This is a genomic window from Nocardioides sp., assembly GCF_047602075.1.
GTDB lineage: Bacteria > Actinomycetota > Actinomycetes > Propionibacteriales > Nocardioidaceae > Nocardioides.
In genome coordinates this window covers 2,099,278-2,155,544 of the sequence record NZ_JASGIF010000001.1, presented here as the reverse complement: position 1 = coordinate 2,155,544, position 56,267 = coordinate 2,099,278, and the positions used below count along the sequence as shown (strand labels likewise).

Annotated in this window: 61 protein-coding genes and 1 pseudogene (1 of these 62 running past the window's edge); 54 read left to right on the top strand and 8 right to left on the bottom strand. The window is 67.1% G+C overall.

Annotated features, from left to right (window positions below):
* Positions 1 to 115: 115 nt before the first annotated feature.
* Entirely contained in the window at positions 116 to 937 is an 822-nt protein-coding gene (locus QM714_RS10875; protein ID WP_415100321.1) for a hypothetical protein, read from the top strand.
* 41 nt (positions 938 to 978) lie between these two features.
* On the opposite strand, the gene mshD is transcribed toward QM714_RS10875, so the two are convergent.
* On the bottom strand, positions 979 to 1,869 hold the full coding sequence (mshD, locus tag QM714_RS10870) for a mycothiol synthase (protein ID WP_415101064.1): 891 nt from the start codon (positions 1,867 to 1,869) through the stop codon (positions 979 to 981).
* Positions 1,869 to 2,588, bottom strand: coding sequence for a winged helix-turn-helix transcriptional regulator (locus QM714_RS10865; protein ID WP_415100319.1), 720 nt, complete (start codon positions 2,586 to 2,588; stop codon positions 1,869 to 1,871). Before QM714_RS10865 ends, mshD begins: the two co-directional genes overlap by 1 nt.
* A 58-nt stretch (positions 2,589 to 2,646) precedes the next feature.
* On the opposite strand from QM714_RS10865, the gene QM714_RS10860 reads away from it, so the two are divergent.
* From QM714_RS10860 to QM714_RS10640, 45 genes and pseudogenes are all read left to right on the top strand, one after another.
* Positions 2,647 to 2,964 (top strand): MoaD/ThiS family protein, encoded by a 318-nt coding sequence (locus QM714_RS10860; RefSeq protein WP_415100317.1) that lies wholly within the window; start codon positions 2,647 to 2,649, stop codon positions 2,962 to 2,964.
* 38 nt (positions 2,965 to 3,002) lie between these two features.
* Positions 3,003 to 3,476 (top strand): TlpA family protein disulfide reductase, encoded by a 474-nt coding sequence (locus tag QM714_RS10855; protein WP_415100315.1) that lies wholly within the window; start codon positions 3,003 to 3,005, stop codon positions 3,474 to 3,476.
* Positions 3,477 to 3,789: 313 nt separating this feature from the next.
* The gene (locus tag QM714_RS10850) at positions 3,790 to 4,305 is read left to right on the top strand and encodes a DUF4395 domain-containing protein (protein ID WP_415100313.1); all 516 of its coding nucleotides are present in this window, start codon (positions 3,790 to 3,792) and stop codon (positions 4,303 to 4,305) included.
* Positions 4,295 to 5,149: a sulfurtransferase gene (locus QM714_RS10845; protein WP_415100311.1), complete on the top strand. Its 855-nt coding sequence runs from the start codon at positions 4,295 to 4,297 to the stop codon at positions 5,147 to 5,149. The genes QM714_RS10850 and QM714_RS10845 overlap by 11 nt, the downstream gene beginning before the upstream one ends.
* Positions 5,146 to 5,445, top strand: a complete 300-nt coding sequence (locus tag QM714_RS10840; protein WP_415100309.1) for a DUF1416 domain-containing protein — start codon at positions 5,146 to 5,148, stop codon at positions 5,443 to 5,445. Before QM714_RS10845 ends, QM714_RS10840 begins: the two co-directional genes overlap by 4 nt.
* A 152-nt stretch (positions 5,446 to 5,597) precedes the next feature.
* Positions 5,598 to 6,455: a 3-keto-5-aminohexanoate cleavage protein gene (locus QM714_RS10835; RefSeq protein ID WP_415100307.1), complete on the top strand. Its 858-nt coding sequence runs from the start codon at positions 5,598 to 5,600 to the stop codon at positions 6,453 to 6,455.
* Positions 6,456 to 6,619: 164 nt separating this feature from the next.
* Positions 6,620 to 7,021, top strand: a complete 402-nt coding sequence (locus QM714_RS10830) for a hypothetical protein (RefSeq protein ID WP_415100305.1) — start codon at positions 6,620 to 6,622, stop codon at positions 7,019 to 7,021.
* Positions 7,022 to 7,216: 195 nt separating this feature from the next.
* A complete protein-coding gene (locus tag QM714_RS10825) occupies positions 7,217 to 8,863 on the top strand; it encodes a DUF4012 domain-containing protein (RefSeq protein ID WP_415100303.1) in 1,647 nt (548 codons plus the stop codon).
* Positions 8,864 to 9,082: 219 nt separating this feature from the next.
* Positions 9,083 to 9,775 (top strand): AAA family ATPase, encoded by a 693-nt coding sequence (locus tag QM714_RS10820; RefSeq protein WP_415100301.1) that lies wholly within the window; start codon positions 9,083 to 9,085, stop codon positions 9,773 to 9,775.
* On the top strand, positions 9,750 to 10,406 hold the full coding sequence (locus QM714_RS10815) for a DUF234 domain-containing protein (RefSeq protein WP_415100299.1): 657 nt from the start codon (positions 9,750 to 9,752) through the stop codon (positions 10,404 to 10,406). The genes QM714_RS10820 and QM714_RS10815 overlap by 26 nt, the downstream gene beginning before the upstream one ends.
* Before the next feature lie 362 nt (positions 10,407 to 10,768).
* Positions 10,769 to 11,206, top strand: a complete 438-nt coding sequence (locus QM714_RS10810) for a hypothetical protein (protein WP_415100298.1) — start codon at positions 10,769 to 10,771, stop codon at positions 11,204 to 11,206.
* Entirely contained in the window at positions 11,203 to 11,610 is a 408-nt protein-coding gene (locus QM714_RS10805) for a cupin domain-containing protein (protein WP_415100296.1), read from the top strand. The genes QM714_RS10810 and QM714_RS10805 overlap by 4 nt, the downstream gene beginning before the upstream one ends.
* A 122-nt stretch (positions 11,611 to 11,732) precedes the next feature.
* Positions 11,733 to 12,821: a substrate-binding domain-containing protein gene (locus QM714_RS10800; RefSeq protein ID WP_415100294.1), complete on the top strand. Its 1,089-nt coding sequence runs from the start codon at positions 11,733 to 11,735 to the stop codon at positions 12,819 to 12,821.
* Positions 12,822 to 12,887: 66 nt separating this feature from the next.
* Positions 12,888 to 14,108, top strand: a complete 1,221-nt coding sequence (locus QM714_RS10795) for a sugar ABC transporter permease (protein ID WP_415100292.1) — start codon at positions 12,888 to 12,890, stop codon at positions 14,106 to 14,108.
* Complete coding sequence (locus QM714_RS10790) at positions 14,101 to 14,898, top strand: ATP-binding cassette domain-containing protein (protein ID WP_415100290.1); 798 nt, start codon at positions 14,101 to 14,103, stop codon at positions 14,896 to 14,898. The genes QM714_RS10795 and QM714_RS10790 overlap by 8 nt, the downstream gene beginning before the upstream one ends.
* 2 nt (positions 14,899 to 14,900) lie before the next feature.
* The gene (locus QM714_RS10785) at positions 14,901 to 15,770 is read left to right on the top strand and encodes a sugar phosphate isomerase/epimerase family protein (RefSeq protein ID WP_415100288.1); all 870 of its coding nucleotides are present in this window, start codon (positions 14,901 to 14,903) and stop codon (positions 15,768 to 15,770) included.
* Positions 15,767 to 16,522: an HpcH/HpaI aldolase family protein gene (locus QM714_RS10780; protein ID WP_415100286.1), complete on the top strand. Its 756-nt coding sequence runs from the start codon at positions 15,767 to 15,769 to the stop codon at positions 16,520 to 16,522. Before QM714_RS10785 ends, QM714_RS10780 begins: the two co-directional genes overlap by 4 nt.
* A gap of 17 nt (positions 16,523 to 16,539) precedes the next feature.
* On the top strand, positions 16,540 to 17,460 hold the full coding sequence (locus QM714_RS10775; protein ID WP_415100284.1) for an SMP-30/gluconolactonase/LRE family protein: 921 nt from the start codon (positions 16,540 to 16,542) through the stop codon (positions 17,458 to 17,460).
* Positions 17,461 to 17,469: 9 nt separating this feature from the next.
* Positions 17,470 to 18,489: a LacI family DNA-binding transcriptional regulator gene (locus QM714_RS10770; RefSeq protein ID WP_415100282.1), complete on the top strand. Its 1,020-nt coding sequence runs from the start codon at positions 17,470 to 17,472 to the stop codon at positions 18,487 to 18,489.
* 168 nt (positions 18,490 to 18,657) lie between these two features.
* On the top strand, positions 18,658 to 19,161 hold the full coding sequence (locus QM714_RS10765; RefSeq protein WP_415100280.1) for an FABP family protein: 504 nt from the start codon (positions 18,658 to 18,660) through the stop codon (positions 19,159 to 19,161).
* Between the two features lie 11 nt (positions 19,162 to 19,172).
* Positions 19,173 to 19,667, top strand: coding sequence for a Fur family transcriptional regulator (locus tag QM714_RS10760; RefSeq protein ID WP_415100278.1), 495 nt, complete (start codon positions 19,173 to 19,175; stop codon positions 19,665 to 19,667).
* Positions 19,667 to 20,617 (top strand): YgfZ/GcvT domain-containing protein, encoded by a 951-nt coding sequence (locus QM714_RS10755; protein ID WP_415100276.1) that lies wholly within the window; start codon positions 19,667 to 19,669, stop codon positions 20,615 to 20,617. The genes QM714_RS10760 and QM714_RS10755 overlap by 1 nt, the downstream gene beginning before the upstream one ends.
* On the top strand, positions 20,617 to 21,096 hold the full coding sequence (locus tag QM714_RS10750; protein WP_415100274.1) for a VanZ family protein: 480 nt from the start codon (positions 20,617 to 20,619) through the stop codon (positions 21,094 to 21,096). Before QM714_RS10755 ends, QM714_RS10750 begins: the two co-directional genes overlap by 1 nt.
* Positions 21,093 to 21,623 (top strand): hypothetical protein, encoded by a 531-nt coding sequence (locus QM714_RS10745; protein WP_415100272.1) that lies wholly within the window; start codon positions 21,093 to 21,095, stop codon positions 21,621 to 21,623. The genes QM714_RS10750 and QM714_RS10745 overlap by 4 nt, the downstream gene beginning before the upstream one ends.
* A gap of 170 nt (positions 21,624 to 21,793) precedes the next feature.
* Complete coding sequence (locus QM714_RS10740) at positions 21,794 to 23,290, top strand: polysaccharide biosynthesis tyrosine autokinase (RefSeq protein ID WP_415100270.1); 1,497 nt, start codon at positions 21,794 to 21,796, stop codon at positions 23,288 to 23,290.
* Positions 23,287 to 23,568, top strand: a complete 282-nt coding sequence (locus QM714_RS10735; RefSeq protein ID WP_415100268.1) for a PqqD family protein — start codon at positions 23,287 to 23,289, stop codon at positions 23,566 to 23,568. Before QM714_RS10740 ends, QM714_RS10735 begins: the two co-directional genes overlap by 4 nt.
* A gap of 7 nt (positions 23,569 to 23,575) precedes the next feature.
* The gene (locus QM714_RS10730; protein WP_415100266.1) at positions 23,576 to 24,697 is read left to right on the top strand and encodes a PqqD family peptide modification chaperone; all 1,122 of its coding nucleotides are present in this window, start codon (positions 23,576 to 23,578) and stop codon (positions 24,695 to 24,697) included.
* 579 nt (positions 24,698 to 25,276) lie between these two features.
* Positions 25,277 to 26,284 (top strand): hypothetical protein, encoded by a 1,008-nt coding sequence (locus tag QM714_RS10725; protein WP_415100264.1) that lies wholly within the window; start codon positions 25,277 to 25,279, stop codon positions 26,282 to 26,284.
* An 83-nt stretch (positions 26,285 to 26,367) separates the two neighbouring features.
* On the top strand, positions 26,368 to 27,291 hold the full coding sequence (locus QM714_RS10720) for a nucleotidyltransferase family protein (RefSeq protein ID WP_415100262.1): 924 nt from the start codon (positions 26,368 to 26,370) through the stop codon (positions 27,289 to 27,291).
* A gap of 160 nt (positions 27,292 to 27,451) precedes the next feature.
* Positions 27,452 to 29,287 carry a polysaccharide biosynthesis protein gene (locus QM714_RS10715; RefSeq protein WP_415100260.1) on the top strand — a complete coding sequence of 612 codons (1,836 nt, stop codon included), beginning with the start codon at positions 27,452 to 27,454 and terminating at the stop codon, positions 29,285 to 29,287.
* Positions 29,288 to 29,324: 37 nt separating this feature from the next.
* Complete coding sequence (locus QM714_RS10710; protein ID WP_415100258.1) at positions 29,325 to 30,347, top strand: polysaccharide biosynthesis protein; 1,023 nt, start codon at positions 29,325 to 29,327, stop codon at positions 30,345 to 30,347.
* Positions 30,344 to 31,483 (top strand): DegT/DnrJ/EryC1/StrS family aminotransferase, encoded by a 1,140-nt coding sequence (locus QM714_RS10705; protein WP_415100256.1) that lies wholly within the window; start codon positions 30,344 to 30,346, stop codon positions 31,481 to 31,483. The genes QM714_RS10710 and QM714_RS10705 overlap by 4 nt, the downstream gene beginning before the upstream one ends.
* Positions 31,480 to 32,082, top strand: a complete 603-nt coding sequence (locus tag QM714_RS10700; RefSeq protein WP_415100254.1) for a sugar transferase — start codon at positions 31,480 to 31,482, stop codon at positions 32,080 to 32,082. Before QM714_RS10705 ends, QM714_RS10700 begins: the two co-directional genes overlap by 4 nt.
* A pseudogene (locus QM714_RS10695) lies at positions 32,075 to 32,722 on the top strand (ATP-grasp domain-containing protein); the annotation flags it as partial. The gene QM714_RS10700 and the pseudogene QM714_RS10695, both read left to right, overlap by 8 nt.
* Before the next feature lie 79 nt (positions 32,723 to 32,801).
* Entirely contained in the window at positions 32,802 to 33,065 is a 264-nt protein-coding gene (locus tag QM714_RS10690) for an ATP-grasp domain-containing protein (RefSeq protein WP_415100252.1), read from the top strand.
* A gap of 2 nt (positions 33,066 to 33,067) precedes the next feature.
* Positions 33,068 to 33,751, top strand: coding sequence for an HAD family hydrolase (locus QM714_RS10685; protein ID WP_415100250.1), 684 nt, complete (start codon positions 33,068 to 33,070; stop codon positions 33,749 to 33,751).
* Entirely contained in the window at positions 33,748 to 34,995 is a 1,248-nt protein-coding gene (locus QM714_RS10680) for a glycosyltransferase family 4 protein (protein ID WP_415100248.1), read from the top strand. The genes QM714_RS10685 and QM714_RS10680 overlap by 4 nt, the downstream gene beginning before the upstream one ends.
* On the top strand, positions 34,992 to 36,098 hold the full coding sequence (locus QM714_RS10675) for an NAD-dependent epimerase/dehydratase family protein (RefSeq protein WP_415100246.1): 1,107 nt from the start codon (positions 34,992 to 34,994) through the stop codon (positions 36,096 to 36,098). The genes QM714_RS10680 and QM714_RS10675 overlap by 4 nt, the downstream gene beginning before the upstream one ends.
* Positions 36,095 to 37,216 carry a non-hydrolyzing UDP-N-acetylglucosamine 2-epimerase gene (gene wecB / locus QM714_RS10670; RefSeq protein WP_415100244.1) on the top strand — a complete coding sequence of 374 codons (1,122 nt, stop codon included), beginning with the start codon at positions 36,095 to 36,097 and terminating at the stop codon, positions 37,214 to 37,216. Before QM714_RS10675 ends, wecB begins: the two co-directional genes overlap by 4 nt.
* Entirely contained in the window at positions 37,213 to 38,346 is a 1,134-nt protein-coding gene (locus tag QM714_RS10665) for a glycosyltransferase (protein ID WP_415100242.1), read from the top strand. Before wecB ends, QM714_RS10665 begins: the two co-directional genes overlap by 4 nt.
* Before the next feature lie 65 nt (positions 38,347 to 38,411).
* Positions 38,412 to 39,440 (top strand): glycosyltransferase, encoded by a 1,029-nt coding sequence (locus tag QM714_RS10660; protein WP_415100240.1) that lies wholly within the window; start codon positions 38,412 to 38,414, stop codon positions 39,438 to 39,440.
* A complete protein-coding gene (locus tag QM714_RS10655) occupies positions 39,437 to 40,690 on the top strand; it encodes a lipopolysaccharide biosynthesis protein (protein ID WP_415100238.1) in 1,254 nt (417 codons plus the stop codon). Before QM714_RS10660 ends, QM714_RS10655 begins: the two co-directional genes overlap by 4 nt.
* Before the next feature lie 57 nt (positions 40,691 to 40,747).
* Positions 40,748 to 41,995, top strand: a complete 1,248-nt coding sequence (locus QM714_RS10650; protein ID WP_415100236.1) for an O-antigen polymerase — start codon at positions 40,748 to 40,750, stop codon at positions 41,993 to 41,995.
* Between the two features lie 143 nt (positions 41,996 to 42,138).
* On the top strand, positions 42,139 to 43,233 hold the full coding sequence (locus QM714_RS10645) for a glycosyltransferase family 4 protein (RefSeq protein WP_415100234.1): 1,095 nt from the start codon (positions 42,139 to 42,141) through the stop codon (positions 43,231 to 43,233).
* Between the two features lie 55 nt (positions 43,234 to 43,288).
* Positions 43,289 to 44,347 (top strand): glycosyltransferase family 4 protein, encoded by a 1,059-nt coding sequence (locus QM714_RS10640; RefSeq protein ID WP_415100232.1) that lies wholly within the window; start codon positions 43,289 to 43,291, stop codon positions 44,345 to 44,347.
* 1,164 nt (positions 44,348 to 45,511) lie between these two features.
* Here the strand turns inward: QM714_RS10640 and ung are convergent.
* Positions 45,512 to 46,552, bottom strand: coding sequence for a uracil-DNA glycosylase (gene ung / locus QM714_RS10635; protein WP_415100230.1), 1,041 nt, complete (start codon positions 46,550 to 46,552; stop codon positions 45,512 to 45,514).
* A 200-nt stretch (positions 46,553 to 46,752) separates the two neighbouring features.
* On the bottom strand, positions 46,753 to 46,881 hold the full coding sequence (locus tag QM714_RS10630; protein ID WP_415100228.1) for a hypothetical protein: 129 nt from the start codon (positions 46,879 to 46,881) through the stop codon (positions 46,753 to 46,755).
* A 126-nt stretch (positions 46,882 to 47,007) separates the two neighbouring features.
* On the opposite strand from QM714_RS10630, the gene QM714_RS10625 reads away from it, so the two are divergent.
* The gene (locus QM714_RS10625) at positions 47,008 to 47,274 is read left to right on the top strand and encodes a hypothetical protein (RefSeq protein WP_415100226.1); all 267 of its coding nucleotides are present in this window, start codon (positions 47,008 to 47,010) and stop codon (positions 47,272 to 47,274) included.
* A gap of 89 nt (positions 47,275 to 47,363) precedes the next feature.
* Here the strand turns inward: QM714_RS10625 and QM714_RS10620 are convergent, their stop codons facing one another.
* Together QM714_RS10620 and QM714_RS10615 are read right to left on the bottom strand one after the other, a co-directional pair.
* Positions 47,364 to 47,705, bottom strand: coding sequence for a type II toxin-antitoxin system PemK/MazF family toxin (locus QM714_RS10620; RefSeq protein ID WP_415100224.1), 342 nt, complete (start codon positions 47,703 to 47,705; stop codon positions 47,364 to 47,366).
* Positions 47,702 to 47,902 (bottom strand): hypothetical protein, encoded by a 201-nt coding sequence (locus tag QM714_RS10615; protein WP_415100222.1) that lies wholly within the window; start codon positions 47,900 to 47,902, stop codon positions 47,702 to 47,704. The genes QM714_RS10620 and QM714_RS10615 overlap by 4 nt, the downstream gene beginning before the upstream one ends.
* A 454-nt stretch (positions 47,903 to 48,356) precedes the next feature.
* Here QM714_RS10615 and QM714_RS10610 point away from each other — a divergent pair, with 454 nt between their 5' ends.
* The gene (locus tag QM714_RS10610; protein ID WP_415100220.1) at positions 48,357 to 49,253 is read left to right on the top strand and encodes an ROK family protein; all 897 of its coding nucleotides are present in this window, start codon (positions 48,357 to 48,359) and stop codon (positions 49,251 to 49,253) included.
* 15 nt (positions 49,254 to 49,268) lie between these two features.
* Here QM714_RS10610 and QM714_RS10605 read toward each other — a convergent pair whose 3' ends face one another.
* Both QM714_RS10605 and QM714_RS10600 read right to left on the bottom strand, forming a co-directional pair.
* Positions 49,269 to 50,189, bottom strand: coding sequence for a cupin domain-containing protein (locus QM714_RS10605; RefSeq protein WP_415100218.1), 921 nt, complete (start codon positions 50,187 to 50,189; stop codon positions 49,269 to 49,271).
* 138 nt (positions 50,190 to 50,327) lie between these two features.
* A complete protein-coding gene (locus QM714_RS10600; protein WP_415100216.1) occupies positions 50,328 to 51,095 on the bottom strand; it encodes a GntR family transcriptional regulator in 768 nt (255 codons plus the stop codon).
* Between the two features lie 132 nt (positions 51,096 to 51,227).
* On the opposite strand from QM714_RS10600, the gene QM714_RS10595 reads away from it, so the two are divergent.
* The 6 genes from QM714_RS10595 to QM714_RS10570 all read left to right on the top strand — a co-directional run.
* Positions 51,228 to 52,565, top strand: a complete 1,338-nt coding sequence (locus QM714_RS10595; protein WP_415100214.1) for an ABC transporter substrate-binding protein — start codon at positions 51,228 to 51,230, stop codon at positions 52,563 to 52,565.
* Between the two features lie 65 nt (positions 52,566 to 52,630).
* The gene (locus QM714_RS10590) at positions 52,631 to 53,524 is read left to right on the top strand and encodes a carbohydrate ABC transporter permease (protein ID WP_415100212.1); all 894 of its coding nucleotides are present in this window, start codon (positions 52,631 to 52,633) and stop codon (positions 53,522 to 53,524) included.
* Position 53,525: 1 nt separating this feature from the next.
* Entirely contained in the window at positions 53,526 to 54,347 is an 822-nt protein-coding gene (locus QM714_RS10585; protein ID WP_415100210.1) for a carbohydrate ABC transporter permease, read from the top strand.
* 2 nt (positions 54,348 to 54,349) lie between these two features.
* Positions 54,350 to 55,246, top strand: a complete 897-nt coding sequence (locus QM714_RS10580; protein ID WP_415100208.1) for a helix-turn-helix domain-containing protein — start codon at positions 54,350 to 54,352, stop codon at positions 55,244 to 55,246.
* Complete coding sequence (locus QM714_RS10575; protein WP_415100206.1) at positions 55,243 to 56,025, top strand: phytanoyl-CoA dioxygenase family protein; 783 nt, start codon at positions 55,243 to 55,245, stop codon at positions 56,023 to 56,025. Before QM714_RS10580 ends, QM714_RS10575 begins: the two co-directional genes overlap by 4 nt.
* Before the next feature lie 72 nt (positions 56,026 to 56,097).
* On the top strand, positions 56,098 to 56,267 hold the start of the coding sequence (locus QM714_RS10570; protein WP_415100204.1) for a Gfo/Idh/MocA family protein. Its footprint extends 934 nt past the window's final position; only the first 170 of its 1,104 coding nucleotides appear in the window; the start codon lies at positions 56,098 to 56,100; its stop codon lies beyond the right edge, outside the window.

Here is a 56,267-nt window from a genome sequence, read left to right as displayed (position 1 = left end):
CGGACCGCACTGGCGACGAGCAGGTCCGAACCTGTGGGTCCCTAGCGATGTCGATGTCGACCAGCCCGACCAGCGGATTGTTGAGGCGGCGCAACGCCTTCCTGCGGGGGGAGCCGTGACCGGATGGGCTGCCTTGCATTGGCGTGGTGCGCGGTGGTTCGGCGGGACGGGGCCATCCGGGGAACGGCATCCGGTCGCCCTCTCGATCGGAGACCGCGGCAGGCGGCGGCCGATCCCCGGCATCAGATTCTGGCGGGAGGCGATCACGGAACCCGAGGTCGACGTGCTGCGCGGGGTCCGGGTTGCCAGTCCCGAGACTGCCGTCTTCGATGAGATGCGCACCCAGACCAGGCATTCGGTGCGACATGCCGTCACCGTCTTGGAGATGGCGATGTTCGCCGAGCTGACCTCGCGGGCACGGTTTCGCAAGTACCTCGCCACGCGAAGACGGCGCAAGTGGGTCGACCTCGCCCGGACTGCGGTGAAGCTGGCCCACGAAGGGCCGGAGTCGCCACAGGAGTCTCGGATGGTCCTGGTCTGGGAGTTGGACGCGGGCCTCCCCCGACCGATGTGCAACGCCGATGTCTTCGGCGAGGACGGGACCTGGCTTGGGCGACCCGACTTGTTGGATCCCTCTGCCGGAGTGGTCGGGGAGTACGACGGCGGTCACCATCGGTCGGCGAAGGTGCGCTCCCACGATGTGTCGCGCGAGCAGCGTTTCCGCAGCCACGGCTTGGAGTACTTCACGATCGTCGAAGGTGATCTGCCCCGACGTGGCCGAGTCGTGGACCGGATGGTCGGGACCCGTCAGCGTGCCCTGCGCTCCGCCGAGGCTCAGCAGTGGACCTTGATCCCGCCGCCCGGGTCGCGTCCAGCGCTCTCGTTGGATCGCCGGCTTGAGCTGAGGGAGTTGCTCGCGGACTCCACGGGGGGCTAGCTGGTGCCGCTTCGGACCAGAACGGGGCACCCGACCCCGTCTCAACCCCCAATCGGGTCCGAGCTGCGATACATCACATGGGTGTCGAGGGCGTGGTGGGTGAAGCCGAGCGAGGAGTAGAGCTCGACGGCGGGATGGTTGTCGGACTCCACATAGAGAAGGATCTCGGCCACCCCCTGATCGGTGAGGTGGTGGAGGCCGACGAGGGTGAGCAGGCGACCCAGGCCGCGACCCTGGGCACCCGGTGCGACGCCGACGACGTACACCTCCCCGAGGGAGGCCGAGTGCCGCTTGGTCCAGTGGAAGCCCAACAGCGCCCCAGACTCGGTGCCAGACTCGGCGTCGACCGCCAGCAACAGCCCCGCCGGGTCGAACCACGGCTCGGCCATCCGGGCGGAGAGGTCTGCGGCGTCCATGGCGCCCTGCTCGGGGTGGGAAGCAAAGGCCGCGGCGTTGACCCGCAACAGCGCCTCGGCGTCGGAAGGGAGAAAGCCTCGAACGACGACATCCTCCCGAGCAGGCAGAGCGGGCAACGGCGAACCAGCGGCCCGGCGCATCACCCAGAGCTCCCGGGCCCGCTCGAAGCCGAGCCGGGCGGCCAACCGTCCCGCCGCGGGGTGGTCGCCGTGCGCCCAGGCGCTCTCGACCGGCACGGCAGACAGCGCGGCCACCGCCAGGTCGGTGCCGACCCCCCGCTCTCGGGCAAGCGGTGCGACAGCGAGGTCGAGGACGCCGTCGCGGACCAGGGCGAACCCAATGTCATCGGCGATCCAGAGAGAGGCAGAGGTGAGGCCTTGGTGCTTGAGAAGCAGCCGAGCGGCCTCGTCCAACGGATCGGGCTCGCCGGCCGCGACACACGCCGAGCAGACGGCCTCGACGGTCTGCGCGGCCGCGCTGTCGGTGAGGTAGGACGCGGGATCGACCTGGCGGATCAGGCGTCGAGCTCCTCACGTGAACGGGCAGGAGCGTCGTCGGTGGGCAGCACGAAGCGGTAGCCGACGTTGCGCACGGTCCCGATCAGCGTCTCGTTCTCCGGGCCGAGCTTGGCGCGGAGGCGGCGCACGTGCACGTCGACGGTCCGCGTGCCACCGAAGTAGTCATAGCCCCACACCTCCGACAGCAGCTGCTGTCGGCTGAACACCCGGCCGGGATGCTGCGCGAGGAACTTCAGCAGCTCGAACTCCTTGAACGTCAAGTCGAGCACGGCGCCGCCGACCTTGGCGGTGTACGTCGACTCGTCGACCGTCACTTCCCCGCTGCGGATCAGGTGGCGCTCCGGGTCGTCGGCATCGTGCCGGGCCGAGAAGCGGCCGATCGCGAGCCGGATCCGGGCGTCGAGCTCGGCCGGCCCACAGGTATGCAAGACGACGTCGTCCATGCCCCAGTCGTGGGTGACGACCGCCAACCCGCCCTCGGTGACGATCAGGAATACCGGGTCCTCGCTGCCCGTGGTCTGGATGAGACGACACAGGTCGCGGGCGTGCGCGAGGTCTTGCCGCCCGTCGACCAGGATCAGGTCCGCATCCGGTGCGTCCAGGAGAGCGCTGCCCTCTGCGGGCTGGATCTTGACCGAGTGACCGAGCAGAGCCAGCGCGGGCAGCACCCCGGCGCTGGGCTGGAGAGCGCTGCTGAGGAGCAGCAGAGAACTCACGCCAGTCTCCTCTCGGGCCTGCTCGACCGGTTTGCTCGATAGGGAAGGATAACTCGCCGTGACCCCCGACCCGGAGCAGCCGACCACGGAGCAGAACAAGGCGTACGCCGCCACGGTGGTCACCGTGCGCTACTGGGCGTCGGCGCGCTCGGCAGCCGGCGTCGACCACGACGAGATCCCCGTCGACGGCCCGATCTCTCTTGCCGAGGTGTACGCCGCGGCGCTGGGGCTGCACCAAGACACCAGACTCGAGTCGGTGCTGGCGGTCTGCTCGGCGTTGATCGGCGATCGGCCGGTGGGCGCAGCCGACCCGGCCGAGGTCGTCGTACGCCCTGGGGAGTCGGTCGAGTTCCTGCCGCCCTTCGCCGGCGGCTAGTCGGGAATGACCCGACGGCAAGAGCGGTTCTGGTCTCTATGACCGTCGGCCAGTGGGTGCTCGTCGTGAGCGTGGTGCTGGCGGGCGCGTTCGGGAGCTACCGCGCCTTCACCGATGGCCGCTTCGCCGGCACGCACCGGGTCCGCGGCGGAGCGACCGGGCCCTCCGCGGCCGACATCGACCAGGCCACGACCGAGGCCCCGATCGGGCCGCTGGCCGGACACGCGCTGAGCGCCAGCCTGGGCCAGCGGGCGACCCTGGTGCAGTTCTCCTCCGCGTTCTGCGCGCCCTGCCGCGCGACCCGACGGATCCTGACCGACATCGCCGAGACCGTCCCCGGGGTGTCGCACCTGGAGATCGACGCTGAGCAGCAGCTGGACCTGGTCCGGCGGCTCGGCATCCTGCGCACTCCGACCACGCTCGTGCTGGACGCCGCCGGTCGCGAGGTCAGCCGCGCCACCGGGGCTCCGCGCAAGGAGCAGGTGCTCGCTGCGCTCGCGGAGGCGGTCTGAGTGAGCCCCCAGCCCAGCCGGTCCATATTCCGGAACGCACGTCCAATATCTGAGATTCCGCCTCGGCGAGCAGGTGGCACCCGTACCGTTCTCGTCATGTGCTCGACGCTGCTCACCCGACGCCGCGCGGTGGACCACTGCCGCGTGCGCTCGGCACTGTGTCGAATGTCCTGACGAGCACGACGCTTGCTTGTTGTCCTAAGTCTATTGACTTAGTTGACTAAACTGGCCACGGACTGCCACGCCGTACGGCGGTCGCGCTCGTGCCCTCGTCCTCGACGGACCCGCTCACGACCTTCCACAGGAGCCCTGCATGTCTCACTCACCATCGCCGCTCAGCGGCTCGAGCCCAGGAGGCCCAGGCGTCGACCCCCGCGGTCAGCGCTTCGCGGCCACGGTGACGGCGGTCATCCTGGCTGCCGTCCTCATCCTCGCCCCGGGTCTCGTCGCCACTCTGCTGTTGGCCGCCCAGGTCGTGCTGTTCGCGATCGCGGCCATCGTCGGAGTCAAGGAGACCCCGCACGCCTGGGTCTTCCGCTCCTTGATCCGGCCTCGCCTGGGCGCGCCAACCGAGCTCGAGGACCCCGCGCCGCCGCGCTTCGCCCAAGGCGTCGGGCTGGTGTTCGCCACGGTCGGCCTGATCGGCCTGCTCACCGGCGCCACCACGCTCGGCCTGGTCGCGACCGGACTGGCCCTCGCGGCCGCCGTACTCAACGCAGTCTTCGGCTTCTGCCTGGGCTGCGAGCTCTACCTGCTCAAGAAGCGCATCACCACCCGCAACACCCCAACCATCACCCCGCAACTCCAGGAGAAGTTCCATGTCTCGTGACACCGCACTGGTCACCGCCGCCTGGGTGGCCGACCACCTTGACGACCCCAAGGTGGTGCTCGTCGAGGTCGACGAAGACACCACTGCCTACGACAAGGGCCACATTCGTGGCGCCATCAAGCTCGACTGGACGCAGGACCTGCAAGACCACGTCCGGCGCGACTTCGTCGACCAGTCCGGCTTCAGCGCGCTGCTGTCGGAGCGGGGAGTGAGCAACGACGACACCGTGGTGCTCTACGGCGGCAACAACAACTGGTTCGCCGCCTACGCCTACTGGTACTTCAAGCTCTACGGCCACGGCGACGTCCGCCTCCTCGACGGAGGCCGCAAGAAGTGGGAGCTGGACAGCCGCGAGCTGACCGACGAGCCCGCCCAGCGCCCCGCGACGACCTACACCGCTGCGCCGCAGGACCTCACCATCCGCGCGTTCCGCGACGAGGCCGTCGCCGCGATCGGTGCGCAGAACCTGGTCGACGTGCGCAGCCCTGACGAATACGCCGGTCGCCTGCTCGCCCCGGCCCACCTGCCGCAGGAGCAGGCGCAGCGCGGCGGACATATCCCGACCGCCGTCAACGTGCCGTGGAGCAAGGCCGCCAACGAGGACGGCACGTTCAAGTCCGACGACGAGCTGCGCGACCTCTACGCCGCCGCCGGCCTCGACTTCGGCAAGGACACCGTGGCCTACTGCCGGATCGGCGAGCGCAGCTCGCACACGTGGTTCGTGCTCAAGGAACTGCTCGGCCAGGAGAACGTCAAGAACTATGACGGCTCCTGGACGGAGTACGGCTCCCTCGTCGGTGTCCCGATCGTCCTCGGCGACGAGCCCGGTGAGGCGAAGTCATGAGCTGCGCAGCACCCGAAGGAGGGCTCTCCCTCGAAGGCGTCGACGTCGCCAAAGAGGCCATCATCCAGGGCGTCGTGAGCCGCGATGATGGTCCGGTCGGCAACGCCTACGTGCGTCTGCTCGACCGCACCGGCGAGTTCACCGCCGAGGTTCCGACCAACGCGGCCGGTGAGTTCCGGTTCTTCGCCGGCCCCGGCTCCTGGACCCTGCGCACGCTCGCGCCGGGCGCCGAGACCCAGGAGACCCAGGTCGAGGCCGCCCGCGGCTCGGTCGCCGAGGTCGCCGTCGCCCTCTGAGAACTGTGGTGCGGTGGGACGTCATCCACGCTGGTCGCTCGGGCGACCGGGGAGTATGACGTCCCACGCGGCCGCCGTCCGCCTCGACTAGCCCTAGACTCGGGCCGGGCACCCCGGCGCACCGGTCCGGGGCAGTCTGCCACGATGAGGCCATGTCCGAAGATCGCCGCGCTCCCGAGTCCGTCCCCGCCGACCGACTGCTCATCACCGTCGCCCCGACGGGCGCCGAGACGGCGAAGGCGGACTGTCCGCAGTTGCCGACCACCCCGGAGGAGCTCGCGGCGACCGCGATCGCCTGCCGCGAGGCGGGCGCGGCGATGATCCACCTGCATGTCCGCGACCGCGAGCACAAGCCGACCCTCGACCTGCCGCTGCTGCGGGAGTGGGTGGCCGCCGTGCGCGACAACACCGACCTGGTCGTCCAGCTCTCGACCGGCGGCTCGGTCCACGACCCGCTGGACAAGCGGCTCCAGGTTCTCGACGCCGAGCCTGAGTCCTGCTCGCTGACGATGGGGACGACCAACTTCGGCGACGACGTGTTCTCCAACCCGTGGCCGTTCATCACCGAGCTCTACCAGCTCGCCCAGGAGCGCCAGGTGGTGCCGGAGTTCGAGCTGTTCGACCTCGGCCAGGTGCACGCGCTGAGCCGGCTGCTCGACAAGTTCGGGCTGCCTGCCGGCGGTCGGGTCCACTGCGACTTCGTGATGGGCGTCCCGGGCGGGATGCCGGGGACGGCGGCGGCGCTGGTGGCCGGCGTACAGACCCTGCCCGACGCCGTCACCAGCTGGTCGGCCACTGGGATCGGTCGCACCACGCTGGCCGTCGCGCTGGCCTCGCTGTCGATGGGCGGGCACCTGCGGGTCGGGATGGAGGACGTGCTCACCATCAAGCGCGGCGTGCCGGTGGAGAACAACGCCCAGCTGGTCACCCGGGTCGCGGCGCTGGGCGAGCTCGCCCAGCGCGTTCCGATGAGTCCCGATGAGGCTCGGGCGTTCCTCGCGGTCAGGTAGCGGCTGGGGCGTTCCTCGGGCGGAGATGCGGCCCGTGACACCACCCCGTGACACCACCCGCGTCGCACTTTTCCGTATTGCCACGCGGGGGAGAGCCAGCGGCTACGATGTGGCGGGCACGCCCGCGCGCACTGTGGGAAACAATTCACCAAGGGGTCACTTCCATGAAGGTTCTGTCTGCAGCGTTGGTTTCGCTGACGCTGTTGTTCGGGGGTCTGACCGCCGCGTCGCCGGCGAACGCCGACCCTTACCCCCACTCCGTGCCGACCGTGTGCGTCGCCAAGCCCAAGCCGCGCAGCGGCCGAATCCACGCGGGCCGTCGTCCTCCGATGCGCTTCCTCGTCCAGGCCGGCGGTGCCCATCCGACGGCCAAGTTCGTGGTGAAGGCCAAGAGCGCCAAGAAGCTGCAGTGGAAGCTGCCGCGCACCTACCACGGCCACGCCGAGGTCTTCTTGCTGCGCAAGCTCCCCGTCGGCAAGTACACCATCCGCGTGAAGACTCGCTTTGCCGCCGACTCGGTCTACAAGAACTGCAAGACCAAGTACTCCCTCAAGGTCGTCCGCTGACCCTTCTCAGCCGTTCGTGAGCAAGCACTTCCGTGAGCAAGCATTCGGGAGCTCGCCGGGCGACGCGACCGCGCCGGAGGCGGCGTCCGTTCCTCCTCGTCGTGGTGTTGCTCGGGGTGGTCCTGCTCGCCGGGGCTGCCTGGTCGATGTGGACGGCGATCCGGGCCCGCTCGGATCTGCTCGCGGCCTCCACGAGTGCCACGGAGCCTCCGTGCCGCGCTGACGGACGGTGACCAGCAGCGCGCCGAGGCCGAGCTGGCTGCTTTACAAGACAGCGCCGACGCCGCAGCGAATCGCACCAGCGGCCTCACCTGGCGACTCGCCGAGCATCTACCTCTGCTCGGCGACGACGCGACGGCAGTCGCCCAGATCTCGACGGCGATGGCGGACCTCGGTCACCAGGGCCTGGCGCCGATCGTCGATGTAGCCGGCAGCCTCGATGCCGGCAGCTTCGCGCCGCGCGACGGCCGACTGCCGCTGGCGAAGATCAAGGGCCTGGCCGACCCGGTGACCCAAGCGAGCGAAGCGTTCACGACCGCCGACGAGAGGCTCGGCGTGGTCGACACCGAGCATCTGCTCGCGGCCGTCAAGACGAGGTACGACGACGTGGCCGGCCAGATCGGTGACGCCTCGACCACCCTGCAGTCTGCCGAACGCGCGGTCCAGGTGCTGCCCAGCATGCTGGGTGCGGACGGTGTTCGGCGCTACCTCCTGCTCTTCCAGAACAACGCCGAGATTCGCGCCACCGGTGGCATGCCGGGCGCGATGAGTGTGATCGACACCAACGCCGGCCAGATCTCCATGGGCGAGCAGATCACGGCAGGTGACTTCGCCGAGCTCGACCATCCGGTCCTCCCGTTGACCAAGGAGGAGCGGGCCCTGTTCGGCCCGCAGCTGGGCACCTACGCCCAGGACGTGAACTTCACGCCGGACTTCGCCCGCACCGCCGAGCTGATCGCCGCGCACTGGGCCCGCCGCGAGGCGGGCACCCCCCAGGCGGCGCATCCGCTGGACGGGGTGTTGTCGATGGACCCCGTCGCGCTGTCCTATCTGCTTGAGGCGACCGGACCGTTGGAGATCGACGGGGTCACGCTTACTGCAGACAATGCGGTCCAGGAGTTGCTCAACGGGACCTACCTCAGGTTGAGTGATCCGGCCGACCAGGACGCCTTCTTCCGCGACGTCGCCCGCGAGGTCTTCGAGAAGGCAGTCAGTGGTGCCGGCGACCCGGCGACGCTACTCCGGGCGCTGGGCCGCGGCGCCGACGAGCACCGGCTCCTCGTCCACTCCTTCGACAGCGCCGAGCAGGGCGTGTTGGCCGGCACGGCGGTCAGCGGCGACTTCCCCGCCGACCCGAGCGCCGACCCCGATGTCGCGGTGGCCTTCAACGACGCCACCGCCACCAAGATGTCCTACTACCTCGACTACGACGTCGACGTCACCGCCCGCAGCTGCACCGACGGCGCCCAGGAGCTGACCGGCCACCTGCAGATGGTGTCCAACGCGCCGAAGGACGCCGCCGACCTCCCCGAGTCGGTGACCGGCCCCGGTCTGTACGGCGTCCCGCGGGGCGCCCAGATCGTCGTGGCCGACCTCTACGGACCGATCGACGGCACCGTGACCGACGTACGCCTCGACGGCAAGCGCGCCGGCCAGACGATGCGCCAGTTCCAGGGGCGGCGGGTCGCCCAGGTCCCGTTGTACTTCGAGTCTGGCCAGTCGATCGAGCTCACCTGGACGATGACCACCGGCGCAGACCAGACCGGCAGCACCGACGTCTGGGTCACCCCCGGTGTCCAACCCGAGAACGAGTCCTCCCTCGCTCCCTCCGCCTGCCGCTGAGTCTGGTCAGGTCCGTCGGCGCGGTAGGGAGGACTGTGTCGCCCGTACGGCGACATTCCCTCACGGACAAAGATACTCTCATCAATGTTAGTATCATCAATGAGAATATCTCGGAGGTGAGTAATGTTCGTTGGCCGACAGGAGCAGTTGGCGCGGCTCGACGGGTTATTGCAGCGCGTTCGAGCTGACCAAGACGCCAAGCCCGGCAAGGCAGTCCTCATGCGAGGGCGACGGCGGGTCGGCAAGTCCCGCCTCGTCGAGGAGTTCGTCGACAGCATCGACGTGCCCTACCTGTTCTTCGCGGCCACGGGACGGCCGGTGCGCGACGAGCTGCGGTTGTTCGCCGAAGAGGTCGCGGCATCGGATCTGCCCGGGGCTGCGCTCTTCGCGGGCGTCGAGCTCACCGGCTGGGATGCGGCCCTCCGGTTGCTGGCCGCCGCACTGCCCGAGGACGGCAGTGTCGTCGTGCTCGACGAGATCCCCTACCTGATCGCCTCCGACGAAGGCTTCGAGGGCACCCTCCAGCGGGCGTTCGATCGCGAGCTGGCCCGCAAACACGTGCTGCTGATCGGCATCGGCTCCGACCTGGCCACGATGGAAGCGCTCGACACCTACGGGCGACCCTTCCACCAGCGCGCGACCGAGATGGTCATCCCGCCGCTAACCCCCGCCGAGGTAGGGGGAGCTCCTCGACCTATCGGCGGCCGACGCCTTCGACGCCTACCTGGTCACCGGCGGCCTCCCCCTGATCTGCAACGAGTGGCCGACCGGCATGCTGCTCATGGGCTACCTCGACCAAGCGCTGAGCGAACCCACCTCAGCGCTCCTGGTCTCCGGCGAGCGGTCGCTGGCGGCCGAGTTTCCCTCCGACGTGCAAGCACGCACCGTGTTGAGCGCGATCGGCAGCGGTGAGCGCACCTTCACCAACATCGGCCGTGCCGCGGGAGGCACTCCGCATGCGTCGCTCAGTCGGTCGCTGACGACGCTGGTGAGCAAGCGTGTTGTCGCCGTCGACGAGCCGTTGTCGACCCGGCCAGCGTCGAAGGAGAAGCGCTATCGCGTCCCCGATCCCTACCTTCGCTTCTGGCTCTCCTTCCTCGGCCCTCACCTCGACGAGATCGAGCGCGGACGTGGCGACCGCGTCCTCGCGCGCATCGGCAAGTCTTGGACCTCGTGGCGCGGGCGCGCGATCGAGCCCGTCGTCCGTGAAGCGATGGAACGGCTGGCGCCGCCCGTGCTCATCGGCGAGGACGATGTGCCAGGCGTCGTCGGCGGCTATTGGACCCGCACCAACAACCCGGAGATCGACGTCGTGGTCGGCGATCGCGCCCCGGTCGCGAAGCGCGTCATCGCCCTCGGCTCGATCAAGTGGTTGGAGAACGCGCCCTTCGACCAACGCGATCTCGGTGCCCTCCAAGCGCATCGCCTCCAACTGCCAGGCGCCGGCGTCGACACCCCGCTCATCGCCATCGCCCGGTCAGGCTGCACCGTCGACGGCGTCGTCCATCTGGCACCCGAGGAGTTGATCACCGGCTATGTGTGACTGCCAGTCATCGTGACGGTGGGCGGATGGTGAAGGTCCCCGGGGCGATTGGTGAAGGTTCGCGGGGTGATCCCGACAGGTTGACGGCGAGTGGAGTCGCGTAGATACCTGTGACACGCCCTCGAGAGCCCGCGACATCGTCCCCAGTGCTCCTGCCTGGCGCAGGCGAAATGTAACCTGTTACATGTATTGACATCGGTTTCAAACAGTGTGACGGTGGCTACATGAGGCAGTCAGTTCACGCGTTGATCGATCGTGTGGTGAGCCCGGCGCCCGATGCTGGACCCCGCGATGCGTTGGCGTGGAGATCCGCCCGTCTCGACTCGCGGACCTGTCATCTCCTCGCAGAGGTGCGCGCGGAGATGTCCTTCGAGGTGAGGGTTGCCGGTGAACACCCGCGAGGCATGCGCCTGGTCAACGTCGTGCGCGTTCCCGGCCTGGACGACTACTGCAGTGTGGCGTACGCCGATCGGCGCGATCGTGGATTTCGGATCGTCGAGCGGCTGTCGACCGATGGCTCGGTTGATCAGGAGTTGGAGATCACCCAAGACGATCACGAGTTCGTCGAGGGCGAGGTGCGGCGGTACCTGATGTACGGCGGGACGTATCTGACCGAGCCGATCGACGGCCGTTACTGGGCGCCGTCTCGCCGTCGCCTCGTCTGGTACGAGGACGACGTGCGCCTCGAGGTCGAAGGGGTGCTCGACGGCTTCACGACGGTTGTCCAGTTGCTCAGGATCGCTGATCGCTCCCGGCGGCTGACCGATCTCGATCTCGTGCCGAAGAGGTGTATGTGGTGAACGAGCCCATTGGCCCACATCTGATCAGGAGTGCGGAAGGCTTGCTCGGGCCGGTTGTGTCGGCGGCCGAGCGGTCGGTCATCGAGACCGCCCCCGGAGTGGAGTTGGACGGCCTGGCGGGAAGCTCGGTCTCTCTCGCAGTCGTGACCCTCGAACCTGGCGCGGTCGCCCCAGTGCATCGACATGCTCACGAGCAAGTCGGCATGTTGATCAGGGGTCAGATGACCCTGACTGTCGCCGGCGAAACCTACGAGATTGGGCCCGGCGAGGGATACGTCGTGCCCTCCGACGTTCCGCACGGTGCCGCCGCTGGCCCGGAGGGTGCGGTTGCGGTCGAAGCCTTCGTTGCCCCGGTCGGATACCACGCGTCTGCTCTCCCAGAGCCTCCTGACGACGCGACATAGCCCCTCACACCTCAACCACTCCGAACCCACTGGACGCGCCCGAGCGTTCACTCACGAAAGGCGGCAGCGCCGTGCCGGATCAGAACAACAGCGGTTCCAATCCCTCCCGGTCCTCTCGACCGGTGCACTGGGAGGACCCCCGCGGCTTTGCGGCCGCGTCCAGTCCGTTCGGTGTGACGCCCACTCGCCGAGGTCTGCTCCGCCTGACGGCAGGTGGTCTTGTCGGTGGTGCGGTCGCATGGACGTTGGCCGCGTGCGCCAAGGACTCTGGGGGCAGTGGCGGGGGATCCGGAACGACGAAGACCGTTGCGTTCTTGTACGACGACTTCGGCAACCCGCGCTACCAGAAGGGCGACGTCCCCGGCTTTACCGACGCAGCAAAGGACCTTGGGTTCGAGACCGTCATCCAGGGCGTGAGCAACGACGAGTCTGCGCAGGCCAGCCAGGTCACCCAGGTCCTCACTCGGGGGATCGACTGCCTCGTGCTGGCCGCGACCAACAACGACACTGCGCCACGACTGGTCAAGGAGGCTCAGAGCTCGAATGTCCCCGTCATCTCCTACAACACCTTGATCCTCAACGTTCCGCTGGCGGCCTACGTCGCTCGCGATTCGACCCAGGTAGGTGTGGATCTGGCGACTGCTGCCGTGGATGCGGTGCCCGAGGGGAACTACATCCTCGTTCTCGGCGACCCCAGCTATGACGTGGCCCGTTCCAAGGCCGCCGGGAAGATGCAGGTCCTCAAACCCCTCATCGACTCGGGGAAGATCACGATCGTCTCCAAGCAGTGGAACACCGGATGGAGCCCGGACTCGGCCCAGAAGCAAGTCGAGCAGGCACTTACCAAGGCCGACAACGATGTCCAGGCGGTGCTGGCGAGCAACGACGGCATGGCGCTCGGAGCCTTGGCCGCGTTGAAGGCGCAGGGGCTGGAGAAGCAGGTCTTCATCACTGGCGAGGACGCGGAGCCGTCCTTCATCGACCAGTTCGAGGACGGCATCCAGGGCGTCTCCAACTGGACGGTCTACGACAAGATGGGTCGCTCGGCTGCCGAGGCGGCTGCCGCTGTGATCAGCGGCAAGACGATCACTGCTGAGGGCACCGTGGACAACGGTGACGGTGAGGTGCCTTGGTTCAAGGCCGCGACGATGAACGTCACCCCGGACAACGTCCAGCAGTTCCTATCCGACTACCCCTGGTGGGGCAAGTAGGCCGCCGGCAGTCGAACAGTGAGGCTCGAACACCAGTGACCCGGCTAGCAATCGCCCAGGAGCAGCATGCCTGACGGAACAACGGTCCCCCAGGTAGTCGTCGAGGGGACAGCCAATCCTGACGCTGACGACATCGGAGGTCACCTGCCTCGAGCGCGGCGGAGGCTCAACGCCGGGAGTGCCCGCGAGGTCGGTCTTGCTGTCGCGCTCCTGTTGGTGTGGATGGTGTTGCAGAGGACGACTGACGGACTGTTTCTCACTCCCCGGAACCTCAGCAACCTCAGCATCCAGTTCTCGGTCACCGCGATCTTGGCAGTGGGCATCGTCGTCGTCATGACGGCCGCCGAGATCGATCTCTCGGCCAGTGCGACGGTCGGCCTGTGCGCCATTCTCGTCGCGCGCCTCACCACCGACCACGGTCTCAACGTCTGGGTGGCGATCGCGGCAACCTTGGTGTTCGGCCTCTTGATCGGCGTCTGGCATGGCGTGTGGGTGACCGTGGCGAACGTGCCGTCGTTCATCACGACGCTTGCAAGTCTCCTCGGCCTGGGCGGCCTCGCCCTGGTCATCACGGACGGGCAGACCACGGTGGTGCCGGACTCCTTGACCTTTGTGGCCAATCGCTACCTACCGAGCTGGTCGGTAGCGCTCCTCGGCGTCGTGGTCACCCTGGCGGTGTTGGCCTTGCGGTGGCGTGAGCTGCGACTGCGCGAAACGGTCGGCATGGACCGTCGGGCGGGCACGACGGCCGTCGTCCCCGTGCTCGTGACCGCCGGGATCGCGACGTTCGCGATCTACGTGTTCGGGAGCTATCGGGGGCTACCGCTGCCGGTCCTGATCCTGGGCGTCGTGGCTGGCGTCGTAGCGTTCGTGTTGCGGTTCAGCGTGTTCGGCAAGCATGTGGTGGCCGTCGGCACCGACCCGGAGGCCAGCCGCCGTGCCGGCATCCGGGTGCGGTGGATCCGCACCGCTCCCTTTGTCCTGATGGGCCTGCTTTACGGGGTGGCCGCGCTCATCTTCGTGTCTCGGTTGGGCGGCGCGCCCGCTCAGGGCATGGTGGGCGAGGAACTCAACGTCATCGCGGCCGCCGTTCTTGGCGGCACCAGCCTGTTCGGTGGCGTGAGTCGAATCGGTGGCGCTGTCGTCGGGGCGTTGCTCATGGAGAGCCTGTCGAACGGCATGGTGCTGATGAACGTCAACTCGTTCTGGCAGAGGGTCGTGGTGGGAGCGATGCTGCTCCTTGCCGTTGCGGTCGACGTGAACCTGCGGAGGCGCAGCAATGGGTAGCCAACGGATCGGCGAGGTGGTCCTCGAAGCAACGGGTGTCAGCGTTCGGTTCGGCGCGGTCCAAGCGTTGCTGGACCTGGACTTCCAGGTGCGAGCGGGCGAAGTCGTCGCACTGGTCGGAGACAACGGCGCCGGCAAGTCGACTTTGATCAAGGTGCTGTCGGGCGTGCTGCAGCCCGACGAGGGGATGCTGCAGCACCGTGGCAAGCACGTCACCCTGAGCGATCCCAGCGAAGCCCGTGCGCGAGGCATCGAGACGATCTATCAGGACCTGGCGTTGATCGGCTCCCTCGATATCGCGAGCAACCTCTTCCTCGGTCGGGAACGACGCCTTGGCGGCCTGCTTGCGCCGCTTCGCATCGCCGACGACCAGTCCATGGCGCAACGCACTCAGGAGCACCTGGCCGACCTCGGGCTCCATCTGCCAAACGTCCTGCGGCTGCCAGCACGAAGTATGTCTGGCGGACAGCGGCAAGCAGTCGCCATCGCCCGGGCTTCTGCGTGGGCAAGCGACGTCCTGATCATGGACGAACCCACGGCCGCGTTGGGCGTCGCGCAGTCCAACGCAGTGCTACGCCTCGTCAAGAGGATCGCCGAGCGGGGCGTCGGCGTGGTCCTGATCAGTCACACGATGCCGCACGTGATGGCGGTCGCCGACCGAGTCGTCGTCCTGCGCAGGGGCGCGAAGGTCGCCGATCTCGCGCGACCGGATGTGACCCCCGACCTGCTGGTCTCCCTGATCGTCGGATTCGACCCGGATTCGCCTGACGTCCAAGAGTTGGTGATCTAAGCGTGAATGCGTTCAAGTACTCCTTCAACACTTTGTGCTACCTCGACGAGGATGTCGTAACAAGCATTGCGCGTATCGCGGATTGCGGGTACGACGCCATCGAGCTGGCCGGGGAGACAGAAAGATACGACATCGACGTGGTCCATCGGGAGTGTGCGCGTCACGGAATCGTGGTCAGCTCGATCTGCTCGCTCTTCAACGAGCAGCGCGACTTTTCCCATGCGAACCCCGAGCGACGCATGACCGCCCTCAACTACGTCAAGGAGATGGTCGACTTCGCGGCCGCCGTCGAGGCGCCGACCGTCATCGTGGCACCCACCGCTCTGATGCGAACGACGCTCAGTTCGACGATCAAGAAGGAGCGGGACTGGGCCCTTCAGGGGCTCTACGAAGCCGGCAAGTACGCCGAGCGTCGCGAGATCCAACTGACGATCGAGCCTTGGAACCGCTACGAGACCTACTGGCTGCATCGCCTTGAGCAGGCGGTCGAGTTGGTCGAGGAGCTCCAAATGGAGAGTGTCGGCGTGATGGGCGACACCTTCCATATGAACATCGAGGAAGAAGATGTCGCGGGGGCCATCCTCCTGGCCGGTGCACGCTTGAACCATCTGCACGTGGCCGACTCGGCACGATTGGCGCCCGGAACGGGCCACCTCGATTTGGAGCCCGTGATGGAGGCGCTCGTCGAGATCGGATATCAGGGGTTCGTCACGTTCGAACTCATCCCGAATGTCTCCGAGCCATTCGAGTGGCTCCGAGCGGGCCATGGTGGCGAGTTCAAGGACCCCTACACGCGTCAGTCGATCGAGCACATGATCGGCATCGAGGGGCGGTTGGCCCTCGACCCGTCCTCGGCGGCCGGGGTGTCATGAGACATCTCCGTGAACTCATGGGGGACCGGGAGTCCTCGATCGGCGTCTTCGTCACCCTGATGGCTCCCGGCGTCATTCAGGTCCTCGGAAGTCTGCGCGACCATGGTGTGGACTGGGCCCTGATCGATGCCCAGCACTTCCCTCTGAGTTCCGAAGGAATGGCGGAGCTCGTCGGCGCCGGGCTTGCCGCCGACCTTCCCGTGATGGTCCGCGTAGGGCGTGATGACATCCGAGGAGCTGCCCTGGCATTGGATCTCGGTGCCCAGGGTGTGGTCTTCCCCGTGGTCAGTTCGGCCGCACAGGCTGCCGGGCTGCTGACCGCTTGTCGCTACCCACCGTCCGGGACGCGCAGTGTCGGTGGTCTGCGCGGCCACCTCCGACCCAACGTCTCGGAGCCCGACCCCGTCGTCTGTTTCAACATCGAGGACCGCGCTGGCGTTGACGAACTCGACTCGATTCTGTCGTTGGACGGTTTGGATGCCGTCTTCCCTGGTCCGGTCGACATCGCCCGTTCCTACGGCGTCCCCGTCAGCGCCCCCGAAGTCGAGTCCGTGCTGGCGCAGATCGAGGAACAGGCGCGTCTGAGAGGAGTGGCTCGGATGGTGTACGCCGACCAGGTCGACACGGCTCGGGCCGCGGTCGACAGGTCGGCCGAGCTGATCGTCCTCGGGACGGACTACGGGCTGTTGCAGCGCCAGATTGCGGACCTGTTGACCGGAGTGGCTGGCCGCCCGGGAGCCGGTCCAGCGTGAGAAGCGAGGAGATGGGTGTGAGTGTCAGTTTCGAGGCCGAGAGGCTCGCCGACCTGGTTGATCCTGAGCTCGTGGTCGAGGCTCTCGCTGACGGCTTCTCGCTGACCGAGGGCCCGGTTTGGCATCCGTCCGGCTTCCTACTGTTCAGCGAGATTCCGAGCAGCTCGCGCATGAAGTGGTCGGGGTCGGGTGGGCTGGAGACGGTCGAACACCCCACCAATCGTGGGAACGGGATGGCGTTGGCGCCCGACGGGACCCTGGTGGTCTGTGAACACGAGACCAGTTGCATGGTACGGCTGACTCTCGCCGAGGACGGATCGACGGTCACTCGCGCGGTGCTGGCGTCGCACTACGGAGATGACGAGCTGAACTCACCCAACGACGTGGTGGTGCGTTCCGATGGCACCGTGTTCTTCACCGACCCGACGTACGGTCGCATTCACGGGTGGGTCGGCAAAGTGCGCGAGCCGGAGCTGAGCGTTCGCGCGGTGTACTCGATCTCCGAGGACGGTGATCTCCGGCAGCTGGCGAGTGACTTCAACCAGCCGAATGGACTGTGCCTCTCGCCGGACGAGTCCTTGCTCTATGTCAACGACTCGGCTGAGTACCACATCCGGCGATTCGTCATCGAGGCCGACGGGACTCTGAGCGGGGGCGAGGTCCTGATCGCCGGGCTCGGCGATCCGGACGAGACGGAGCGAGGCTTCTGCGACGGTATGAAATGCGACTCGTCGGGCAACATCTGGGTTACCGGCCCGGATGGGGTCTGGGTAGTGGACTCTGTGGGAACCCTTCTCGGCACGGTGGGTACCCCTGAGCAGGTTCACAACCTCACCTGGGGAGGCGAGGAGTTCAATCAGATGTACCTGATGGGATCCTCGGCGATCTACCGCTTCGAGACGAAGACGACAGGGGCTCATCGAGCCAGGTCGATCTAGACTCCGGCTGTGCCACGGTCTACCACCGCGAACTCCGCCACCATGCGGGATGTCGCCGAGCGAGCAGGCGTGTCGGTTGCGACTGTCTCTCGAGTGATCACCGGTGCCGCCAAGGTCCAAAGCGACCGGCGGGCGCGGGTTGAGGCCGCGATGCACGAGCTGGGCTACCAGCCGAACCACCTGTCAGCGAATCTCCGGAACCAGCGCGTTCGGATGATCGCGACGGTGGTGTCCCAGATCGACGACCCGATCGTCTCAGAGCTCGTGCAGGCCATTCAGCGAGCAGCAAGCCAGGCGGACTACGGCATGCTGCTCTGCACGACTGGAGATGTTGCGTCGACGGAGGCCGACCAGCTTCGCGGGTTGGCCAGGCAGCGCGTTGCCGGGGTGGTCCTTCGCTCCTGTGATCCTGCAGCGCCAGAGATCTCCGAGTTGCTCGATCTGGGGATTCCAGTGGTGGCACTTGATCGCACGGTGAGAGATCGGAGGGGCGACGCTGTTGTCATCGACCACGTCGAGGGCGTCAGGCGCGCTACCCAGCACCTCCTGGAGCAGGGGCATCGACGCGTGGGCTTCGTCGGTGGTTCACGCGATATCGAGCCAGACGCGCTGCGGTTGGTGGGCTATGAGGCCGCGATGCGGGAGGTCGGGCTGGATCCGATCACGTCAGCGGAGTCCTCGCGGATGGGGGGAGGGTGGCTCGGCGCGGCGAAGATGCTCGACCGCCATCGCGACTTGACGGCGCTGATCGCGGGGAATGGGCAAGTGGCCCTCGGGGTGCTGGATACCTTCAGGGATCGTGGCATCCACGTGCCTGACGACCTCAGCCTGCTGGTCGTGGACGATCCGTTCTGGTGCGGTCTGGTCGAACCGAGGATCACCACCTTCGCAGCACCGGTCCAGCGGGTTGGAAGCAGCGCGGTTCGGCTGCTCATGCGGCGATTGGAGAACCCGACCGCTGGTCAGCGGCAGGTCGTTCACGAGCTCGAGCTTCGCGAGCGGCGCTCGGTTGCAACTCTCGCGGGTTGAGAGGCCCCTGTTGGCGGAACCCCAAACTCGACGGATCGAGGTCGAAGGCGCGGACCGAGGTCGAAAGCGTGGGGGGATGGTGAAGGTCCCCGGGGCGATTGGTGAAGGTTCGCGGTGCCGCTGCCGACACGTCGGCGGGGGGTGGAGTCGCGTGCGAGACTTGGCGGCATGCCCTTCGAGATCCCGGAGAACATCCATCCGCAGTGCGCGCGGCTGGCGTGGCTGATCGGGACCTGGGCGGGCAACGGGCACGGGGAGTACTCCACGATCGAGCCGTTCCACTACGGGCAGGAGCTGATCTTCCAGCAGGACGGTCGCCCGTTCATCCACTACTTGAGCCGGTCCTGGCTCGTCGACGAAGAGGGCAACTACATCCGTGAGGCGGCCCAGGAGACCGGGTTCCTGCGTCCGCAGGAGGACGGCGGCCTGGAGATGGTGCTGTCGCACAACCTCGGGATCACCGAGATCTGGGCCGGCGAGATCCACCCCGAGCAGCCGCGCTTCGAGATGGCGACCGACGCGGTCGCGCGCACGGCGACGGCCAAGGACTACTCCGGCGGCACCCGGCTCTACGGCCTGGTCAACGGTGACCTGCTCTATGCCTTCGACATGGCCGCGATGGGTCAACCGCTGCAACCGCACCTGCACGCCCAGCTCGTCCGACAGCGGTAGACCGAGTGACGATGATCGACCAGAGCACCGACCACACCGACAACACCGGGGCTACCGACTTCGCCGCCCGCCTGCGTGACCGGGGCTACCGGCTCACCGCGCAGCGGCAGTTGATCCTGCGCGCCGTGGAGCGGCTCGGTCATGCCACGCCGGACGAGGTGCTCGAGGCGGTGCACGAGGAGGCGAGCGCGATCAACGTCTCCACGGTCTACCGCACGCTGGAGGTGCTCGAGGAGCTCGGCCTGGTGCGGCACACCCACCTTGGTGACCGGGCGCCCACCTATCACTCCACCGTCGAGGGCGAGCACTTCCACCTGGTCTGCCGCAACTGTGGCCGGGTCACCTCGGCCCACCCGGAGGTCGCCGACGGTCTGGTGAAGCGGCTGGAGGCCGAGCTCGGCTTCGTGGCCGACATCGGCCACCTCGCTGTCTTCGGCCGCTGCGTGGACTGCGAGTCGGATCCGATCGGCCACGAGCACGGCCACGAGCACGGGGAGGGGCACTGATGTTGGACCTGCCTGGCGCGGTGGCGGCGGACGGCCGCGATGCCGGTGTGGCCGCGCACTACGGCTCGTTCAACGTCGAGCAGCGTCGACTGGTCGCCGGCGAGGGGTTCGTCGACCTCTCCCACCGCGACGTGGTCCGCGTGGCTGGCCCTGATCGGCTGGATTGGCTGCACAACCTGACCACCCAGCTCTTCACCGGGCTCACCCCAGGTGTCTGGACGACGGCGCTGATCCTCAGCCCGCAAGGCCATGTCGAGCACGCCTTCACCGGCGTCGACGACGGGGAGGCCTTCACCGCACACACCGAGCCGGGCGCCGGGGCGGCGCTGGTCGACTTCTTGGAGAGCATGAAGTTCATGACCCGCGTCGAGGTCTCGCTGGTGACCGACGAGGTGGCGACGGTGTGGCGGTCCGGGGGCTCGACGGACTCGACCGATGCGAGCAACGGGACCTATGAGCTGATCCCGCGGGCGGAGCTGACGTCGTACGCCGAGCAGCACGGCCCTGCCGCCGGCCTGTGGGCTTTCGAGGCGCTCCGGATCGCGCGGGGCGAGCCACGGCTGGGTCTGGACACCGACGCCCGGACGATCCCCAACGAGGTGGGTTGGATCGACCGAGCGGTGCATATGGACAAGGGCTGCTACCGCGGCCAGGAGACGGTCGCCCGAGTGCACAACCTCGGCCGGCCGCCACGGCGGCTGGTCTTGCTGCATCTGGACGGCTCGGTGGTGACGCTGCCGGAGCTGGGCAGCGAGCTGCGGCTGGGGGAGAAGGCCGTCGGCTTCGTCGGCAGCTCGGCGCGCCACTTCGAGCTCGGCCCGATCGCGCTCGGCCTGGTCAAGCGCAACGTCCCGGTCGAGGCGGACCTGGACGCCGGTGGCATCCCCGCCGGCCAGGAGGCCCTGGTCGATCCCGAGGTCGGGTTGCACTTCCGGGCGGTGCGCGGCTGATGCGCACGTTGCTGCGGGTGGGGCTGTGGCTGGCGTACGCCGTCTACTTCGTCATCGTCGCCTACCTGGTCTGGAATCCGGAGCCCGCGGTGCCGTCGTACGCCGTTTGGCATGTGACCGACTGGCTCGGGGTGGCGGGCATCTCGGTGCCGCCGCAGTATGTCGAGTTCGGCCTCAACGTGCTGATGTTCGTGCCGATGAGCCTGGTCGGCAGCTTCGTGCTGCCACGGCTGCGGATCGCCGACTGGGTCCTGGTCGGCTTCGTCGGGAGCTTCGCGATCGAGATGGTGCAGCTGCTCTTCCTGCCCTCCCGCTCCGCCGACCCGAAGGATGTCGTCTCCAACACGACGGGCGCCCTGGTCGGCGCGATCATCGCCTGGGTGCTCGTCCGGATCTGGCGGTGGGGACACCCGACCAGCCCGGCGCAGCACGCGAACGGGCGCCAGGTGGCGGCGCCGCCGGTAGCGGAGGCCCGGTGACGCTCCAGATCTTGGTCGTCTGCGAGGGCAACATCTGCCGATCGCCGATGGCCGAGCGGCTGCTGGCGGCGACGCTAGTCGGCCACGACGTCGAGGTGCGCAGCGCGGGCACCCGAGCCGTGGTGGGCCGTGGGATGAGTGAGCATTCGGCCACCGAGGTGACCGCGCGCGGGGGAGACGCGGCCGGGTTTGCGGCCCGCCAGGTCACCGAGCAGATGGTGGCCGAGGCCGACTTGATCCTCGTCGCGACCCGTGACCTGCGGACGACCACCCTCGAGCTCGCACCACGCGCGATGAAGCGAGCCTTCACCATCTTGGAGTTTGCCGAGCTGGCCCGGCAAGCACCCGACGTGCTCACCGGCCAGGAGCTGGTCGCCTGGGCCGCCGACCACCGGCCGCTGGCGGCGGACGTCGACCAGGACGTGCCGGACCCCGTCGGTCGCCCGCCGGAGGTCTACCGCCAGGTGGCCGATCTGGTCGAAGGAGCCGTCAGCCCGATCGCCACCGCGCTGGTCGAGGTGAACTGAACCACTAGGGTCGAACATCTCCGGCCACGCGTCCGCGGCGGGGGTGGCACGTCTGATGACGACCCGGAGGTGCGGCAGCCGGATCTTCTGGACTTCCTGCCCAGACAGCGCAGGCCGGTTAGTCTTTACCTTCGGCGGCCGTGGGCGGTCGCGCGAAGGCGAGGACATCGATGGAACTGCGGGACTACCTGCGCATTCTGCGCGCCCACTGGCTGGGTGTGCTGCTGATCCTCCTCGCCGCGCTGGCCGCCACCGCCGCCTACACGTTCACCCAGCCGAAGGTCTACGCCGCCAACGCCAACGGCTTCGTCGGCACTGGTGCCGCGGAGAACCCGGCGCTGGGCTCGGTCAACGACCAGCTCGCCAAGTCGCGTGCGACGTCGTACGTCGACATTGCCAAGAGCCGCGCGACCGCGACCGAGGTCGCCAAGCAGCTCGACCTGGACACCGATCCTGCCTCCTTGGTGCAGCAGATCGACGTGCAGCAGCCCGAGGACACAGTGCTCATCAAGATCACCGCCCGGGACTCCACGCCGCAGGGCGCGCAGGAGCTTGCCGACGCCTGGGTGCAGGCGCTGGCCATGCAGGTGCAGGCCATCGAGGATCCGACGAAGTCCGGCAAGGACGGCATCTTGCGGGTGATTCCGATCGAGTCCGCCGAGCTGCCGAGCACGCCGATCTCACCCAACCCGACCCGCAACTTCGCGCTCGGTGCGGTGGCCGGGCTGCTGCTCGGGCTGGGCTATGCGCTGGTCCGCAACACCCTGGACCGGCGACTGCGCACCCCGGAGGCGGTGGAGTCTGCTTTCGGCGTCAGTGTCGCCGGCCTGGTGCCGGCCACGCCGGCGCTGGGACGCAAGACCGGCGAGCGCGCCCAGCTCGTCGTCGAGCCCGCCGCCGCGCGCGGTCGTGAGGGTCCGGCCTCCGAGGCGTTCAAGAAGCTGCGCACCAACCTGATGTTCATGGACGTGGACAACCCGCCCCGGGTCATCGTGGTGACCAGCCCGCGGCCGAGTGACGGCAAGTCGACGGTGGCGGCGAACCTTGCCGGCGCCATCGCCATGGGCGGCCAGCCGGTTGTGCTGGTGGATGCGGACCTGCGCCGCCCCACCATCGCGACGTCGTTCGGCGTCGCGGAAGGCGTCGGGCTGACTGATGTCCTGGTCGGCCGGATCGACGCGGAGGACGCGCTGCAGCGCACTCAGGAGCACGAGCTGCTCCGGGTTCTCGCAGCGGGAAGGATTCCGCCCAACCCCAGCGAACTGCTCGGCTCCCGGGCAATGCGAAGCCTGGTCACCGAGTTGTCGCAGGACGCCCTGATCGTCCTCGACGCCCCCCCGCTGCTGCCGGTCACCGACGCGGCGGTGCTGACGGCGAACTCCGACGGCGCCCTCATCGTGATCTCGGCGGGCAAGACGCTCGACACCGAGCTCGGCACCGCGCTCTCCCACCTGGAGGCGGTGAAGGGCCGCGCGCTGGGGGTGATCTTGAACAAGACCCCGCGCAAGGGCTTGGGTGGCTACGGCGACTACTACGGGGAGTACTACGGTGCCACCACCCGTGGCGGCAAGCGCAAGCGCAGCGGGAGCGGGAAGTCCAACGGCAAGCCCGGTGGTAGGTCCAACGGCAAGTCGGGCCAGCAAGCGCCTGACGCGAGCGCGGCGTGACCCAGCCGGTGACCAGGTGGCGCCGAGCCGAGGAGTTGGCGGCGGTGGAGTCACCGAACCGGTTCGCGATCCTCGATCTCACCCACCTGGACCGGCCGCCGGTGATCTTGGCGGACACCGCGGCCGCGATCTGGCGTCACCTCGTGGAGCCGGTCAGCGAAACGGATCTGACCAAGATGTTGGCGGAGGAGTACGCCGTCACGCCGGCCGAGGTCGTCCCCGCCGTTGCCGACTTCCTTGCTCGACTCGGTGAGCTCGGCCTGGTCCTCGCGGAGTGAGCAGCCGGTGACGACACGCGTGCTGGTCGAGGCCCTCGGCGTCGTGGTGGCGGTCGACGTGACCGAGGCGGAGGTGGCGACACGGTTCCGTGCGGCCTGGGTGGCGTCCCTGGCGGAGGATGGCGCCGAGCCGGACGTCGTCATCGACGACAGCGACCTGCCCGGGCGTGAGGCCGACGCGCTCTTGGAGCTGCTCACTCAACGGGTCACGATCGAGGCGATCGGGGTTCGCGCGGGCGAGCTGTTGATGTTCCACGCCTGCGCATTGGCCAACCCGGACACCGGGGCGGCCGTAGTGATGGTCGGCCCGTCCGGGATGGGCAAGTCGACGCTGTCGATGACGCACGGCACTCGCTGGGCCTACGTCACCGACGAGACCGCAGCGATCGAGGACGACGGCACCCTGTTGCCCTATCCCAAGCCGCTGTCGATGGTGGGTTCGGGCACGGTCAAGGAGCAGGTCGCCCCCGAGGCCGCTGGCCTGACGGTGGCGTGCGCGCCGCTGCGGGTAGCCGCAGTGCTTCTCCTGGAGCGAGACCCCGGCGTCACCGCCGTCCAGGTGACCGAGGTGCCACCCGCGCAAGGCATCGCCCTGGTCGCCGAGCACACCTCCTATCTGGCCAAGATGGACCGACCCCTCGCCCAGATCGCTGCCCTGCTGCGCTCCACGGACGGTCTGCGTCGGGTCAGCTACGCGGAGGCTCGCGACCTTGCGCCACTGCTGGAGGAACTGCTCACGCAACCGCTGGCCGAGCCCTCGTTGGTCGAGCCCGTCGAGACCTCACCGGGCTCGACAAGCTCGCTTGGCGAGGCCGAACCGACTGCGGAGGACCAGCGGGACGACGGGGATCGCCTGATCAGCGCCATCCGTCGGACCGTCCTCGACGAGCACACCGAGGACGGCGAGGCGGTGGTGCTCCTCCCGGATGGACACGTCCTCGCCCTGTCGCCGCTGGCGTCCACGGTGCTGGCCGCGCTGGCTGACGGGCCGCAGACGGTCCCGAGCATTGCTGCCATTCTGGCGGCCGAGTTCGGCGCCCCGCCCGACGGCGACACCGAGGCCGCCACCCTGGCCGCCCTCACCTCGCTGGCACAGGCGGACCTGATCCGCCTAGACCCGCCTGGTTAGTGATCAGGAGTGTCGCGCCGGCCTGCTTCGGCGGGATCAGCCGCGCCGCCGCCGTCTGTGCCATGGGCACTGGATGAATGACGGATCGTGAGTGATCTAGTGCCTTGTCGCGGCCAAAGGGCGGGATAGGGCGGCGTCCAGGCGCGTGCATCGCAAGGCGCCGGAGCGAAGCCATACCGCTGTTGTCTTGCGAGCGACGGCAACGCGGCGAGGTGCGTGCCTGGGGGTCGCGGTAGACCGTGAATTGGTTGCGACAGGGCACTAGGGCTGTGGCAACCAGGCGTAGTCACCAGGACCGGCTCTCACCGCGCGCCGGGCTCGCGCACCGCGAGCATGAGCTGATCCGGTCGGCCACGCGGGTCCACGCTCAGGGATCGCGGATCAGGGGCCGGTAGCCCGCCTGCACCCGCCGCTGTGGCCCGAACGGACTACTCGGTGTGCCTGCTGGGATGCTATTTACCTTGTTCGCCTGTGGGTCCGCAGCGGCGCTGTTAGCGTCTCCGACGCCTGGTGACCCACTCGGGTGGACCCACCGTCTCGGGGCAACCACTCATTTCGCCTCACCTACCGAGGATCACCATGTCCACACCCGGCTGCGCACGCGACGATGCTCGCGGCCTGCGCACGATGGCCAACCGGCGCACGATCCTGCGCGCCGGCGTCGCCACCGCATGGGCGGTCCCGGTTGTCCAGCTCGCCACTGCAGCGCCAGCGCTCGCGGCGTCGAGTAGGCAGCTGACCATCACCGCGTCCATCGTGTCGTGGAGCAACAGCTCCATCAGCGGGACGTTCAATCTGCAGGTCACGGTGAAGAACACCGGCACCGTCTCTGCGGTCGTCTCCACGGTGACGCTGTCCTTCCCCAGCGGCTGGAGCTCCAGCAGCACCATCCCGGCAAGTGGCTGGAGCCGTACGCCGACCGGGAACTCGACGACCCACGTCTTCACCCCGAGCTCGACGATCACGCTCGCGGCGGGGGCCACTACGTCGTTCACCACCACTGTCGACCCGCAGACCAACAGCGTCGTGGGCGCCGGCACCTATGTTGCCGACGGTGCCGGGCTCACCGTCAGCGGCACGTCGTCGACCTCTGGAACCGTCGTCGTACCCACGGTGATCGACATCCCGGGCCTCTACCCGAACATCGTGATCAGCAACGGCTCGGCGTCCTGGGTCCGGAGCGGCGGCAACTACTATCTGTCGGCCACTGCGACCGTCACCAACCGGGGGCGGACGGCTACCGGCGATCTCGACGTGATGGGCACCGTCGACGGGGTCGGTTCGTCCACCGGCACCGCCACGAACGTCACTGCTGGCTGGACGTTCCGCACTACGCCAGACGTCCACTACGAGCGGACGGGAAGCGAGCTGGCCTCCGGCCAGTCCGTGTCGTGGGGGAGCACCCGCCAGATGACGGGGACCGAGGCCGGCACCTCCGGCACGCTCAGCTTGACCGCTCGGGACAACGACAACGGCAGTGCGATCGTGACCGACCTGGACATCACCGTGCCGGGCTCGTCCGCTCGGGTCGCTACCGGCAAGGGTGAGCAGGACAGTGCCAGCGGCAAGCGGAGCGCGAGCTTCTGACGCACCCGCCGGGCCGCGGCGACTCTCCTGGGGGCCGGTTGCGCTGAGGCATCGGGTCGGTCAGGACCGCTACCGTGGGTGTGATGTCCACAGCCCTGACCATGGCCGAAGCCGTGCCGCTCGGTTACGTCCTGTGTGACCGGGTTGCTCGCAACGCCGGGATTCGCCTCCTGGCGATCAAGGGGCCCGTGCTGGCGCAGCAAGGGCTGCGTTCGGAGCGTCAGTCGGCCGACGTGGACGTCCTGGTGGACCCGGCAGCGCACGGCTCGTTCCTCGCAGCCATGGACGCCGTGGGCTGGGTCAGGGGCCCGGCGAGCACAGCGCCGACGATCATTCCGATGCACTCCAAGACCCTGCGCAACCCGTTATGGCCGCTCGAGATCGATGCACACGACAGGTTCCCTGGGTTCTTGGCTTCCAGCGAGGACACCTTCGAGGCGTTGTGGCGGACCCGGACGAGCGTGTCGCTCGGGGGCGCCGATGTCTGGGCGCCGGGCCGCCCCGGGCACGCTGCCATCGTCGGTCTGCACCATCTGCGGGACCCCTTCTATGCCTCGAGCAAGGTGGCCCTCGATAGCCTCGAAGAGCACTTCCGTGCGGTGGCCACCCCCGAGGAACTAGAGGCGCTGGTGGCGCTCGCCGGCGAGACCGGATCGGTGGAGACACTGGCCCCACTCTTGAGCCGGCTGGACGCGCCTGCCTGGGGTGGCACCGAGCCGTCGGCTTCCGCAGCGGCGCTTCAGGAGTGGGATCTTCGGATCTCGTCGCCAGGCTCCGTGCCATGGCTGGTGAGCCTGAGCCGGCTCCCGGTCTGGCGGTGGCCAGCGGAGGTCTGGCATGCGATCTGGCTCAGTGACTTCGAGGTCGATGCGTTCCACCGGGGTCCTCATGACGAGTCGAGCCGGCTCCGCCTCCGGCTCCGACGACTCCGTCGCGGCATGGGGCAACTCCCCAAGGCGGCCGCGGACTATCTCCGCACCAGAAGGCGCCACCACCGCGGCCGCTGAGCCGCGACCGCAGCGTGAGAACTCGCGGGCACTTTCTCGCCGGTTCTCGCCTTGCGGATCGCAAAGTCTTTGTACTCTTTACCTAACCGGAACCCGGGATCTCTCGGTCGATCTCGTCTTCAGGCCATGTGCGCCCAGTGACGATGCGAGGAGGCCGTCGATGACCACTCGCGTAGTGGCGGGTCTGCGAACTCACCGCGCACTGACCCTGGCGGCGGTGGACACCGCGTGTTGGGTGCTGGCCTATGTGACGCTGCTGGCCTATCGCCTCCTCGACGGCGGTCTCTTCGACGGCTATCCGTGGCACCACGGCGCAGTGCTCGCCCTGCTCTCCTCCGGACTGCATCTCAGTTTGTCGTGGACGCAGCGGTTCCACCATGGCCGTTCGGTTGCCGGGAGTTTCGACGAGATGGTGCTCCTCGGCAAGATCGTCTGCGCTGTCGGGGTGATCGTCACGCTGCTCAACCTGCCGTTCGTGTACGTCCCTCGCTCGGTGCCGCCCGCCGCGTCGGTGACTGCCTTGGTCCTGATGGCAACCGCACGGGGTGCCTATCGGGCCCGGCGAGAGCGGCAGTTTCCCGCGGCGGTCGACGGCGCCACCGCCAAGCGGGTCTTGGTCATGGGGGCCGGTGACGCGGGTCGGCAGCTGGTCCGGTCCATGAAGCGCGATCCGTCGCAGCGCTGGATCCCGCTCGGATTCATCGACGACGACCTCAACTTGAAGAACCTCCGAGTGGGAGATGTCCGGGTCCTCGGGCGGTCGGCACAGTTCGGCGCGATCGCGCGTCGCACCGGTGCGTCGGACATGATCATCGCCATCCCGAGCGCCACCTCGGCGCAGGTGCGTCGTCTTGCCGAGTTGGCAGTCGATGCCGGTGTCAATGTGAAGATCCTGCCCGGCCTGGACGATCTGCTCGACCATGGTGTGGCCATCTCCGACATCCGCGATATCGACGTCAAGGACCTGCTCGGCCGACACCAGATCGACACCGACCTGGCCTCCATCGCCAGCTATCTGACCGGGAAGCGCGTCCTGGTCACCGGAGCCGGGGGGTCGATCGGATCCGAGCTCTGTCGACAGATCCACCAGTGGGCTCCGTCAGAGCTCATCATGCTTGACCGAGACGAGTCAGGCCTGCACGCCGTGCAGCTGTCCATCAGCGGTCATGGACTCCTCGACTCTGCGGATGTTGTGCTGAACGACATCCGTGACCGCGAAGCACTGCGCGCCATCTTCAAGGCACGGCGTCCCCAGGTTGTCTTCCACGCTGCCGCGCTCAAGCACCTGCCGATGCTCGAGCAATATCCCGACGAGGCGTTGAAGACGAACGTCGTCGGCACGGCCAATGTCTTGGAGGCTGCCGCCGAGGTGGGTGTCGAGCGCTTCGTCAACATCTCGACTGACAAGGCGGCCGATCCCATCAGCGTGCTGGGCCGCTCCAAGCGGGTAGCGGAGCGGCTCACCGCCGATGTCGCCTCGCGCGCAGACGGTGTCTATCTCAGCGTCCGCTTCGGCAACGTGCTGGGCAGTCGTGGGTCGGTGCTGACCTCCTTCGCCGCCCAGATCGCCGCAGGGGGTCCCGTCACCGTCACCGACCCAGATGTGACTCGCTATTTCATGACCGTCGAAGAGGCGGTCCAGCTGGTCATCCAGGCGGGGGCCATCGGCCGCCCGGGCGAAGCGTTGGTGCTGGACATGGGCGAGCCGGTCGGCATCCAGGGTGTCGCCGAGCAGTTGATCCGACAGTCGGGGAAGCCGGTGAGCATCGTCCACACCGGGCTCCGTGAAGGCGAGAAGCTGCACGAGCAGCTCTTCGGGAGCGACGAGCCTGATGTCCGCCCTGTGCATCCACTCATCTCGCACGTGGATGTCCCCCCGCTTTCAGTTCTAGACGTGCGTCGACTCGATGTGTTGCAGAGCTCCGCCGAGGCCGGGCGTTGCATCGAGGCGTGGGCCGGGCAGATCGACTGCGTCGTGGCAGGGGTCGGCGGCTGAGCGCCGTCCCGGAGCAGAAGAATCTCGAGGAAACGACGTGACGAGCAGCACCGTGCCCAGTGGGTCCACCGTCTTGGTGACGGGCGGGACCGGGTCCTTCGGATCGACGATGGTCCGCCGGCTGTTGGCGCACGACGTCGGGGAAGTGCGAATCCTCAGCCGCGATGAGCTCAAGCAGGACGACATGCGCAGAGAGCTCGGCGACGAGCGAGTGCGCTTCTACATCGGCGACGTCCGCGACTTCGACGGCGTGGACCGGGCGACCCGGGGCGTCGACTACGTCTTCCACGCCGCTGCGCTCAAACAAGTGCCGAGCTGTGAGTTCTTCCCGCTGGAGGCTGTGCGGACGAACGTCCTCGGCAGCGCCAACGTCATCGAGGCGTGCAACAAGAACGAGGTCCGCTCGGTGGTCTGCCTGGGCACGGACAAGGCGGCCTATCCGGTTAACGCGATGGGCATGTCGAAGGCTCTGATGGAGAAGGTCGCCCAGGCTTTCGCGCGCAACAACCCCACGGCTCACACCGTGGTGTCGACGGTCCGCTACGGCAACGTGATGATGTCGCGCGGCTCGGTGATCCCGTTGTTCGTGGAGCAGGCGAAGGCCGGTCAGCCGCTCACGGTGACCGATCCTGAGATGACTCGCTTCTTGATGTCGCTCGACGAGGCCGTGCAACTCGTCGAGCATGCGTTCGTGAACGCAACACCGGGAGACCTGTTCATCCGGAAGGCCCCGGCCAGCACGATCGCCGACCTGGCCCGCGCGGTCGCTCGCGCTTGCGGTGTCGACGAGGACATCAACGTGATCGGCACTCGGCACGGGGAGAAGCTCTACGAGACGCTCGCAACCCGCGAAGAGCTGACGAGGGCGGAGGACCAGGGCGACTACTTCCGGGTCGCGGTCGACGCGCGGAACCTCAACTACGGTGAGTATTTCGACGAGGGCGAGAAGCGGGTGGCCCGAGAAGACTACCACTCCCACAACACCGACCGCCTCGATGTCGGCCATGTTGTCGCGCTACTCGAGTCGATGCCAGCGTTTCGAGCATTGGTGACAGGGTGAGCACGACTCCACGGATCTACCTCTCGGCGCCCGATGTGGGCGAGGCCGAGCAGGAGAATGTCGCACGTGCGATCACCTCCGGTTGGGTCGCGCCATTGGGTCCGGATCTGACGGCGTTCGAGGAGGAGATCGCGAGGAGGGTCGACCGGACGTACGCCGTGGGCCTTGCCTCTGGGACGTCCGCCCTGCATCTCGCGCTTCTTCACTGGGGCGTTGGACCTGGCGATGTCGTGCCAGTGTCGACGATGACCTTCGCTGCCACCGTCAACGCCATCGCGTACGTCGGCGCGACGCCGTACTTCGTCGACAGCGAGCCCGAGTCGGGCAACATCAGCGCCGATCTCCTGGAGCAGGCGCTGGACAGCCTCGGCTCGCAGGGTGTGCGGGTGCCGGTCATCGTGCCCGTCGACCTGCTCGGCAAGTGCGCGGACTACGACGCGCTGTCCAAGATCGCGGAGTCCTACGGCACTCGACTCCTCTCAGACGCGGCTGAGTCACTGGGAGCCTCCTTCGGTGACCGTCCGGCCGGGGCGTTCGGCGATGCGGCGGTCCTCTCCTTCAACGGCAACAAGATCATCACTACGTCGAGCGGCGGCATGCTCCTCACCGACGACGAGGCTATGGCTGACCACGTGCGCAAGCTCTCGACCCAGGCGCGTGAGCCTGCGGTGCACTATGAGCACGAGGAGGTCGGCTACAACTACCGACTCTCGAACATCCTTGCGGCACTCGGCCGGGCACAGCTGACCAGGCTGGATGAACTCATCGCCCGTCGGCGTGAGTGGCGCGAGCGCTATCGGGCATTGTTCGCCTCCATCCCAGGGGTCCGCATCCTGGGTGGGGCAGATGACCGCCGAGACAACTGCTGGCTCACCGCGATCGTCATCGACGACGGAGCAAACTGGAACCCTGAAGACCTCAGCAAGGCACTATGGGCGGAAGGGATCGAGACCCGCCCCGTGTGGAAGCCGATGCACCAGCAACCGGTCTTCGCCGGATGTCCCGGGATCTATGACGGCAGTGCCGATCGGATCTTTGCCCGGGGGCTCGCACTTCCTAGCGGATCGGCAATGACCGAGGCCCAGTTCTGCGAGATCGAGACGCTGATCGCCGAGTTCTTGGAGCGGTTGCCGTGAGTCGGTCCTACGACACCGTGAAACGCGCTCTCGATGTGGCTGGTGCGGCGGTCGGCCTGGTCGCCACTCTCCCGCTGCAAGCGGTGGTGGCTGTCATGGTTCGGGCCAAGCTCGGCTCGCCGATTCTGTTTCGTCAAGCTCGCCCTGGCAAGGACGGGCGCGTCTTCGAGCTGGTGAAGTTTCGCACCATGCTCGACATCGACGAGGAGCGCGGGCTGGTGACCGATGCACAGCGACTGACCAGGTTCGGCGCGGCGCTGCGCTCGACTAGCCTCGACGAGCTCCCGACTCTATGGAACGTGCTGAAGGGCGACATGAGTTTGGTCGGGCCTCGGCCGCTCCTGGTCCGTTACCTGGATCGCTACACACCGGAGCAGCGCCGCCGACACGAAGTGCGGCCGGGAATCACCGGGTTGGCCCAGGTTGGTGGGCGCAATGCGATCACGTGGGAGGAGAAGTTTGCGCTCGACGTGGAGTACGTCGAAAGGCGGAGCCTCGTCCTGGATCTGCGAATCGTGGCCCAGACCTTCGGCAAAGTCCTTCGACGTGCCGATATCACCGACAGCACGACGGTGACGATGGAGGAGTTCGGTGGCTGACCAGAGCCCCGTGATCTTCCTGGTCTCCAGTGCGGGTCGCCGAGGTGAGCTGGTGTCGATCCTCCAGGAAGTCGTGGCGGAACACGGCCGGGGCGGCGCTGTGCTCACCGCCGACATGAGTGCTCTCGCGCCGGCGGCCTATCTCGGCGATGGCCACCTCCTTGTGCCAAGGTGCACCGACCCGTCCTTCGTCGAAGCGGTTCTGGCGCACTGCGCCGAGCATGCGGTGACCGACATCGTTCCCACCATCGACACGGAGCTCGCGGTCTATGCCGAGGCTCGTCACCACTTCGCAAGGCAGGGCGTGCGCGTCTGGGTCTCGGACCCGCAGACGATCCGCATAGCCTCCGACAAGCGACTCACCCACCAGTGGCTGGCTGAACGAGGCTTCCCGGTCCCCGGACAGTGGATGCTGGCGGAGATCACGGAGCTATCGGCCGATGCCTTCCCACTGGTCGCCAAGCCTGTGCGAGGGTCCTCCTCCGTCGGGCTGCGCACGATCTCCTCGGCGGAGGAGGCAGCGACTCTGGACGAATCGCTGGACTACGTGCTCGAAACGGTGGCTACCGGCCACGAGCACACGGTTGATGTGCTCGTGGGTGTCGATGGCGCAGCGCGGGCGGCAGTTGTGAGGCGCCGTCTCGAGACTCGAGGCGGGGAAGTGTCCAAGGGCGTGACGGCCGACGACCCGGAGCTTCCGAGAGCTCGCTCTCGCCGTCGTGGATTCATTGCCGGGCGCCTTCGGGGTGCTCAACGTCCAGATCTTCAAGGACGACAGTGGACGCTGCCGAATCATCGAGGTCAACGCACGCTTCGGCGGGGGCTTTCCGCTGACCTGGGCGTCGGGATGCCAGATGCCCCTCTGGTTGGTGCAGGAGTGCGCGGGCGAGGAGCCGTCGGCTCCGCTCACCACCCGCGGAGGTCTGGTCATGCTCCGCTACGACTCGTCGATCTTCCGTGATGCCCCTCGGGTGGGCTTGTGAACATGCGTCAGATCGCGGGAGTGGTCTTCGACGTCGATGACACGCTCTACCTCGAGCGCGACTACGTCCAGTCTGGCTTCGAGGCGGTCGGTTCCTGGATCGAGGCTGAGCTCGGCGTCAGCGGTGTGGGGGATGTCGCCTGGCGGCTTTTCGAGCAGGGAGTCCGCCGTACCACGCTGACGGACGCCCTGGAGCATCGTGGAGTCGAGACGACAGAGGATCTCCGCCAGGCTGTGGTGCGCGTGTATCGACGGCACAACCCCAGCATTCGCCTGAGCGACGACGCGGCGCGATTGCTCAAACGGCTCGGCGGGCGCATTCCACTCGCCGTCGTGACCGATGGGCCGGTCGAGAGCCAGCGCGCGAAGTGTCGTGCGCTCGGGCTGGAGAAGTGGGTCGACACTATTGTCGTGACGGCTGAGCACGGATCGAGCAAGCCAGACCCAGCCATGTTCACGCTCGCGGTCACGGGATGGGACGTACCTGCGGCCCAGTTGGCCTACGTCGCCGACAACCCCGCGAAGGACTTCGACGGCCCACGCAGCTTGGGATGGTGCTCGTTCCGAGTCCGGCGTCCCGGCAGCCTCCAGGTTGGCCTCGAGTCTCCGCCCGACGTGGCTGAGATCGCCAGCCTCGAAGACATGGCACTCGGTCGCGAGCTCGGCCTGACGGAGGAGTCCCCGTGAACACACCTCTCACGGTCACCCTCGTGACCCAGTGGTTCCCGCCGGAGCCGGTCACAGTCCCAATGTGGATCGCGAGGTCGTTGAAACGCGGCGGCCTCGACGTGCGCGTCCTCACCGGGATGCCCAACTATCCCGATGGTGTCAGGCATGCGGGATTCCCGCGCCTTCTGCCCTCGCGGGATCGGGTGGAGGGCTTTCCGGTCCGCCGGACCCCGCTCTTTGCGTCCCATTCACGCTCCGCGGTTCCACGCTTCCTCAACTATGGGACCTGGGCCGCCTCAGCAGCCGCTCTGGGTCGCGACGGCTTCCGTGGTGCCGATGCTGCCTTGGTGTATTCGTCTCCGGCGACGGCGGCGCTACCAGCGCTGTGGCAGCGGACCAGACGACAGGTGCCCTACGTGCTGATGGTTCAGGACGTGTGGCCGGACTCCGTCTTTGCAGCGGGATTCCTGGAGGAGAGCAATGTCCGTCGGGTGGGTGAGCCGCTCCTCCACCGCTTCGTAGACGCGACCTATCGGCGAGCCCATGCTGTCGCTGTCATTGCCCCCGGCATGAAGGATCTGCTGGTGTCACGTGGTGTACCTGCTGACAAGGTGCACGTCGTCTTCAACTGGGTGGATGAGCAGGTGATCAAGCCGCTCCCGGCCCATGGGGAGCTGAAGGCGGAGCTCGGCCTCCCGCCCGACGACCTCCTGGTGATGTACGCCGGCAACCACGGACCGGCGCAGGGCCTGGGGACACTGGTCGATGCGATGCGCTCGATCGGGCCTGATCGCGGTATCCATCTGGCAATGGTCGGAGACGGCATCGATCGCGACTCACTGATCGCTCGGGCATCAGATCTCCCGCACGTGCACTTCCTGGCAGCGCGTGCTGTGGGTGAGATGTCGCAACTGATGGCCGGCGCCGACGTCCAGATCGTGTCCCTGCGGGACGAGCCGCTCTTCCGGATCACCCTGCCGGGCAAGGTGCAATCCATCATGGCGGCAGGTCGGCCGATGATGGTCCTCGCCCCCGGTGACGCGGCAGCAGTGGTGAATGCGGCCAGGGCCGGGCTCGTTGCGAAGCCAGGATCGTCAGAGGCTGCAGCCGCTGTGCTGATCCGTCTTCGAGCGATGAGCATCCAGGAGCGTGAACGACTTGGCGCAGCAGCACGCCAGTTCTACGAGACAGAGATGTCGGAGGATGTCGGCAGTGCCACCCTCATCGATCTGCTCACCGATGCGGCAAGGTGTGCCGCATGAGGGTCGCGATCACGGGAGGTCACGGCTTCCTGGGCTGGCACACCGCCTGCAGGCTGCGTGCCCTGCACGGTGTTGAGCCGGTGCGCCTCGGTCGAGAGGAGTTGGCCGACCCAGCTCGGCTCACCTCGATCGTCGCCTCGGTTGACGTCGTGTTTCATCTCGCCGGCGTCAACCGCGCGGAGAGCGATGCCGCCGTGCGACGTGGGAACGTGGAGGCCGCGCAGACGCTGGCACGAGCGCTCTCAGGTGTCGATCGGCCGGTTGATGTCGTCTACGCCAACTCCATCCAGTCCGATCTGGACAACGCCTACGGCGAGGGCAAGCGTGCGGCTGCCGCCCTCCTGGCAGATTCTGCGACCGGCTGTTTCGCGGATCTGCTGCTGCCCAACCTCTTCGGGGAGCACGGTCGTCCTTCCTACAACTCCTTCGTCGCCACCTTTGCCGACAGGGTCGCCACCGGCGGGAATCCGGTCGTGCAGGTCGACAAGCAGGTGCCGCTACTGCACGCCCAGCGAGCGTCCGCTGCGCTGATCGAGGCGGTTGGGACGTCGGGCCAACTGCGCCCGGAGGTCGAGGAGCGGGGTGTCAGCGAGGTGTTGGCCATGCTCCGCTCCATGCACGCTCTCTACGGGGAGCGTGGTGAGGTGCCCCCGCTGACGACCCATTTCGAAGTGGACCTTTTCAACACCTATCGGTCCTATCTCTTCCCCCAGCACTTCCCGGTCCACCCCACGATGCACAGCGATCAGCGAGGTGATCTCGTCGAGACTGTGCGTTCCCACGGTGGCACCGGGCAGGCTTTTGTCTCCACCACGCGGCCTGGCCAGGTGCGGGGCGAGCACTACCACCTCCGCAAGGTGGAGCGCTTCTTCGTGGTCAAGGGAGAGGCCGAGATCGGCCTACGTCGACTGCTCGATGACGAGGTGGTGACCTTCCGTCTGACGGGCGGACAACCTGGATTCGTGGACATGCCGACGCTGTGGGTCCACAACATTCGCAACGTCGGTGACACTGAGTTGGTCACAATGTTCTGGACCGACCAGCTCCTCGACCTCGACAACCCCGACCAGTTTCCAGAGCGCCTAGACCCGGAGGCCCCGTGACCAAGGTGATGACCGTCGTCGGCACGCGCCCGGAGATCATCCGGCTCGCGCGCGTGATTGATCGACTCGACCACACCGAGGGCGTCCAACACGTTCTGGTCCACACGGGCCAGAACTACGACCATCAACTCAACCGGGTGTTCTTCGACGACCTCGGGCTGAGAGCTCCGGATCACTACCTCGGGGTTGACACTTCGACACTGGGTTCTGTGTTGGGTGGCGTTCTGGTGGAGGTCGAGAAGGTGTTGACCGCCGAGCAGCCAGACGCTTTCTTGGTGCTGGGAGACACCAACTCATGCATCGCCGCCGTGATGGCCAAGAGGATGCGGATCCCGGTCTACCACATGGAGGCAGGCAACCGCTGCTTCGACGAGAACGTGCCCGAGGAGACCAACCGTCGGCTCGTCGACCACGTGGCCGACTTCAACCTGTGCTACACCGAACACGCGCGACGGAATCTGCTCGCGGAGGGGTTGCGCCCGCGGCGGATCCTGCTGACCGGATCGCCGATGCGCGAGGTCCTGGAACACTTCCGGGCCCAGATCGACGCCTCCGACGTGGTCTCACGGCTGGGACTGACCCCCGGCGGCTACTTCTTGGTGAGCGCACACCGTGAGGAGAACGTCGACAGCCCGGCGCGACTCCAGATGCTGCTTGACTGCCTCCAGCGTGTCCACGCCGACTTCGGTCTGCCGGTCGTGGTCTCGACCCACCCGCGGACGCGAAAGCGCCTCGAAACGCTGGGGGAGACGATCGAGGGCGACATCCGCTGGATGGAACCCTTCGGCTTCCACGACTACAACAAGCTCCAAATGGACGCAGCCTGCGTGCTTTCGGATTCCGGCACGATCTCGGAAGAGTCTTCGATCCTCGGTTTTCCCGCCGTGACCCTCCGCGACTCGATCGAGCGACCAGAAGCGTTGGACGCAGGCACGATGGTGATGACTGGCCTGAGTGCTGAAGACGTCCTGGTCGCAGTCCGGAGTGCTATCGCCATTCCCAACGACGGGCGAGTCTGCGCGGTTGACTACGCGGTCTCCGACACCTCTCTTCGGGTGGTGCGCTTCATCATGTCAACGTGGCGACGTCATCCACAGTGGGCGAGCCTTCGGGCATGAGTAGCGAGCGATATCGCTTGATCGCCTCTAACCTGCACGTCGGTGGGGGGGTCCAGGTCGCCTCCTCGCTGATCGATGAGATCGCGCAGCTTGTGGACGATCCGGAATGGGGCCCGCTCATCGGTCGCACGGACATGGAGATCTCAACATCGGTTGCACACAACATTGCTGCGGCCTCTAGCGCGCGGTTGAGTGCGCGGACCGTGGATCGGCGCCCCGGGCGGCCCGGGAGCCTGGCTTGGCCGGCGGTCGCACGCTACGCGGGTTCATTCACTGTCTTCGGCCCGATCTACGCGTTGCCAAGGGCTGATCGGCGGATCATGGGCTATGCCGACGTTACCTCGATCTATCCACCCCCGGTCGGCGTTGCGAGCACGAAGGCGCGCATCCGTCGCGCGTTGTCGCGATTCGAGGTGGGACTTCAGGACACCCTGGTCGTGGAGACCGACTCCTTCCGTGAACGCATACACACGGAACTGGGCGACCGCGCCCCGCGGATCGTCGTCGTGCCCAATACCGTGAACCGGCGGGTGCTCGATGCGCCGCTGGACGAGAGCATTGCCGCGCGGGTGGCCGCCGCGCGCGCTCAAGGGGAGGTAGTTCTCGCATACCCATCGCGACCCTATCCGCACAAGAACTTCTCGTTCTTGCCGAAAGTCGCCGGAGAGCTCCGGACGAGGGGACTGGACGTTCGGTATCTGGTCACGTTGCGAGATGACGAGTGGAAGGCTGCCCATCCAGCGATGCGCCGGGTGTGTGTCAACCTCGGTGAACTCACGGTTGACCAGATACCGACGATGATGCGGGCTGCGGACGGCGTCTTCTTCCCCAGCCTCCTCGAAGCGTTCTCCGCCACGCCTGTCGAGGCCCTTGCGCTGGGAGTTCCGGTCTACGCCGCGGACCGCGACTTTGTGCGCACGGTGTGCGGGGAAGCCGCTGCCTACTTCGACCCGATCAACGCCAAGGAAGCCGCGGAGACGATCGAACGGGAACTCCGAGATGATCGCGGCCGTGAGCGTCGAGTTGCCTGCGGGCGAGCTATCTCTGCGGCCCAGCCGACGGCACGGGACCGTGCGGTGAGCGTGCTTGGGCTCCTCTATGGGCGCAGCAGAGGTGGTGACGCGCGGTGAGGCCCTATCGACGTCTTTCGCTTCGCGCCGCTGCTGGTTCCCCACGCCTCCTCATCATCAACAACATGCCAGCCTTCTATCGGACAGAGCCATTTCGGGCGTTGATCGACGGCTTCGTCGAGACGACCGGCGGCATAGCGGCGGTTGCCTACCAGGTTCGGCGGGACCCCGGTGGTCGCGGCGACTGGTTCTTCACCCCTGACAGCGAGATCCCCTACCCCCACTTCATCGCGTCCAAGGCCACCAAGAAGTCGTCGTGGCGCACCGGCTACCCGACCCGGGCCGACCTAGGGCTGTGGCGTGACTATCGGCCCACGCACATCTTCGCGGCGGGCTGGGACAGTCCGCTGGCGATCGCTGCAGCGTTCTACACCCGCATAGGGAACGCCCGCCTGGGAGTCTGGGTCGAGTCAAACGCGACCACATCCACGCGGCGGGGTCGTGGATCCGATGCGTTTCGGAAGGCGTTCCTATCCAGCGCGTCCTTTGTGGTCGTTCCTACCCCGGGCAGCCGTCGGTTTGTCGAAGAGCTCGTCGGACCTATGGTCTCGGCGGAACTCAAGAACCCGGTGTCCTGCCAACGACTTACCGATTCCTCTGTCGCTCCAGCCCGGCGGATGATCTTCCTGGGTGACTTCTCGAGGCGCAAGGGGTTCGACCGCTTCTGCGAGATCCTACGAACTGGTGCAGGACATGATTGGTCAGGCGTGTGTTGGGGGCGAGACGTCGAGGGATTAGCTGCGGCTGCGCCGCCCAACCTGACCGTGGAGGCGTCGCGACCGCTGGCGTCGATCACGGGGGAGCTGAGTGATTCCGACGTCCTAGTAGTCCCCAGTCGAGTCGATCCGGCGCCGCTCACATACTCCGAAGCGCTAGCCCTGGGTCTCAGGGTCATGGTGTCCTGCGATATCGCCTACGCCGAGGATGCTGAGAGATGGGCTGGCTCTGCGGCCTTTGACCCGGTCAATCCGGCGGGCGCTATCGAAATCGCCGAACGCCTGCTGCAGGGTCCACGACCCAGCAAGGCCCGCGGTGCCGCGGTCTCTCCCGAACAGTGGGCGCGCGGGGTGCTTGAGTGCATGGTGCCAACATGACGGGCGCCGTGGCGCTGGCCAGGACGCGACCAGCCGTCTCGGCGTTCCTGGGAACCGCCGGGGTCAATGGGCTGATTCTCGCCTTTGGATTGTTGACCGGCATCATCAGCGCGAGATTGCTCGGACCCGATGACCGTGGTGAATTCTTGGTTGTCTTGCTCTGGAGCGGAGTGATCTCCAACTTCGCCCTGCTCGGTCTCGATCAGGCTCTCATCTTCGGTAGTAGTGGGAGTCTTGGTCGGGGCCTCGCCTACGCAAGTGCCTTGAGGAGAAGGGTCGCGGTCCAGGGCGCCCTGGGGTTCGTGCTCGCCTTTGTTGTGAACCTCCTGCTGCTGAAGGGAGCCGATCAGCAGGTGGTTGCGCAGGCTGCTCTGGGTGCCTTGGTGGTGCCGCTCAATGCCGCTACTCAACTCCGGATCAATCCACTGCTCGCAGGGGGAAGGTACACGTCATGGAATCTGATCCGCCTCGCTTCACCTTCGACCTATCTTCTTGGCCTCGGTGCGTTGGCCGTCCTCGACGAAGTCACTGTGACAACCGGACTAGCGGTCCTGGCAGGCGGGAGTGCGGCGTCGTCGGTGCTGGCGGTCTGGCATGCCCGCCTGCCCAAGAAGAGTGCAGGCTTCACGCCTGATGTTCCGGCATTGGTGCGTTACGGCCGCGGAACGGTTCTGGTTACGTTGTCTTACCAAGTGGCGACACAGGTCGACCAGTTGATACTAGGTGCCTTCGCTCCCGCGGCATCTCTGGGCATCTACGCCGTAGCGGTCTCAGTGGTCTCGGCCCTGGATGTGATCCGCCTGACCGCCGATCAGTTCCTCTTCCCACGCTACGCTGCTCGGGGGTGGATCAGGTCGGCCATCCGGCGGAACTCGATGGCAGCTGCGGCGCTGGTCGCTTTGATTGGGCTGTCTGTCCTGCCTTTCGCCCGTGCCGCGATTGAGTTGGTCTACGGCGGTGACTATGTAGCGGCCGTGGATCCCTTGCGAGTTCTACTGGCGGCCGGCGCCTGTCGGATCGGTATAGCCGTGCTCGGTGCCGCACTAAGGGCGAGTGGACATCTAAGCATGGTGACGAAGACCCAAGTACTAGGGATAGCGGTGAGCATCGCGGCACTCATCGTGCTCCTCCCGCGGTATGGAGTGATGGGCGCCGCGATCTCGGTTCTACTCTCCCAGTTCGTCTGCTTCGCCGTGTTGTTCAAGCGAATCCCCGACCGCTCCTCGCCACCCGGCGGGTCGGAAGCGTAGGGGGCCTGAGTCATGACCCTGCATAGCGCTCTCCTCGTGGATGCCTGTGTTGTAGGTGTGTCAGCGATCCTGGTCTTCACCCGCCCGTCGCGATGCCTGGCGCATCCAGCAGTCCTTTACCTGCTGTTTCACGTCTACGTAGTCACGCTGCGGGGGTGGGCAATCTTGTCCGGCAGCGAGACATTCTTGGGCATCGGTATGGACGCTGTCGCGCGGGCGGTGATTGTCGCCGACGTCTTCCTGGTCTCTGCCACGTTGGGCTGGCTGCTGGCCGAGAATCGTAGGCCGGTGACCTTGGACTCGCCTGCCCGTGTAGCTGTAGTGGAGCGGGCCACCGTTCGGCGGATCGGCCTGTTCGCGGTGCCGATTGGCCTGATCTCGCTGGTCACCTACGGCTTTGTTCCTGGAGTAGCCCAGGGTGACACCGTTGTAACGACCAGCTATCAGACCGTGGCCATTCTCTGGCCGGCCCTGATTCTCATCGCACTCATCTATGTCCGGGGGTTCAAGCCCACTCTTCTGGTTCTCCTGGCTACCTTCCTCGCAGTGATGGCGTTACAGGGGCACAGCCGCTTCCGCTTTGCGATCCCGCTCATCATGCTCTTGCTGATCTACTTGTGGCAGCGTGGCCGCCGCTGGCCGCCGCTGAGGCTGTGGGTCCCGGTCCTCATCCTTATGGCGCTGTTCGTCCCTCTCAAAGCTATCGGGTCTCAAGTGCGCAGCGGCGATGCCTCGTGGGAGTCGATCCGGGGTTCCGTCGAGGAATCCACTAGTGAGGTCGTGCGTGGGGACAACCCCGAGCAGGCTCTCCTCGATCAAGCGGCGATCTCAATCTCGCTCGCAGACGAGAAGGCGCTCACATTCCATGGTCGGCCATACCTGGCTGTGCTCACCCTTCCCGTGCCGCGTCCGCTGTGGCCGAACAAGCCCGGCCTGGCAAATCACCTCCAGGACCTCGAGTCGCCGGCCTACCCGATTGCTGAGATCGGCGCCATCACGACGGTCGCGGGCGACCTCTATATCAACTTCAGGTGGGTCGGAGTGATTGTAGGTGGGCTTGCTCTTGCGTTCGTGACTGGCAATCTGTTCCGGACTGCTATGGCCACATCCGAACGATCGGCGTACTTCTTCGGATACTGCCTACTAGCTGGCGCCATCGTCCAGATCGCGCGCGACGGCTTGACATCCGTGTTCGTGTTCACGGTGGTGAACGCGACCCCGTGGGTACTCATTTGGTATCTCTCCATTCGTCAGCAGCGAATTCGAGAACGACGTTCGAACGTGCGTGTCCGGAGGTACGCGTGAGCAGAGATGTCGCCGTGATTCACCCCGGAGTTCAGCACAGCGGCCAGCTCGCCGCTGACTTGGATTCAGTGGGCCGCCTCGCGTACCTCGCTACGAGACTCCAGGTCGGACAGCAACCGGGGTGGCCTTGGAAGGTGCCGGCCGTGCACAGGCGGTTGTCTCGACGTCGGATTGACGGCCTTCTTGACGAGCGGATCCGCCGAATGGGGACGGCCGGGGAACTGGTGCACCGCCTGTCCGCCCGGGCGTTGCCCCGCCAGGTGACTGAACGCGTTGATGAGTGGAGTTCACGCTTCTTCACGCGCGCGGTACTGAGAGAACTGGGTCGAGAGGTTTCAGTTGCCGTTGGGACTGATACGGCATCGCTACTCATGTTTCGCGAACTCGCCAAACGTCGCCCGGACGTCGTCCGCGTGCTCGACGTTAGCCATCCTCTGGACGTGGTGGTGCAACGCCTCATCCGCGAGGACGCGGAGTCCTTTGGGCTCGATCTCCATGCCTATGACGACTTCCGCCCTGGCCCACCTGCGGATCAACGGGACGAGTTGAACTCGGCTGACGGCATCCTGGTTGCCTCGTCCTTCAGCGCAAGCACTTTGGCCGAAGCCGGGATCCAGCCGAGCCGTGTCTTTGTGGTGCCGTATGGGTTGCGTGCCTCCGACAGAGTGTCGACCCAACTCCTACGTGCCGAGCGGGTCGGGTCGATCAGGCTCCTCTCGCTCGGGGCGATGAGTGAGAGGAAGGGGATGACGGTGATGCTGCGGGCGATGCAAGACTTGACTCAAGCAGGCGCGGAGGTGGAACTCGTCATCGCGGGTCGGCCAGCCGCCGGGTATCGGCTGCCGTCCCGACTGCCCGGCAACACTCGCTATGTTGGCGCCCCCGATCAGACTGGTGTCGCCCGGCTCTACGCCGAAAGCGATGTTCTTGTGCTGCCGTCGATGTGCGAGGGCTTTGGAAGGACAATCCTGGAGGCTTTGGCTGCGGGACTATCTGTGATTACAACTGAGCGATCTGGAGGCCCGGATGTCTTGACGGCGGCGCCGTATGCGCCGATCTCCATCATCAACGCCTCGGATCGGGCGAGACTCCCAGCGCTGATTGAGCAGCACGCTGCAAGACGGGATGAGTATCTTCGACCGGACGACGCACGTCGAGCAGCGCAGGAGTTCTCGGCGGAGCGATACATGGCGCGCATGACCGAAGCGCTGGACGCTGTGCGTGACCTGCATGGTTGATTCAACTCGTCCCTTAAGACTGGCTGTCGCGGCAGGAGCGGTTCACTTTCCCAGAATGAACTTCGTGGTTGCCCAGGCATCGAAGATGGCCAACACGGACCGCCAGTTGTTCGCTATTGCCGCGCAAGATCCTGAGCTAGCGGGGATTCCAGTAACTCAGAGCTTTCGGCATCTCCGTCTTCCATACGGTCTGAGACGCAGGACCTACCCGGTCGCAGATCGGACCGTCGGTGCGTCGCTGGCCGCCTGGCGACCTGATGTGATCAACCTGCACTTTCTGGCACTCGGTGGCTTTGCGGCCAGGGCCGCTCGCCACGCGAGGGTGCCGCTCGTGACCACAGTGCATGCGTTGGAGCCGTTCCTCATGACTACCCCGACCACTCCTCGAGAGAGGTACCTCGCAAGAGATGCCTGGTCGGCATTCCACAGCACCCACTTGATGCTGGCGGTCAGCAACTACATCGCATCGTGGCTGGTGGACCTCGGATTCGACGCGAGCAGGGTTCACACGTGCTACTTGGGAGTCGACACCGAGTTCTGGTCGCCGAACACGCCGTCGCTAACAAGGGCGCGGGCCCGAAGGCTTCTCTTCGTCGGACACCTCACGGAGCTGAAAGGTATTCGCGACGCTGTGGCGGCGTCGACACAGTTGCAGGCAGATCTGCCCCATACGCTCGAGGTAGTCGGCGATGGTCCACTCCGAGAGGAGATGGAGGAGATAGCTGCTCGGTCCCCGCATGTGAAGCTACTGGGTCTTCAGTCTCGTGAGGACGTACGTCAAGCCCTGGGTCGTTCCACGGCTCTGGTGTTGCCCACGCAGCCACGAGACGGGATCGAGGATGCTGCGCCGACTGTGCTTGCGGAAGCGCAGTCAATGGGTGTTCCGGTGATTGCCTATGACGTTGGCGGGACTCGGGAGATGGTCGCTCCCTCGCAGCAACTGGTTCCCGTGCATGATCGATCAGCCTTAGCCAAGAAGATCGCGGAGACGCTGAATATGGACAGAGACCAGTACGCCAGCCTTGCCTCGTCCAGCCGCGAGTGGATCCGAGCCAACCGTGACCTGGGAGCCTGTGCGGCCCGAGCCAGGGATCTGATGGCGGGTCTGATCTAGCCTCGGCGAGGTCAGGCTTCTTCCCAGCGGATCGGACTCGCGCCGTACTCCTTCAGAAGGCGATTCGTCTTCGTGAACGTCTGGGCCTTGCGGAACTCAATCTCCTGACTCGTGCCACTTGATCGAGATTCGGCGTTCCCGCCGGTGTCTGTGCAGGTCACGGGGTTGCGTCGTCGCTCATTGACACACCCCGCCCCTCGGCAGCGCCTGCTCATGGCGTTCGTGAGGAAGACCCCGGGCAGCTCCGGCAGCATCAAGATCCCGAGCTCGCGGAGCCCCGCGACGGACGAGACATCGCCCCTGAGCATGTCGGTACCGGGCAACAAGGCCGGGTCATCGTCCCGCCAGCCCCCAGATCACCATCCGCGGCCCCGGGTACGACTCAATCGCGTCGACCTGATCCCGCCGGACGGGGCCGATCATCCTGACCGCGCCGCAGATTAGCGCTCACTGACACACCCCGGTGGCACGAGTCGGGTCAGAAGGCGATTCGTCTTCGTGAACGTCTGGGCCTTGCGGAACTCAATCTGGGCGGCCCCTCTGGCGGCGGGATGGGGCGCCTCCACTAGGCCGTGCCTATCGAAGTCGATCAGTCCCTGTCGCTTCACTCGTTGAGCCTTCCTGCCCCAAAGGACGAACACCACTGGTTCGGGACGCGCATTGAGCGATCGAATGACCGCCTCCGCGAAGGGCCACCAGTGGTCGAGGTGTCCGCCCGCGTCTCCGCGTTCAACCTGACTTGGGTCACTCAGGCTCGAATTTCGGGGCGACAAGTCGCTGACCTGCGGCGATGGCTTCGCGGAGTGCCTCCGAAAGGCACTAAGCGAGCGCCGGGCATGGTGCCAAGAGTGCCATTGGCGCACCATCGATGGCCCGTTGTCGGCCCCGAGAACGTCATCACCGGTGGATCCGCCGGCCGGCACCTCCTCACCAACGGCGTGTCGCCCTTGACGGCCGCTGCCGATGAACCTCGCGCCGGGTGGGGCAGGCAATCCCTCGGCCTTCGTCGCCCCGCCCTGGTGATCGGCAACTGGCCTGTGACCTGCGAAGACGCTCAAGCCGGTCGACACCGTGTGCCGCGGCGCAAGGCACTAAGCCGAATGACCAAACTCAGGCGGCCCGAGCCAGGGATCTGATGGCGGGTCTGATCTAGCCTCGGCGAGGTCAGGCTTCTTCCCAGCGGATCGGACTCGCGCCGTACTCCTTCAGAAGGCGATTCGTCTTCGTGAACGTCTGGGCCTTGCGGAACTCAATCTGGGCGGCCCCTCTGGCGGCGGGATGGGGCGCCTCCACTAGGCCGTGCCTATCGAAGTCGATCAGTCCCTGTCGCTTCACTCGTTGAGCCTTCCTGCCCCAAAGGACGAACACCACTGGTTCGGGACGCGCATTGAGCGATCGAATGACCGCCTCCGCGAAGGGCCACCAGTGGTCGAGGTGTCCGCCCGCGTCTCCGCGTTCAACGGTCAAAGCAGCGTTCAGCAAGAGCACGCCCTGCGTTGCCCAGCCGGTCAGGTCACCGGTCGGTGGAGGTGTGAACCGATCCTCGCGCAGAGCCGCATGGATGTTCCTCAGCGAGGCAGGCAGAGGAGTCCCGGCCCGAACCGAGAATGAGAGGCCCATGGCCTGGTCGGGATTCGGGTACGGGTCTTGGCCGAGGACGACCACCTTGACGTTGTCGTACGGGGTTAGTTGGAATGCAGCGAACACATCGTTCTCTGTCGGATATACCTCGCGTCCAGCAGCACGTTCCGTGCCTACGAAGTGCCTCAGGTCACGGAAGTAGGGCTTCTCCCACTCCACATCCAACACTCCCGGCCAGTGCTTCTTAGCCGCCAACCATGCGGCCGGCTCGGCAAGCTCTTTCGCAGCCTGGTCAGAGGCCATTGCTCGGTTCTTCGAGGTCGAGCCCGCATGAACGGGCTGTTCGTGTCTCGGCCATCGATCGAGCCTCATCATCAAGCGCTCGAACTCGCCGGGCGCCGACCCGACGCTGTAGCAGTCGCCTTCGTCGGTGACCACTAGGCCACCCCCGTCGAGCATCTCGTCGGGCCTGGCGGGGTCGCGATAGGCGATGACCCAGACCCGATGCGAGGCCACCCTTCTCGCGTGCATCGCCACCAGCGCCGAGCCTCTGGCGCGCAGATACTCGTTGGCCAGGCTCTTCGCCCTCTGGTGGCTGGTCACCTTCGGTGGATCAATCGCCATGCCATCCCCAATCTGCGAGCGGACGGTAGCCAGTAGCACCATACCTGTATGTCCGACCTTCTGACGGCACCTCCTATGCGCTCACCACTTGTCCCGTGACGTCGAGGCACATCGAGCGTTCCGCCGAAGCCATCGGGCACGATCGCGCTGGCGTGTCTGGCGACTGGTGCCTATGCATGTTCGCTCATGGCACCCCAGGCTCACATGTCGACGCCGATGAGCATCGGGTCGACATGCAGAGTCGTGAGTGGGCCGAACTCGGTGCAGTGGCTCAAGGGCGCGTCGCAGTCGTACGCCCGCGGCGTCGTCGCCGCTCGCCTCTCCGGCATAGACAGGTCCCTGCGAGTTGAACCAGGCATAGACGCCCGGGACCTCCGGGATCGACTTGATGTCAGTTTCCCGACAAGGTCGGCACCTTCGTGCATGAAGCGGCGGATGGCTCAGTAGACGGATTCGTGATCATCACCACCGTGCCGGCACCGCCCGTCTATGACCCGGGTGGCGTGTCCTCGCTCATCGACGACTTCGCAGTGAGCCCACCCGGCCGTTGGGAGACCTCCGGTGCGGCACTTCTCGATGTGGCGACCAGCTGGGCGCGCCAGCGAGGTGCCGTCCAAGTCGTCGTGGTCAGCGGCCCACATGACCAGTTAAAGCGAGCTCTGCTCATGTCGGCCGGGCTCTTCGTCGCGTCCGAGTGGTTCACCGTTCCCCTTGCGCCGTGAGGGGACTTGTCCCGACTCAACGGACGGGCCACGTCCCACTGACGATCCCGCACCGGGTCGCTCCGTGAGCCCATCGACAATCGGCACGGCTACGTGGGCCGTGGAGGGGCTGCGTCTTGGACGCCGAGGTAGTGGGTCAGGGCAAGCTCGACGTCCATGAGTTGGTCTCGGGTTAGGTAGTCGACGGGGTCGCCGACGACGTAGCGGACGTCGATGGATCGGACCTGGTCGACCAATAGACGCGTCCCGTGTCCGGCGATCTCCAGCTCAGGCCGGTGGATGGAAGGCCCGGCTGAGGTGGAGGTGGGGATGACCGTCACGACGGAGAGTGGTGAGTCCGACGGAGAGACCACGAGGCCAAGCCGCTTGCCTCCCTGCTCGTGACCGCGGTGACGGCCCAGGTCAATCCGGTAGACGGCTCCTCGGATCACCAGGCTTCAGGCTCCGCGTCGAGGTCTTCATCCTTGAGCTGCTCGGCGTCGGCTCTGAACTGCGTGAGCCAGCGCTCGTGGTCCAGGAGCCGCAGCGCTCGACGCAGCGTGTCCGAGGTGCTCTCTCCTGGCTGAGCGGCCTCCCGCAGGATGCGCTCGTCGTCTTCTGTCGGGCGGAAGCCGATTGAGCCGGGCATGAAACTAGCGTAGCGCGTGTTCGACAAATGTTCGACGGCGGTCGTCGCCGCGAGCCCATCCCGCATGGTCACGCTCCGCGTGAGGATGGGGTTGCGGCGCACGCCGTTGACAGGTGGGTGCGTTATAGCGCCGCCAACGACGCTCGCTGCGCGCTGCTATCTTCCCAATGCCTTCCCAATGCGGGAGGCGGGCCGTTCACGGCGTACGCGCCAGCGAAGGGGTGAGGTGGAATGCTCAGCCCACGTCCGAGCCGTTCGTCATCATGCTCAAGGGTGGCCATCCGAACTCTCTGGGTCGAGCCGGGGAGGTCCTCGGTATCGTGCTGGCCGACCAGGAGTGGCTGGAGGAGGTGTGTGCCTCCTCGGGGACCGGCGGAAGTCGGTGGCCACGCGCGCTGCGAAACGACTGGCCCAGTTGGCCCACTGAGGCACCCGACTCTGGCACCATGTCGCGGTGGCCGATGTCGTGGTGGCGCTGGATGCGGGTGGGACCAAGCTGCTGGGCGGCTTGGTGACGGAGGCGGGGGAGATCCTGGCTCGTGACCAGCGGCCGACGCCGCGGGCGGACGGGCGCTGCGATCCCGGCTTCGTCGCCCTCCAGGGGCTGGCGGCGTCGCTGGTCGAGCAGGCCGCGGAGCTCGGTCATCAGGTGCGAGGGGTCGGGCTCGGCGTCGCGGAGTATGTCAGCGGCGATCAGCTGACCAGCGCGGAGGTGTTCGACTGGGACCGCCAGCCGGCGGAGATCCTGGCCGCGCTGGTCGACGGCCCAGTGTCGGTGGAGACCGATGTGCGGAGCGCGGCGATCGCCGAGACGGTGGGCCGCGCCCCGCAGCAGGGGTGCTTGCTCTACATCTCCTGGGGCACCGGCCTGTCGAGCACCGTGGTCATCGACGGCCGCTGTCACGAGGGTCGGCGAGGTGAGGCGCTGGCGTTGGGGGAGTGGCCGGTCCATCCCGACGTCGACCGCTCCTGGACCGGTAACCTCGAGCAGTTCGCCTCCGGCCACGGCATGGGCGCTCGCTTCGCTTCCGCGACGGGACAACCGGCGACCGGGGCGGACGTGGCGGCAGCAGCGGCGGCGGGCGACCCGGCAGCTGAGGGTGTGCTGGCCAGTGCGGCTCGCGCGTTGGCGGCGGCGCTGGCCTCGCTGGTGCAGGTGCTCGACCCTGACCTGGTGGTGCTCGGCGGGGGCATCGGTGTCAACGGCGGGCGGCTGCCGGACCTGGTGGCCGAGGCGATGCCGACCTGGCTGCACCGGCCGGATCCGCCGCGCGTCGAGCGATCGACCGCCGGCGCCGATGCGGGGCTCCTCGGCGCCGCCGTCGTGGGCTGGCAGAAGCTCCGGCGCTGAGCGCGGGAGGCGACGCTAGGGCGTCCAGCCCTCCGGCACTGGGCGCGCCGATCCGATCAGGTACGTCGCCTCGGCCGCGCTCCGGTTGAGCACCCGCATCTGGTCCGAGCGCGGAGTGAAGGCGGCGTCGCCCGGGTGCAGACAGGCCGGGCCGAACTCCGCCGTGTGCTCGTCGCGGTTGTCCACCCACAGCTCACCGCTGGTGACCACCAGCAGGGTCTCGTCGTCGACCTTCTGCAGGTCTTCGACGTGGCCGGCCTGGACCCGGCCGACCGAGACGGTGAGGAACTCGGTGTCGACCAGCGTCCCCACCAGATGCGACGGTGAGGTGGAGGCGAATCCCCAGAGGGCATCGTCGGCCCGGATGACGCGCAGCCGCGAGGCCGCCCGCTGCTCCGCGGCCGCCTCCGGCCACCGGTGCCGCCAGCGACCGTCGCGATAGCTCACCTCGGCGAGGTCGGGCTGGGTGCGGGCATAGAGCGACGCGGTGCCCCGGCTGGGCGGCGGCGCGAAGAACTCGAGCACCCGCAGAGTCTCTTGGGTCGGGTTGAAGCCGTGGTGCCAGGTGCCCTTGCCGAAGAGCACGGTCTCCCCGGCCTTCACCACCTGGACCTCGCCGTACTGCGGGTTGGCCACGGTGAGCTCGCCCGCCAGCACGCAGTAGAGCACGTCCGCGGCGAAGACGGTCTTGTTGGTCGGGCTGTGCCGGAACTCCCCGCCCGGCGCGAGCTCGAACTCCAACACGTGCAGGGTGTCGGAGGAGACGTAGACCCGGTCGGTGACCAGACCCGACTCGGGATCGCCCCACACGTGATGCGCCGTGTCGGGGCGGCGGATCACCGTCGGGCCGGCGTACGTCGGTCGCGGCGTCGCCCGCCGACCGGCCATCGCCGCAGCCGGCGCCTGGTCGGGCTTCACATCGTCCTGGTCGGGCACCGCCGCCTCCTCGTTGCTGAGTGGGACCCCCGGGGGGTGCACAGTCGGGCCGATGCTAGCACCAAAAAGACCAATTGGTATTACGTGGCTCTCGCGCCCGATCCCGGCCGCTCCCGCAGACGACGCTCGAGGGAGGGGTCAGCGGGGCCGGCGGGAGTCGAGCCGCAGACGGGGGCTGGGCTGGGCGACCAGGGTGCTGCGGAAGCGGTAGCGGTCGCCGCGGTAGGAGATCAGGCCGAGCACGATCAGTCGGTCCCGCTCGGCGAAGGCACGCGACTCGGCGACCAGCAGGGGGGAGCCGACCGAGGTGGCGAGCAGTTCGGCCTCGCGCTCGTCGGCGGACCGCGCCTCGACGGAGTAGTCGGCGGTGACCGGGGCGTGACCGGCTGCTTCGAGGCGGGAGTAGAGCGACTCCTGTGACCAGTCGATGGTCGGCAGCTCGGGCTCCAGGGCCAGCGGCAGCAGGTTGGAGTCGATCGCCACCGGGAGATCGTCCAGCGTGCGCAGGCGCTCGAGCTCGAAGAGCGACGCGCCGGGCGCAATGCCGAACAGCTCGGCCTCGGTCAGCGTGGCCGGCCGGACCGAGGCGCCGAGCACCTGGGCGCCGACGACCACGCTCTCGCCCGCGACCATGTCGTGGAAGCTGAGCAGCGTGTTCGGCGGCTCGGCGAGCCGTCCGGCGGCGACGAAGGTGCCCCGCCCCTGGATGGCGTAGACGAAGCCGTCCTCGGCGAGCGAGGCCAGCGCCCGTCGGATGGTGACCCGGCTGACGCCGAAGGTGTCACTGAGCTCGCGCTCGGTGGGGAGCTGCGATCCGTCCGCAAGTTCCCCGCGCGTGATCCGGGCCGCGAGCTCCTCGCGCACCCAGTTCGTCAGCTGGCCCGCCGGGGCCTTCGGTGTGGTCAACGAGAGGCGAGATTACAGTATCGGCGCGACCCTCGCAGGAGGGTTGTCTTACGGCTGGTCTATTTGTATTATCACGCCGACGGTAGACCCGGTGCGCCTGCCTTGCCGGCGCCTTGACGAGAGAGACCGCCCATGCGCAGATGGCTCCCGATCGCAGCGATGGTCCTGGTCGCGACAGCGGCCTGCACGACGCCCGGCAGCAACTCCGGCCCCGCCAAGGTGGACTCCGACGAGCCGGTGTCCACCGACATCTCCGGCCTCCCCGACACGACGCTGTCGATCTGGACGTCGGAGAGCGGCACCCGGTTGGACATCTTGAAGAAGCTCGGCAAGGAGTTCGAGCAGGCCAACCCCAACGTCAAGCTGAAGTGGACGGTGCGCGACTTCGGCTCCTACCCCGCGCAGATCAAGCTCGCGCTGAGCTCCGACGACGGCCCGGACGTCGCCATCGGCAACCTCGGCTGGTCTCTCGACGGGCCGCTCATCAAGGCGGGGCTGTTCCGTCCGCTCGACGACTACGCCAAGGCCTACGGCTGGGACACCCGCTATCCCGAGGTCGGCCTGCGTCAGCTCCGCTTCACCGAGGACGGCAAGACCTACGGCGAGGGCCCGATCTGGGGTGCGCCGTACGCTGCCGATGTGATCGGCTGGTTCTACAACAAGGATCTGCTCGACGACCTCGGCATGGAGCCGCCCAAGACGATGGACGACCTCGACGCGATCCTGGCCGCGTCCAAGGCGGCCGGGCAGCAGCCGATAGTCCTCGGCAACAAGGACGGCTGGCCGGCCTGGCACCTCGCCTACAACCTGATCGACCAGTACGCCACGGTCGACGAGGTGACCGGCATCGTCTACAACGACGACGGCGCGAGCTATGCGAACGACAACATCAAGACCGCGATGAACAAGATCTTGGAGTGGCAGGGCAAGGGCTACATCGCCGACGACGTGAACGCGATCGCCCAGGCCGACGCCACCGCCGACTTCTCGAAGGGATCGGGCCTGTTCTTCCCCGGCGGCAGCTGGTACGCCTCGAACATGCCCGACAACATCGGCTTCTTCCTGACCCCGCCGGTGGAGGACGGTACGCCGGCGCGCGCCACCGGCTCCTTCGGCTATGCCTGGCATGTGGCGGCCAACAGCGACAAGGTGGCGCAGGCGGCCGCGTTCATCGACTTCACCTCCGACGAGCACGCCGCGCAGACCTTCTTCAAGGCCGGCGACCTGGCTCCGCTCAAGGTCGACAACCCCGACCTCAAGTCCGGCCAGATCTATCAGGACGTCTACGACTCCTGGAGCTCGGTGCTCGACAACGACACGCTGTTGCCCTACTTGGAGTTCGCCACCCCGACCTCGGCCGAGGTCGGCTATCCGGTGCTCCAGAAGATCCTGGCCGGCCAGGAGTCCGTCGACGACGGGCTCGCCGAGATCGAGAAGGATCGCCAGACCTTCGTGTCGGAGAACCAGTAGTGGTGCAAGCGGTCGAGCGTGCCCCCGATGTCTCTCCCAGCAGCGGGGGCACGCGCCGGGCGCCGGTGGCATCCGACCCTGCGGCTCGCCGTCGGCGTCGCCGCAAGAGCCTGGTCGCCTACCTCTACATCGCCCCGGCGATGGTGATGTTCCTGCTCTTCGCGCTCGGACCGTTCCTGCACGCATTCTGGCTGTCCTTCTTCGACTGGGACGGCATCACCGTGGGCACCTGGACCGGGCTGGGCAACTACCAGAAGGTGTTGGCCGATCCGCTCACTCGACAGGCGTTCGGCCACTCGCTGGTGCTGATCTTGTTCTTCTCCTCGATCCCGGTCGTGATCGGCCTGATGATCGCCGCCGTCTTCACCACCGTGAAGGTGCGCGGCTCCACTGTCTTCCGGGTCGCCATCTTCTTGCCCCAAGTGGTCTCTTCGGTCGTGGTCGGCGTGATCTGGAACTGGATCTACGCCGACAACGGCCCCCTCAACGAGTTCCTCCGCGCGGTCGGACTGGGCGCCTTCGCGAAGCCCTGGCTGGGCGACTTCACCTGGGCCCTGCCGGCGCTCGGCATGATCGGCGCCTGGATGCTGATCGGGCTGTGCATGGTCCTCTTCGTCGCCGGCGTGCAACAGATCCCGTCGGCGCTCTACGACGCCGTCCGGGTGGACGGCGGCGGGCGGCTGCGGGAGATGACCACCGTGACCTTGCCCGGGCTGCGCTACGAGTTCGGCGTCGTGCTGACGCTCACCATCGTCGGCGCCCTGCGGACCTTCGACCTGGTCTTCGTGATGACCCGCGGCGGTCCCGGCACGGAGACCGTCGTGCCAGGTCTGATGCTCTACAACAGGGCGTTCGTCGACGGCAGAGTCGGCCAGTCGTGCGCCATCGCGGTCATCCTCGCCGTGCTGGTCTTCGCGGTGACCTTCGTCATCGACCGGCTCGTCTCGCGGGAAGGCTGAGATGACCAGTCGTGCCGAGCGTGTCTTCGCCTACTGCTTCCTCACCTTCTTCGCGATCATTGCGCTGTTCCCGATCGTGGGTGTGGTGCTGCTCGCGCTCAACCCGCGCGACGCCCAGATCTCGGGCTTCGGGCTGCCCGAGCAGGTCCACCCGCACACCTTCGTCGAGGCGTGGCAGGTCGCTCACCTCAGTGCCTACCTGCGCTCCAGCGTGATCGTGTCGGCCTGTGTGGTCATCGGCTCCACCATCTTGTCGATCCTGGCCGGCTATGCCTTCGGCACGATGACCTTCCGCGGCCAGTCCTGGCTGTTCTACCTGCTGCTGAGCGGGATGATCCTGCCCTTCGAGGCCGTGGTCGTGCCGCTCTACTACGACCTGCGCCAGTTCGGCCTGACCAACACCTATGCGTCGATGGTGCTGCCACAGATCGCCATCAACGTCTGCTTCGGCACGTTCTGGATGCGCGCCTACTTCCGATCCGTCCCGCGGTCGATGCTCGAGGCCGCCGAGGTCGACGGGGCGAGCTCGCTGCGCACCCTGCTGCGGGTGGCCCTGCCGCCGGGCAAGCCCGCGGTGCTCACCCTGACCGTGCTGCTCTTCATGTGGTCGTGGAACGAGTTCCTCCTCCCGCTGGTGATGGTCACCGACGAGTCCAAGCGCACCGCCCCGCTCGGGCTAGCGTTCTTCGCCGGCCAGCACACCACCGACCGGGTCGGCCAGGCCGCCGCCGCGGTGATCGTCGCCGCGCCCGTCATCATCATGTTCATCGTCTTCCAGCGCTCCTTCATCCGAGGCATGGCCTCGGGCGCGGTCAAGGAGTAGCCGTGGCACACCTCGACCTGGGCGGCACCTGGCACGAGTCCTCCTATCGGCTCACCGAGATCTACGACGTCACCGTCCCCCCGGGCTGGGTCATCGCCCTCGATCCGCAGCCGTACGCCGAGGTCGTGCTCGTGCAGCAAGGTCGACTGCGCGTCGAGCTCGGCACGGATCGTGTGGTTGTTTCGCCGGGTCAACTAGTCGTGCTCCTGCCCGGCGCGGCGCGGGTGACCGAGGCCCTGGGCGAGCCGGTCGAGTTCGTCGGCTTCGGCTTCCGGATCGAGCTGCTCGGGTCGATCGAGATGTCCGGGCTCCTCGGCATCCCCGTGCTCATCGAGCAACCGGCCGACTCACTGACCGGTCTCATCCGGACGGCGGTCGAGCGTGGCGCCGGGGAGTCGGCGGCCGCTGCGCTGACGGCGCGGGCCTACGCCGAGCTGGCGACGGCCGAGCTGGTCGCGGCGTACGGCGATGTCGGGCACGTGCGACGAGTACGCACCCGTCCGGAGATCGAGGCGGCGCTCACCTTGATGGAGCAAGACCTGTCCGGCGACCTCGACGTACCCTCCCTGGCGCGCGCCGCCAACATGTCGCCGAAGCACTTTGCGACCTGCTTCCGCAACCTGGTAGGCGTGCCCCCGATGGCCTATCTGCAGGCGATGCGGCTGAGCCGGGCCCGGGCCGCGCTGGCCCGGACCGACCAGACCACCACCGCGATCGCTGCCTCGCACGGGTTCGCCGACGCCGCCCACTTCAGCCGCGCCTTCAAGCGCCGCTACGGCCTGGCGCCGACGCAGTTCCGTCGCAACCTCCTCCGAGACAACACCGCCGGGCTCTGGGACAAGCCACGTCGGGCAGCTCCGCCGCACGATGGAGTCTCACGAGAGGAGTCCTGCCGATGACGACCACCCGCATCCCCGCCACTGTCCTGGTCGACGACGACGGAAGCGTCACCCTGACCAAGGACCAGATCGCCGAGTTCCACCGCGACGGCTTCATGTGCATCGACCGGCTGACCACCGCCGAGGAGGTCGGCCAGCTGCAGGCGATCTACGACCGCCTCTTCGAGGACGGCACCGACATCGCCGACCGCGACCGGCTCGAGCTTGCGGCCGGCAAGGACGCCCCGCCGGCGCTGCCGCAGATCGTGAACCCCGACCACTACGCCCCCGAGCTGCGCGAGACCATTGCGTTCCGCAACGCGATGCGGGTCGCCCGGCAGTTGCTGGGCCCGGAGGTCGAGTCCGCCGGGATGCACGCGATCCGCAAGCCCCCACGCGACGGTGCGGCGACCCCGTGGCACCAGGACGAGGCCTACTGGGACCCAGCTGTCGAGCACCGGGCGATCAGCATCTGGGTGCCACTCCAGGAGGCCACCATGGAGAACGGCTGCCTGCAGTTCGTCGGCGGCACCCATGTGATCGAGGTGCAGCCGCACGAGCTGATCAACCCCGACAGTCATGGCCTCAAGGTCGTCGACCCGGAGTCGGTCGGCGAGGCGGTCGCCTGCCCACTGCCGCCCGGCGGAGCGACCGTCCACACCAGCCGCACCATGCACTACGCCGGCCCCAACACCTCCGACGGCCCCCGGCGCGCCCTGATCATGGCGTTCGCCTGCAAGCCCGTCCCCTTGGACACCCCGCGGTCGATGCCCTGGCAGCGGCCCGAGTGGACCGAGTGAACCCCCCTGCCTAGATCCACCCACACTGAATCGCATCGACCCTGAACCGCACCGACATGAAAGGGAAGTCGCATGACCCTTCGCCTGGGAGTCCTCGGCCTCGGCAGTGTCTTCTGGGGGCCGTATGCCAACCTGATCCAGCGGCTGACCGGTGAAGGCCGGCTTGAGCTGGTTGCCGGTTTCGACCCCGCTCCCGAGAAGCGGAAGGCGGCGGTCGAGCGGTTCGGCATCGACACCGACTT

What these genes read in the sequence shown, in the direction of transcription:
- QM714_RS10855 (WP_415100315.1), top strand. Translation starts at nt 3,003, where the DNA reads ATGACCGTCGGCCAGTGGGTGCTCGTCGTGAGCGTGGTGCTGGCGGGC.
- QM714_RS10850 (WP_415100313.1), top strand. Translation starts at nt 3,790, where the DNA reads ATGTCTCACTCACCATCGCCGCTCAGCGGCTCGAGCCCAGGAGGCCCA.
- QM714_RS10845 (WP_415100311.1), top strand. Translation starts at nt 4,295, where the DNA reads ATGTCTCGTGACACCGCACTGGTCACCGCCGCCTGGGTGGCCGACCAC.
- QM714_RS10840 (WP_415100309.1), top strand. Translation starts at nt 5,146, where the DNA reads ATGAGCTGCGCAGCACCCGAAGGAGGGCTCTCCCTCGAAGGCGTCGAC.
- QM714_RS10835 (WP_415100307.1), top strand. Translation starts at nt 5,598, where the DNA reads ATGTCCGAAGATCGCCGCGCTCCCGAGTCCGTCCCCGCCGACCGACTG.
- QM714_RS10830 (WP_415100305.1), top strand. Translation starts at nt 6,620, where the DNA reads ATGAAGGTTCTGTCTGCAGCGTTGGTTTCGCTGACGCTGTTGTTCGGG.
- QM714_RS10820 (WP_415100301.1), top strand. Translation starts at nt 9,083, where the DNA reads ATGCGAGGGCGACGGCGGGTCGGCAAGTCCCGCCTCGTCGAGGAGTTC.
- QM714_RS10810 (WP_415100298.1), top strand. Translation starts at nt 10,769, where the DNA reads ATGTCCTTCGAGGTGAGGGTTGCCGGTGAACACCCGCGAGGCATGCGC.
- QM714_RS10795 (WP_415100292.1), top strand. Translation starts at nt 12,888, where the DNA reads ATGCCTGACGGAACAACGGTCCCCCAGGTAGTCGTCGAGGGGACAGCC.
- QM714_RS10790 (WP_415100290.1), top strand. Translation starts at nt 14,101, where the DNA reads ATGGGTAGCCAACGGATCGGCGAGGTGGTCCTCGAAGCAACGGGTGTC.
- QM714_RS10780 (WP_415100286.1), top strand. Translation starts at nt 15,767, where the DNA reads ATGAGACATCTCCGTGAACTCATGGGGGACCGGGAGTCCTCGATCGGC.
- QM714_RS10765 (WP_415100280.1), top strand. Translation starts at nt 18,658, where the DNA reads ATGCCCTTCGAGATCCCGGAGAACATCCATCCGCAGTGCGCGCGGCTG.
- QM714_RS10760 (WP_415100278.1), top strand. Translation starts at nt 19,173, where the DNA reads ATGATCGACCAGAGCACCGACCACACCGACAACACCGGGGCTACCGAC.
- QM714_RS10755 (WP_415100276.1), top strand. Translation starts at nt 19,667, where the DNA reads ATGTTGGACCTGCCTGGCGCGGTGGCGGCGGACGGCCGCGATGCCGGT.
- QM714_RS10750 (WP_415100274.1), top strand. Translation starts at nt 20,617, where the DNA reads ATGCGCACGTTGCTGCGGGTGGGGCTGTGGCTGGCGTACGCCGTCTAC.
- QM714_RS10740 (WP_415100270.1), top strand. Translation starts at nt 21,794, where the DNA reads ATGGAACTGCGGGACTACCTGCGCATTCTGCGCGCCCACTGGCTGGGT.
- QM714_RS10725 (WP_415100264.1), top strand. Translation starts at nt 25,277, where the DNA reads ATGTCCACACCCGGCTGCGCACGCGACGATGCTCGCGGCCTGCGCACG.
- QM714_RS10720 (WP_415100262.1), top strand. Translation starts at nt 26,368, where the DNA reads ATGTCCACAGCCCTGACCATGGCCGAAGCCGTGCCGCTCGGTTACGTC.
- QM714_RS10715 (WP_415100260.1), top strand. Translation starts at nt 27,452, where the DNA reads ATGACCACTCGCGTAGTGGCGGGTCTGCGAACTCACCGCGCACTGACC.
- QM714_RS10685 (WP_415100250.1), top strand. Translation starts at nt 33,068, where the DNA reads ATGCGTCAGATCGCGGGAGTGGTCTTCGACGTCGATGACACGCTCTAC.
- QM714_RS10675 (WP_415100246.1), top strand. Translation starts at nt 34,992, where the DNA reads ATGAGGGTCGCGATCACGGGAGGTCACGGCTTCCTGGGCTGGCACACC.
- QM714_RS10665 (WP_415100242.1), top strand. Translation starts at nt 37,213, where the DNA reads ATGAGTAGCGAGCGATATCGCTTGATCGCCTCTAACCTGCACGTCGGT.
- QM714_RS10660 (WP_415100240.1), top strand. Translation starts at nt 38,412, where the DNA reads ATGCCAGCCTTCTATCGGACAGAGCCATTTCGGGCGTTGATCGACGGC.
- QM714_RS10655 (WP_415100238.1), top strand. Translation starts at nt 39,437, where the DNA reads ATGACGGGCGCCGTGGCGCTGGCCAGGACGCGACCAGCCGTCTCGGCG.
- QM714_RS10640 (WP_415100232.1), top strand. Translation starts at nt 43,289, where the DNA reads ATGAACTTCGTGGTTGCCCAGGCATCGAAGATGGCCAACACGGACCGC.
- ung (WP_415100230.1), bottom strand. Translation starts at nt 46,552, where the DNA reads ATGGCGATTGATCCACCGAAGGTGACCAGCCACCAGAGGGCGAAGAGC.
- QM714_RS10630 (WP_415100228.1), bottom strand. Translation starts at nt 46,881, where the DNA reads ATGCCGGAGAGGCGAGCGGCGACGACGCCGCGGGCGTACGACTGCGAC.
- QM714_RS10615 (WP_415100222.1), bottom strand. Translation starts at nt 47,902, where the DNA reads ATGCCCGGCTCAATCGGCTTCCGCCCGACAGAAGACGACGAGCGCATC.
- QM714_RS10595 (WP_415100214.1), top strand. Translation starts at nt 51,228, where the DNA reads ATGCGCAGATGGCTCCCGATCGCAGCGATGGTCCTGGTCGCGACAGCG.
- QM714_RS10585 (WP_415100210.1), top strand. Translation starts at nt 53,526, where the DNA reads ATGACCAGTCGTGCCGAGCGTGTCTTCGCCTACTGCTTCCTCACCTTC.
- QM714_RS10575 (WP_415100206.1), top strand. Translation starts at nt 55,243, where the DNA reads ATGACGACCACCCGCATCCCCGCCACTGTCCTGGTCGACGACGACGGA.